Below are 56541 nucleotides of genomic sequence, written 5' to 3' on the forward strand. Positions count from 1 at the left end.
TGCGGGAGCCGGATTTGAACCGACGACCTTCGGGTTATGAGCCCGACGAGCTACCAGGCTGCTCCATCCCGCGTCCGATTGACGCTTTTACTACTTTTACTTCCCCACCCACGACGGAAATTGGTTGCGGGAGCCGGATTTGAACCGACGACCTTCGGGTTATGAGCCCGACGAGCTACCAGGCTGCTCCATCCCGCGTCCGCGTGGTTTGTCGCTTCCATCACGACAACGTTCTTTTACTGCTGCTTAACTCAATCATACTGACTTCAGTTAATTGGTTGCGGGAGCCGGATTTGAACCGACGACCTTCGGGTTATGAGCCCGACGAGCTACCAGGCTGCTCCATCCCGCGTCCGTGGATGCGCACTATACGCCTGATGGGTTTTCTTGCAACCCCTTTTTGCAGATAAGTGGTTAAAATCGTGCTTGTTATACATTTCTTCGCCAGAATGTTGAAAAGTTGCACAAGTGCCGGTGCTCTTTACCACTGGCGCATTTTATTCTGGCGGTGCCTTTGCTATCTTCGCGCAGGGTTCCCGTATAAAGGTAGAGAAGGCATGAAAGCAGGTTGGGCAAAATATCTGGTGACCGGCACACTGCTGGCGCTGCTGGCAGGGTGTTCATCAAAACCCACCGATCGTGGGCAGCAGTATAAGGACGGAAAACTCGATCAGCCTCTGGCGCTGGTCAATCAGCCCAATGCGAAAGGACGCCCGGTCAATGGTAAGGACTTTGCCGACCAGGTTTCTCAGATTCGTTTTGCCTCTTCGGCAATGTACTCCCGGCAGGCGGGGACTTACAGCGCGATAGAGAGCTGGCTGATGGCCGGTGGCGATACCCGCCAGCTGCGCCAGTTTGGTCTGGACGCGTATCAGATGGAAGGAACAGACAATTATGGCAACGTCCAGTTTACCGGTTATTACACGCCGGTAATTCAGGCGCGCTATACCCGTCAGGGCGAATTCCAGTATCCTTTATACCGTATGCCGCCGCGTGCAAAGGGCAGAAAACTGCCCAGCCGTGCGGAGATTTACAGCGGTGCGCTGGATGACCGCTACGTGGCGGCTTACAGCAATTCGCTGATGGATAACTTTATTATGGACGTGCAGGGCAGCGGCTATGTTGATTATGGCGACGGCCGGCCGCTGATGTTCTTTGGCTACGGTGGCAAAAATGGCCATGCCTATCGCAGCATCGGTAAGGTTCTGATCGATCGCGGCGAAGTAAAACGTGAAGACATGTCGATGCAGGCTATCCGCCAGTGGGGAGAGGAGCACAGCCCGGCGGAGGTCCGCGAACTGCTGGAACAAAACCCTTCCTTTGTGTTCTTCAAGCCTGAGAATTTTGCCCCGGTACGCGGTGCCAGCGCAGTGCCTCTGGTGGCAAAAGCGTCGGTGGCGTCTGACCGCGCATTGATCGCGCCGGGAACTGCTCTGCTGGCTGAAATACCCCTGCTGGACAACAACGGTAAATTTACCGGAAAATATGAGATGCGCATGATGGTATCGCTGGACGTTGGCGGCGCCATTAAAGGTCAGCACTTTGATATTTACCAGGGAATTGGCCCGGATGCCGGGCATATGGCGGGTTGGTTCAACCATTACGGCCGCGTCTGGGTGCTGAAGAATGCGCCCGGTGCCGGAACGCCACTCTTCTCGTCTGCACAGAATAACGCTTCTCAGGGGGGGCTGCTGGTCAGCCAGTAAACCCCGGCGGGCCGCTTGCCGGCCCGCCGTTCGTTGAGACGCGTTTCGAGGAATAATGAATGATGGTTCTTTCAGACGCCTGGCGGCAACGCTTTGGCGGAACGGCGCGCCTGTATGGTCAGTCAGCGCTCCAGCTTTTTGCTGAGTCACACGTCTGTGTGGTTGGCATTGGCGGCGTGGGCTCATGGGCGGCGGAAGCGCTGGTGCGAACGGGCATCGGGGCGATTACGTTGATCGACATGGATGACGTCTGCGTCACTAACACCAATCGCCAGGTTCACGCGCTGAAAGAGAACGTGGGCCGGGCGAAAACCGAAGTGATGGCCGAACGTCTTCTGGCCATTAATCCGGAGTGTCGGGTGATCTGCGTGGATGACTTTATTACGCCGGACAATACCGCCGGGCTGATTGGCAAAGATTTCAGCTATGTCATTGATGCGATTGACAGCGTGCGACCAAAAGCGGCGCTGCTGGCCTGGTGCCGTCGTAATAAAGTTCCTTTGGTCACCACGGGCGGCGCGGGCGGCCAGATTGACCCGACACAGATCCAGGTGGCAGATCTGGCGAAAACCATTCAGGATCCGCTGGCGGCCAAGCTACGTGAGCGGCTGAAAGGCGATTTTAATATCGTGAAAAACAGCAAAGGCAAACTGGGAATTGACTGTGTCTTTTCTACCGAGGCGCTGATGTACCCGCAGCCGGATGGCTCAGTTTGTGCGTCACGCAGTACCGCAGAAGGGCCAAAGCGGATGGACTGCGCCGCCGGGTTTGGCGCGGCCACAATGGTGACCGCCACATTTGGTTTTGTCGCGGTTTCACACGTGCTGAAGAAAATGATGGCAAAAGCGGTCCGCGAGGGCTAATCCAACGCAGGGGGCTGACGTTCTGTTCCGGTCAGCTCTTTGACACAAGCCCTGGCATAACCCTCTATCCGCAGCGGTAAGCGGCCCCTCTTTTATTCGTTGGCTGCCCGCATTACCGCTGCCGCCATCGCCTGTAAGCCCGCGCTGCGTGAGGCGCTCAACTGCGCCATTAATCCCAGGGCGGCGAACAGGGCCAGCGGATCCTCCTGCTGCAGCTGTGCCGGTGTTTTTCCCTCGACCGCCGTGAGCAGCACGGCCAGCAGTCCGCGCACAATCCGCCCCTCGCTGTCACCGAAGAAGTGCAGCTGTCCGCTCTCCATCACCTGATGGCCCAGCCAGACGCGGTTTTCACAGCCGCTTAATTCAATCTCAACGCTTTTCAATGCCTCGGGTAGCGCAGGCAGCTGTCTGCCCAGCAGGATAAGCTGGCGGTAACGTTCCTCCCACTGTCTGAAGGTGGAAAATTGCGTTATCAGTGAGTCAGCGGTAATCGTGTCACCAAACGGGTGGGGAGCAATCAGGGATAAATTCGTCATTAATCAGCCAGTAGCGTCAGGGCGGTAGTCATGGCCGCGACCAGCGCGTCCACGTCTTCCGGGGTGTTATACGGGGCGAAAGAGGCACGCAGCGTGCCGCTGACGCCTAAAGCCGCCAGCAGCGGCTGGGCGCAGTGCTGACCGGCGCGAACGGCAATACCACTTTCTGCCAGCAGCATCACCACATCGCTGTGATGGACGCCGGCAATATCAAAGGCCAGCAGGCTGGAGTGGCTGGCACGATAGCTGCGGAAGCCAGGCAGTCGCGACAGACGGGCTTCCGCCTGAGAGGCCAGCTCACAGCTCCAGCGTTCGGCGGCGGCCGTATCCACGTGGCTTAACCACTCCAGCGCGGCACTCAGGCCAATGACGCCGGCCACATTTGGCGTACCGGCCTCGAAGCACCAGGGAACGGCCTGGGGGGTGAATCCATCGAAGTCCACGCGGGTGATCATTTTACCGCCGCCCTGCCACGGAACCATTTCTGCCAGTCGCCCGGCCTGACCATAAAGAGCGCCGATACCCATTGGACCATACAGCTTATGACCCGAAAAAGCGTAAAAATCAATATCCAGCGCCTGAACATCCGGCGGGCAGTGAACCACGCCCTGTGCGCCATCCACCATCACTTTTGCCCCGCAGCCATGCGCAAGATCGATAATCTGCTTCAGATCAGGACAGCCGCCGGTAACGTTGGACATCTGCCCGATGGCCACCAGGCGGGTACGGGCATTAAGCAGGCCCGGAAGCAGGTGGAGGTCCGGCAGACGATCCTGACCGATGGGCCACCTGACGACGCGGGCTCCGGTCTGCTCTGCCACCATCAGCCACGGTACCAGGTTGGCATGGTGCTCGGCTTCGCTGACCACAATCTCATCCCCCGGCTGCAGGCGCGGGCGCAGCCAGCTTTGCGCCACGAGGTTAATGGCCTCAGTGGTGCCTTTCGTCCAGACGATGCTGTGACTGTCTGCGGCATTCAGCAGGGATGCCACCTGGGTTCGCGCGTGCTCAAAGCGTTCAGTCAGATGCCGGGCGGCGGCGAACTGGCTGCGGTGAACCGTACCCGCGCTCAGGCGATAAAACTGTTCCGTCGCATCAATCACGCTTTGTGGTTTCAGCGCGGTTGCGGCACTGTCGAGATAGCAGGCCCCCTCGTTCAGGGCGGGAAACTGCTGGCGAAACCGCTGGGGGTTAAATGACGTCATACGTTGTACACATTCCTCTGGGGTGGTTCGTGCTTTTTTAGGACCAGACTGAAATGAATGTGGTTTTCTGGCAAAGCTGAAAAAGCGCGTTATGCTGAATTATGACTGCTTTATGTGTTTACCCGCAAACAGAAGGCTGTCTCAGTAGGCTGTTTTATTGTGTTTTTTTTGCCGCTTTTCTGACAGTTCGTCGGGTATTTCCTGTCTCATACTGGAGAGATAAAAAATGAAAAAATTCGCTGCTGTAATCGCCGCCTGTGCCATGACACTGTCGCTGGCTGCCTGTTCAAGTAACTATGTTATGCACACCAATGACGGCCGGACAATCGTTGCCGATGGCAAGCCTATGGTAGACGATGAAACCGGGATGATCAGCTATAAAGATGCCAATGGATCAAAACAGCAGATCAACCGCTCTGATGTCAAAGAGATGGTCGAGATGGGACAGTAAATTTCAGGTAAAAAAAAGCACCGCGCTTGGCGGTGCTATTAAAAATCAATATGGACAGACAGGGTAAATCTACAGGAATGTGTGGTAGCCAGGCTACCAGACCTGAAAATCGTCAGGTCAAATGCAAACACAACATCACGACACAAGCCAAAAGCCCCTCAAAATTCCGCGAGTTAACACCAAATTTTAATGCGCTTTTCGTTCCGGCTCAGGAAGTGCCGCAACTATAGGTATTTGCTGGTAGTTCCTCAACGGACAATTTATAATGCCTCGGATAAAAAAAACTAATACGTAACTCTGTGTAACAGAGCAACGCCTTGTCGCGATGAAAAGTACCCATTTACCATGTCGAAACGTTTACCTCCTTTAAATGCGCTGCGGGTTTTTGACGCTGCGGCGCGTCATCTCAGCTTTACTAAAGCTGCCGAAGAACTGTTTGTCACCCAGGCTGCCGTCAGCCACCAGATTAAGTCACTGGAGGACTTTCTGGGCCTGAAGCTGTTTCGCCGCCGTAACCGGTCGCTGTTGCTGACCGAAGAGGGGCAAAGTTATTACCTCGATATTAAAGAGATTTTCACCGCGCTGAATGATGCCACGCGCAAGCTGCAGGCCCGCAGTGCGAAAGGCGCGCTGACGGTCAGTTTACTGCCCAGTTTTGCCATTCAGTGGCTGGTTCCGAGGCTGACCAGCTTTAACTCAGCTTATCCGGGAATCGATGTGCGTATCCAGGCCGTGGATCGTGATGAAGAGAAACTGGCTGATGATGTTGACGTGGCCATCTTCTACGGGCGCGGCAACTGGCCGGGGCTGCGCGTAGAGAAACTCTATGCGGAATATCTGCTGCCCGTCTGTTCACCGCTGCTGTTAACAGGGGATCGTCCACTCACTTCACCCGCCGCACTGGCAGGGCATACGCTGCTGCACGATGCCTCGCGCCGCGACTGGCAGGCGTACACTCGCCAACTGGGTCTTAATAGTATCAACGTACAGCAGGGGCCGATTTTCAGCCACAGCGCCATGGTTCTGCAGGCGGCGATCCACGGTCAGGGGGTAGCGCTGGCCAACAATGTGATGGCCGAGAGTGAAATTGAAGCGGGCAGGCTGGTGTGTCCGTTCAATGATGTATTAGTCAGTAAAAATGCTTTTTATCTGGTTTGTCATGACAGTCAGGCAGAACTGGGTAAAATAGCCGCCTTCCGACAGTGGATCCTGGCAAAAGCGGCCAGCGAACAAGAAAAATTTCGTTTTCGTTACGATCACTGATCGCACTGCCCTCGCCGATATGCGGCAGGGAATAAGAACGGGCAGCAGGGGGCACACCCCCTGTTCTGAAAGAGGATGAGGTTATGTCCAGTCGTGCAATGCTGATTTTCGCCGCCATCAGTGGATTCTTCTACGTGATGCTGGGGGCATTTGGTGCCCATGTGTTAAGCAAGTCGCTGGGAAGCGCAGAAATGGCCTGGATGAAAACCGGGCTGGATTATCAGGGGTTTCATACCCTGGCGATACTGGGTCTGGCGACAGCGATGCTGCGTCGGGCCAATATCTGGTTTTACTGGAGTAGCGCATTTCTGGCACTCGGTACCGTATTGTTCAGCGGCAGTCTGTACTGTCTGGCGCTGTCGCACCTGAAACTGTGGGTGTATATCACCCCCATTGGCGGCACCTGCTTCCTGCTGGGTTGGGTTTTGATGTTGGTTGGCGCACTGCGTCTGAAAAAAAGGGCAGATCGCCATGAATAAAATTTTGCTGTATTGCCGTCAGGGTTTTGAAAAAGAGTGTGCTGCCGAAATCACGGCGAAAGCTGCAGAGCGGGAAGTGTATGGTTTTGCCCGGGTTAAAGATGACTCGGCTTACGTGCTGTTTGAGTGCTACCAGCAGGACGACGCAGAAAAGTTGCTTAATGCGCTGCCGTTCAGTGAACTGATTTTCTCCCGCCAGATGATCCTGGTGGGCGAACTGCTGCGCGATCTGCCGACGGAAGACCGCATTTCGCCGGTGGCGGGTATGCTGACCGGGGTGGTGGAGAAGGGCGGCGATCTGCGCGTCGAAGTTCCGGATACCAATGCCAGTAAAGAGCTGCTCAGGTTCTGCCGTAAGTTTACCGTACCGCTGCGTGCCAGCCTGCGTAAACAGGGGATCCTGCTTAACTATGAAAGCAACACGCGTCCGGTGGTTCACGTGTTCTTTATTGCCTCCGGCTGTTGCTATGTGGGCTATTCGCTGCCGCAGAATAATTCCGCACTGTTTATGGGTATTCCGCGACTGAAATTCCCTTCCGATGCGCCAAGCCGTTCGACCCTGAAGCTGGAGGAGGCGTTTCACGTCTTTATCCCTGCCGACGAGTGGGATGAGCGCCTGGCCAGCGGCATGTGGGCCGTGGATCTCGGGGCCTGTCCCGGCGGCTGGACTTATCAGCTGGTGCAGCGCAGCATGATGGTCAATGCTGTCGATAACGGCCCGATGGCCCCCAGCCTGATGGATACCGGGCAGGTGTTCCACCAGCGTGAAGACGGTTTCAAATACCGGCCGACGCGCAGCAATAACTACTGGGTGGTCTGCGATATGGTGGAAAAACCGATCCGTGTGGCTAACCTGATGGCCGACTGGCTGGTCAACGGCTGGTGCCGGGAGGCGATCTTTAACCTCAAGCTGCCGATGAAAAAGCGCTACGAAGAAGTGTCACAGAACCTGGCGATGATCGACGAAAAACTGAAAGCGAACGGGATCAACGCCCAGATTCAGGCGCGCCAGCTTTATCATGACCGCGAAGAAGTCACGGTGCATATCCGACGTATCTGGAGTGCTGCACCGGGGCGTCGCGACGAACGATAACGCCGTCGCGTGCTGTCAGGGTCGATCGTCACTGCGATCGGCCCTGCGTCCGGGCCGATTTTCTCTTATCCTGCCGTTTATGGCAGACGTAAATCCTTCAGATTTCCTTCCAGCACTAAATCAGTTTTCAGCGTGGCCACCTGACGGCAAATCTCAGCCATCTGCTGGTGTTCTGCCAGCTTTTTGCGCCATTTTTCCGGCACCTGGTCCAGTTGCTGATAGAGCGCCTCCAGCGTGACGAACTGTTGCAGCAGCTGGCTGGCGCTTTTACCGCCAATGCCTGCCACGCCGGGGATTTTGCTGCTGCTGATGCCGGCCAGCCCCCAGTAGTCGGGCAGCTGCGCGGGGGATACGCCAAACTCAGCGGCAATAAAAGGCACATCCAGCCAGCGCTTTTGAAAGTAATCGCGGATTTGAATCGCCGGTGCCAGCAGCTGACAGTAGCCCTTATCGGTAGAGACAATCGTTGCCTGATGGCCTGCGGCGGCGACCTTGCTGGCCAGCGTCGCTGCCAGGTCGTCAGCCTCATCCCCCGCAGAATGCCAGCTGGCGATACCGATGCTGGCAAAGGCCGCGCGCAACAGCGGCATCTCATTACGCAGCGTATCCGGCATTGGTGAACGTCCCGCTTTATAGTCCGGCAGCAGCTGGTGACGCCAGCTGCTGCTGCGGTCGTCGTCGTCAAAGACGGCTACAGCGTGGGTCGGGCGGATGTGGAGCAGCAGCTGTTGCAGGGCATTCAGACAGGTTTCCTGGCAGGGGGACCCCTGTACGGCGTGAATGCGCCGGATCAGATTCAGCGCATCGATAATTAACAGATGTATCATCAGATAACCCTGAGCGGCCCGCAGGCCGCTCTTTTACTTAATGATTTCGTAGCAGGGAATATAAGCGCTGCCCGGCAGCTTCATACGATGCTGGGCAACAAACCCTTGCAGCAGATCGTCCATGCGTCGCATGATTTCCGGATCGCCGTGCAGTTTGTACGGCCCTTTCTCTTTAATGGCCTGGATACCAACGTCCTTCACATTTCCCGCCACGATGCCGGAGAATGCGCGGCGCAGGGCCGCTGCCAGCTGTTCGGCCGGCTGGTCAGGTGAAAGATTAAGATTCGCCATATTCTCATGGCTCGGCATAAACGGCATTTGCAGATCGGGGGCAATACGCAGCGCCCAGTTAAAGCTGTAGGCATCGCCTGTTTCACGACGGTACTCTTTGACCTTCGGCATCGCTTTTTTCATCACCCGCGCCACTTCTGCTGCATCATCAATAATGATGGTGTAATGCCTGCGTGCCTCATCACCCAGCGTATTGACGATAAACTCGTCCAGCACGCGGAAGTAATCAGCGCTCTCTTTCGGACCGGTGAGGATCAGCGGCAGCACCTGGTCGTGGTTGTGTGGGTTCATCATGATACCCAGCAGATAGAGCAGCTCTTCCGCCGTGCCCACACCGCCCGGGAAGATAATGATACCGTGAGCGATGCGCACAAAAGCTTCCAGACGTTTTTCAATGTCCGGCATGATGATCAGTTCATTAACCAGCGGGTTAGGCGGTTCGGCGGCAATGATCGAGGGTTCAGTCAGGCCGATAAAGCGGCTGTCCCGGTAACGCTGCTGGGCATGACCTACCGCAGCTCCTTTCATCGGGGCTTCCATCACCCCCGGGCCACAGCCGGTACAGATGTTCAGTTCGCGCAGACCCAGCTGGGAACCGACGCTCCGGCAGTACTGGTATTCAATGGCATTGATGGAGTGTCCCCCCCAGCACACCACGGTGTTCGGCTCTTCCCCCACGTGCAGGGCGCGGGCATTGCGCAGGATAGAAAATACCAGATTGGTAATATGCACCGGATCGTCGCTTTCGAACTGCTGGAAGCGCCCGGCATTGTCGATCTTTCCGTTCAGGAAAAGAATGTCGCGCAGTACGGCAAACAGGTTGGCCTGCAGGGCGCGAATTATACGTCCGTCAACGAAGGCTTCTTCCGGTGGATTGATCAGTTCCAGCTTCACGCCGCGCTCACGACGCAGCACGTTAATGTCGAAACTTTCGAACCGGGAGAGCAGTTCCTGACTGCTGTCGGTCTGGCTACCGGAGTTGAGGACAGCGAGTGAGCAGTTGCGGAAAAGCTGATAGAGATCGCTGCTGGCCGTGCGTTTCAGCATATCGACTTCAAGCTGAGACAGCAGATCCATTGAGCCAAGAGGGCTGACATGTGTAATCAAGTGAACTCCTTTACACCCGCCGGGTGTGCAGTGACTCCACGGCCTCGCGGTCGCAGAGAAAAGATATCCTTAAGCAACATCGCGGGCGAACCGCCAGATGGCGGTCTGCCCTTACAGCGATCGTCGTCACGGGCGACTCTTTTTCTGGCCGCCCCGTATCGGAACAGACGCCAAAGGCGTCATCGCGCTGCCCGAAGCCAGAGTAGCCTTTTTCATTGAGATTTAACAACAGGTTAACGTCGGGGCCGCTGATTTACTGGCGAACCAGACGTGAACGGCTGGCAACAAATGTATCGTTAGTGCGCCACGGGTTGATATCCAACCCGCCGCGCCGCGTGTAGCGGGCATACACGGTCAGACTTTCTGGCTGACAGTAGCGCTGAATATCGTTGAAAATACGCTCAACACACTGTTCGTGAAACTCATTATGATTGCGGAAAGAGACCAGATAACGCAGCAGCGCTTCACGGCGAATACGGGGGCCGCGATAGCTGATTTGTACCGAGCCCCAGTCAGGCTGGTTGGTGATCAGGCAGTTTGATTTCAGCAGATGGCTCACCAGTTGCTCTTCTACCCGTTCAGCGGTCGTGGCATCACGCAGGTAGTCAGCACTGAACGCATAGTTATCAATCGTAATGTCCTGCTCATCAATGCACTCACCGCTAAAGCGGCCGACAGGTTGCCCTTCGATTTCCTGCAGTCGGAACAGCGCCACGCTCACCTTGCCCTGGGCACAGGCGCTCAGGTCACGCTCCAGCGTCTGACGGACATCACCCCAGTCCGCAAAAGAGGTCTGATTAAAGCTGTTCAGATACAGCTTAAAGCTTTTCGATTCGATCAGGTTCACGCTTCCGGCATCCAGCGTAACTTCCCCTATCGCGACCTGTGGCAGGCCTTTGCTGTTAAGCCACGACAGCTCATACAGCGTCCAGATATCTGCACCATTAAACGGCAGGTTGTCGGGATAGAGGCCCAGCGGCTCACGGTTAAGGCTGCGCGGTACCGCCTGCAGCAGATCGGGCTGGTAGCTGTCGTGATATTCTGTGGGTTTCCCCAGGGTCAGGCCTTCCAGCGCCTGATGATGCTCGTATGAAGACATGGTGTTACCTTGTGTTACCTTAGGACACCCACCGTGGCAGATGCGTGAATACGGTTGGGTACTGTCTGCGCGCCAGGCGCGTGAACGATAAGCAGTACCACAGGCAGTCAGTGTAACTCAGCAAGCAAAGAGTGAAAAAATAATGATCGAAGAAACGTCACAGGCATTACGCGATTTTAGTCAGCGCTATTGCGATCTCTGGCAGCAGCATCATGGTCACGCGCCCGCCAGTGCCGACCTGCACGGAATCCCTTCTCCCTGCATCGTTGCCACGCATGAGGATGAGGTCTGGTGGCAGCCTCAACCCTTTACGCTGGCGAAAAATCTTGAGGCCGTTGAACGTGCGCTCGACCTGCGACTGCAACCGTCCGTTGCCGGATTCTACACCGCGCAATTTTCTGGCGACATGAAAGGAACTTTTTCCGGTCAGCGGATGTCTCTTGTACAGGTGTGGAGTGAAGATGACTTCGTGCGCGTTCAGGAAAACCTGATCGGGCACCTGGTGATGAAGCGTCGTCTTAAACATGCCCCCACGCTCTTTATCGCTACCACAGAGTCTGAACTGGAGGTGGTGTCGGTGTGTAACATAAGTGGTGAAGTCGTTATCGAGCAGTTAGGTACCACAAAACGCCAGGTTATCGCCCCCTCAGTTCAGAACTTTCTTATTCTTTTACAACCTCTTAGCGAGCGTTGATCAGAGTAAAACCATTCCTTGTGTGCGATATCTCTCACAAACGCTGTGAGAGATCGCTTCGAATCGTGCAGATATCAGATTAGTTCTTTTTGTAAAAATATTGTAGATCATAACGTTATGAGCTCGGTTGCTGATATTTGCGTGTAATACGTTTAAAAAGCACGTCATGGTGTCTTGTTTGCTTATGCTGATCGGGCAGAATAGCACCCAACGCAAAGGATGCGCTGGACTGGAACAGACATCATGATGATGTCACTCACGGAATGAGTCGGACCCGTCTGGATGATGTATCAGGGATAGGCTTCGGGAAGAAGCAAGGACACCTCAGGATGAGGTAAGGGACACCTCCAGGAAGGAGAATGTGAACCGAACAGGATGATTCGGTTGTCAGGGATGTCAAAGGACTTGCATCAGGATGATGCTTCGCTCAGGAGAGCACAGGAATAGTTTTCAAGGATGAGCAGGGAGCATAAAGGTAGCCGGAACGCTGCAAACGAACCAGGGGCACTGTTTATACAGTGCCCCTTTTTTTGTTGAAATTTTTGCCCTGTGCAGCGCCAGTGATATGCTTTGCGCTCATTATCCCCGAAGCCTAATCAGGAGGTTGCTCATGATGCGTGAACAGCAGGTTCAGGAACGATTGCTGGCGATTGAAACGCAGCTTAAAACCGCCGGTCTCTGGCAGGCGATAGCCCCCAATAGCGAGGCGTTTGCCAGCACGGAACCTTTCTGTGTTGATACTATGACGCCCCTGCAGTGGCTGCAGTGGGTTTTTCTGCCACGAATGCAGGCGCTGCTGGATGCCCAGGCCGAATTACCGGTTTCGCTGGCCATTGCCCCCTATTATGAAGTCTGGCTGGAGGGCGAGATCCCTGAACGTGCCCAGCTGCTGCACCGTTTAAATGCGCTTGACCAGCTGTTTGAGTCGCCCAACTGATGCTGGAGATTATTTACCAGGATCAGTGGCTGGTGGCGGTCAATAAACCCTCCGGCTGGCTGGTACACCGCAGCTGGCTGGATCGTCATGAAACGCAGTTTGTGATGCAGACGGTGCGCGACCAGATCGGGCAGAATGTGTTTACCGTACATCGTCTGGACAGGCCCACCTCCGGCGTTCTGCTGATGGCGCTCTCCAGCGAGGTTGCGCGCCTGCTTTCTCAGCAGTTTGAGCAGCACCAGCTGCAAAAAACCTATCATGCCGTAGTGCGCGGCTGGCTGGAAGGTGAGGATCGGCTGGAGTATGCGCTGACCGAAGAGCTGGATAAAATTGCTGATAAATTCAGCCAACCAGAGAAAGCGCCGCAGCCAGCCGTCACGCACTGGCGCGGACTGGTTACCGTCGAACAGCCGGTTCCGGCCGGTCCGTACCCGACCACGCGCTATTCGCTGGTGGAGATGAAGCCTGAATCCGGGCGTAAGCATCAGCTCCGGCGTCATATGACCCATCTGCGACACCCGATCATTGGTGACAGCGCCCACGGCGATCTCAAGCAGAACCGGGCTGCGGCAGCCCATTTTGGTATGAATCGTCTGATGCTGCACGCCAGCGAGCTGCTCCTGACCCATCCGGTTACCGGTGACCCCCTGCGGCTTTGTGCCGGGCTGGATGGCGTCTGGCAATCGGCGATGGCCCGGTTCGGCTGGCAGCATTGCCTCCCTGACGTGCCGCGGGTTGAGTTCGCGGCGCAAAGCCCGCAGGATAGTGAATAACAATCAGCATTAATAATGGAGAAAAGCATGGCTGAGGTAGGCATTTTTGTCGGTACCGTTTACGGTAATGCCCTGTTAGTGGCAGAAGAAGCGGAACCCCTGCTGGTGGCTGGTGGCCATCAGGTGAAAATTTTTGACGATCCGACGCTGGAAGACTGGCAGCGCTACGCAGAGCAGGTCACGCTGGTGGTCACCTCTACTACCGGTCAGGGCGATCTGCCGGACAGCATAGTCTCGCTGTACAACGGCATCAAAGATAAGCTCGGCTATCAGCCCACCCTGCGTTACGGCATTATTGCGCTGGGAGACAGCAGCTACGATGACTTCTGCGGCGGAGGTAAAAAGTTTGCGGAACTACTGCAGGATCAGCAAGCGGTTCGCGTTGGCGAGATGCTGCTGGTCGATGCAACGGAACACCCGGAACCGGAAGAGGTGACGTCACCCTGGGTAGAGGCGTGGGCGAAACGCCTCGGCTAGCAACGGACCCCATCCCTGCGTGTTGTCTCTGACGGTGTGGCATGCCCACCGTCAGAGCCTTACAGCTTCAGACGTTCTTTTGCCAGCCGCGCTACGTTCTGCATCTCATCCAACAGCTCGAAAAGCTCCGGTTCAACCTGTGTCAGATCCCGGCTGTGGCGCAGGCTCTGCTCCAGCTGCAGGCAGAGCTGTTTCATGCGCGGCACACCGCTGTAGCTGGCGCTGCCATGCAGTTTATGGATGATATCACTCAGCGCATCCGGGTTATCCTCGGCCATATACTGCTCAACCAGCGCCTGCACCTCCGGCAGGAAGTCCACCAGCATCTGTAACAGGTCGCGCGCCAGATCGGGCTTATTCGCCGCCTGACGCAGCGCCAGCGCCCAGTCGAGCGAGGCGGGAACTTCAATCACCTTCGGTAACGTCCGCTGTCCTCCTGGCGTATAGCGGGCCAGCAGGCGGCTGAGTTTTTGTTCGTCGATCGGTTTGGCCAGGTAGTCATTCATCCCGGCCTTGATCAGCTGCTCACGCTCACCGTCCAGCGCATGTGCCGTCACGGCGACAATGGGCGTATTGGCATGCTGGGGCAGGGCGCGTATCACTTCACTGGCGCGGATACCGTCGATCTCCGGCATCTGAATATCCATCAGGATGATATCCAGATGCTGCTGACGCGCCTGAGTAATGGCGGCTTCTCCGCTGTCGCACAGGACGATCTCTGCCACCTGTTCTTCCAGCAGGGCTCCAATCAGTTTGAGGTTAGCCGGGTTATCATCTACCGCCATCACGCGTAACGGCAGGCGGGGACGCTCTGGCAGCGGCAGCGTATCACGACGATGGTGATCGACCAGCAGCGGGATCAGGCGGGTCATGGATATCGGCTTGATCAGACAGGCGGTCACGCCTCGGCCTTTCAGTTCTTCTGCGTAGACCTGCATCTGGAACGGTAGCGCCATGATCACGCTGCCGGCTCGTTGCAGAATCGGCTGCAGCTGCTCACTGCTCATCTCCAGGCTGTGCTGATCGGCCACCGGTAGCCCCATCAGCAGTACGTCGTAGTGTTCGTCCGGAAGGTCGCTGAGTGACGGGCTGTAGCTGATTTTCATCGGCGTCGCCTCCAGCATATCCAGCAGGGCTTTCGCTGCCGTTGCGTTTGGCTCAACGTAGGCCATCCGCTGTCCTTCAATACAGTCCATCACGCGCGGATCGCTGGCGGCATTTGGGTTCAGCGCCAGGTTAACGTGGAACCAGAAGGTGGACCCGTGGTTCAGGCGGCTATGGAAGGAGATTTCCCCGCCCATTTCGTTCACCAGCTTCTGGGTGATCACCAGCCCCAGCCCGGTGCCGCCGTGGCGGCGTGAAATGCTGGCATCTGCCTGGCGGAAAGCCTGGAACAGCTGTGACTGCTGCTTCTCGGAAATGCCGATGCCGCTGTCATGGATCTGGACTTCCAGCTCCATGCGGTTGTTGCTCAGGGCGCGCTTTTCAACGCGAATATCAATATTGCCGCGTTCGGTGAATTTGATCGCATTCCCCAGCAGGTTGACGATGATCTGCTGCATGCGCAGCGGATCGCCGATGGCGTTATCCGGGACGTCGCCCTGAATATTCAGCGTCAGCTCCAGCCCTTTTTCATGCGCTGACTGCGCCAGCAGTACCACCACTTCATCCAGGGTGGCACGCAGCGGGAAGGGAATGGTTTCGAGGATCAGTTTTCCGGCTTCCAGCTTCGAAAAGTCGAGTACATCATTGATAATGCTTAATAAATTGTTCGCTGAGCGTTCGATGGTATGCAGATAGTCGCGCTGGGTGGAGTTCAGCGTGGTTTTCAGCGTCTGGCGGGTAAAGCCGATCACCCCGTTTAATGGCGTGCGCAGCTCATGCGACATATTGGCCAGGAACTCTGACTTGATACGTGCCGCTTCCTGCGCGCGTTTTTTCGCCAGGTCCAGCTCAACGTTCTGGATCTCCATCTGCTCCAGCGTCTCACGCAGATCGGAGGTGGCCTGGTCGATATTCTGCTGCATCTCTTCGTGATAGGCGGTCAGCGACATCGCCATGGAATTAATGCCGTTCTTCAGGACGTCCAGCTCACCGAGCATATGGCCTTCCACGCGGCTGTCGAGCTGGCCCCGGCGGATGCGGTCAACGGTGCTGACCATATTGCGAATCGGTCCGGTGACATCACGCATCAGGCGGTAGGCAAACACCATGGCAATACACAGGCACAGCAGCAGCAGCAGAGTGGAGATAAACACTTCTTTATACTGCTGAAGCCGGACCGACTGTAAATCCAGCTCAATAGCAACGTACCCGAGGGGGTTTCCGGTGGGTTTGGCGTCCTGCCCCGGTGATTCATCCGGGTAGTAGGTTTCCGACAGGATCGGCGTACGCAGGATCACCGAGTTGCCGTGGCGCTCCTTCATGTAGCGCGTTGTTAACGGCGTATTATCCGGCAGCCGCAGCAGGTCCGGCGTCTGGTGATAGTTTGAGGTGACAAACAGCTGGTTATGGTCATCAAAAACGGAAATTGCCCGCACAATATCGGAGTGGCGACGGTGCAGCAGGCTGACCAGCTGACGGACGGACTCGCGGCTGTGAAAGGTCATGCCATATTCACTGGAAACGGCCAGCGGTTCGATGATATTCACTCCGGCATCAGTCAGCTGGCTCTGGAGTTCGTTGTAACGGTTAACAACGAAAAAGGTCGAGAGCAGCAGACCGATCATCAGCGTCGGAGCCAGAATTAAGATCATCATTCGAGCCCGCAGGCTGTATTTGGTCATAGTATTCCCTGTTTGCGGCGATGCGCGCTGTGCCGTCCCTGGCGCATTGGGGTCTGTCAGGCCAGTTACAGACGTCCACCGGCAGGTGATGCCCGATTGTTCCTGCTGATAATGATGACGTGTGAACATCAAAGAAACAATGACCAAATGCGTGCGGTAAAAAGATAGCCGTTGCCCCATGATGACGCCCGGACTTAAGGCATTTTGTCCGCGATGCTATGATTGTCACGGATTTCACCGGCAGAATTCTCCAGACTGCGCCCCTATCGCGGGCCTTCAGACTGCGGGCAGATGCAGATTTATGCGAGATTTCTGAATATCAGGGACTATTTTCCGCAAAAACTGGAACAATTTTCGCATAAGCCTAAGCTATGACGGCAGCCACCCGCTGAACGGGGATGGCTCTGCGGATAGTATTGGAAGTTTTGTCCCATTATCGGGAAAATATGGCCGAAAATGTCGCAGGTATCGCTGGCAGTGCAGCATTAGCGGTCAAGGCTGCGTATAATGTCACGACACAAACCCGGGACAGTCAGGTATGACTGCGGTCCGGCTACCTACAGGATCGGATGCGGCTGTGCGTCGGGGGGGAACCTGTCGGCAGGCGGGGTCCATGGCGCGTTTAGCCGAAAATAAGCCCCTGAACAGAGGCGATGCCAGGAGAGGATATGGTTGCGGTAAGAAGTGCACATCTGAACACGGCTGGCGAGTTTGCGCTCGACCAATGGATCACCAGTCTGGGGATCTCCAACCAGCAGTCATGTGAACGACTGGCCGAAACCTGGCGCTACTGTGAAGCGACAACCCAGGGTCACCCTGATGCTGCACTGCTCCTGTGGCGCGGTGTTGAGATGGTGGAGATCCTGTCGATGCTCAGTATGGACTGTGAAACGCTCTGCGCCTCGCTACTGTTCCCGCTGGCCGATGCCGGTGTGGTCAGTGAAGCCCTGTTAGAAGAGCAGCACGGTAAAGCTATCGTTTCGCTGGTGCACGGCGTGCGTGATATGGATGCCATCCGTCAGTTAAAAGCCACCCACAATGATTCAATGGCCTCTGAGCAGGTCGATAACGTCCGCCGGATGCTGCTGGCGATGGTGGAAGATTTCCGCTGCGTGGTCATCAAGCTGGCGGAGCGTATTGCCCACCTGCGTGAAGTCAAAGACGCACCGGAAGACGAGCGGGTACTGGCGGCGAAAGAGTGCACCAATATCTACGCCCCTTTGGCCAACCGTCTGGGCATCGGTCAGTTAAAATGGGAGCTGGAAGACTTCTGCTTCCGCTATCTGCACCCGGATGAATATAAGCGCATCGCCAAACTGCTGCACGAGCGCCGCATTGATCGTGAAGACTATATAGATACCTTCGTTCAGTCGCTGCGCACCGAGATCGTGAAAGAGGGGGTGAAAGCCGAGGTCTATGGCCGCCCGAAACATATCTACAGCATCTGGCGCAAGATGCAGAAAAAATCCCTGGCCTTCGATGAACTGTTTGATGTGCGAGCCGTGCGCATCGTGGCCGAACGGCTGCAGGACTGCTACGGCGCGCTGGGGATTGTCCACACGCTCTATCGCCATCTGCCGAGCGAGTTCGACGATTACGTCGCCAATCCCAAGCCAAACGGCTATCAGTCCATTCACACCGTGGTGCTGGGGCCAAAGGGTAAAACCGTTGAAATTCAGATCCGCACCCGTCAGATGCACGAAGATGCCGAACTGGGCGTAGCCGCGCACTGGAAGTACAAAGAAGGGGCGGCCGCTGGCGGCAGCGCACGCGGCGCTTCCGGTCATGAAGGGCGCATTGCCTGGCTGCGCAAGCTGATCACCTGGCAGGAAGAGATGGCGGACTCGGGCGAGATGCTCGACGAGGTGCGCAGTCAGGTATTCGACGATCGGGTGTATGTGTTTACTCCGAAAGGTGACGTGGTTGACCTGCCGGCCGGTTCGACGCCGCTGGATTTCGCTTACCATATCCACAGTGATATCGGCCACCGCTGCATCGGTGCGAAGATTGGCGGACGCATCGTGCCGTTCACCTACCAGCTGCAGATGGGCGACCAGATAGACATCATTACCCAGAAGCAGCCGAACCCAAGCCGCGACTGGCTGAACCCGAACTTAGGCTATATCACCACCAGCCGGGGGCGCTCCAAGGTTCATGCCTGGTTCCGTAAGCAGGACCGCGACAAGAATATTATTGCCGGCCGCCAGATCCTCGACAGCGAGCTGGATCACCTTGATATCAATCTGAAAGATGCTGAAAAGCTGCTGCTGCCGCGTTACAACTTCAACTCGCTGGACGAACTGCTGGCGGCCATTGGCGGCGGCGATATCCGCCTGAATCAGATGAGCAACTTCCTTCAGTCGAAGCTGAATAAGCCCAGCGCCGAGGAAGAGGACCGCGAGGCGTTGCAGAAGCTGACGCAGAAAACCTCTAACAGCGTGCCGCGCAGTAAAGAGAGTGGCCGCGTGGTGGTGGAAGGCGTCGGCAATCTGATGCACCATATTGCCCGCTGCTGCCAGCCGATCCCCGGCGATGATATCACCGGGTTTATCACCCAGGGACGCGGTATCTCGATCCACCGCGCCGACTGCGATCAGCTGGCTGACCTGATGTCACATGCGCCGGAACGTATCGTCGATGCGGTCTGGGGGGAAACTTATTCCAGCGGTTATTCGCTGGTGGTGCGCGTTACCGCCAACGATCGCAGTGGTCTGCTGCGTGATATCACCACCATTCTGGCAAATGAAAAGGTGAACGTGCTGGGGGTCTCCAGCCACAGCGATACGAAGAAGCAGCTGGCCACCATCGATATGGATATTGAGATATACAACCAACAGGTGCTGGGACGGGTGATTGCCCGGCTCAACCAGGTGCCGGACATCATCGACGCCAGACGATTACATTGATCTGTCAGTTGCCATGTTGTCCTCCGGCAGTGCTCACCCCTGGTCACATACTCGTGTATATGACCAGGGGGATTGCGCGCTGTCGGTGAACAAACTGCCTGCGCCAGTAACGCCACGACGTGGTCTGTTGTAAAACCCCATCAGGCCTGCCAAACCAAAAACGACGTAAATGGATGAAATTATGACTTCTCTCGATCGCCTGCTGGGCATCATGAAAACCCTGCGCGATCCGGAAAGCGGCTGCCCGTGGGATCGCCAGCAGACCTTTGCTTCCATCGCCCCTTATACCCTTGAAGAAACCTATGAAGTCATCGATGCGATTAACCGCGCTGACTTCGACGATCTGCGCGGAGAACTTGGGGATCTGCTGTTCCAGGTCGTGTTCTATGCCCAGATGGCACAGGAAGAGGGGCGCTTTAACTTTGATGATATCTGCAGCGCCATCAGCGACAAACTCGAACGCCGTCATCCACACATTTTTGCCGACGCTCAGGTCAGCGGCAGCGCTGAGGTGCTGGTGAACTGGGAGCAGATTAAAAGCGACGAGCGGGCCGGGAAAGCCCAGCACTCTGCGCTGGATGATATTCCGCAGGCGTTACCGGCGCTGATGCGCGCGCATAAAATTCAGAAGCGCTGCAGCAACGTCGGTTTCGACTGGACTACCCTCGGCCCGGTGCTGGACAAAGTGCATGAAGAGATCGATGAAGTCATGCACGAAGCGCAGCAGGCGGTGATAGACCAGGACAAGCTGGAAGAGGAGATCGGCGACCTGCTGTTCGCCACGGTGAATCTGTCACGACATCTCGGCAGTAAAGCCGAAACCGCGCTGCAAAAGGCCAACAACAAATTTGAACGCCGTTTTCGCCGGGTGGAACAGATTATCGCCGCACAGGGCATGACGATGCAGCAGGCCACGCTGGAAGAGATGGAGGCCGCGTGGCAGGTGGTGAAAGCAGAGGAATAATGGGCTGACACGATTCAACAAAAGTGTGACGTGCATCAACCTCCTGGGGCGGATATTCAGGTAATCTCATGGCGGTAAATGCGGTGGGAAACACACAACCGGAAACGATCAATTGTCGCCACGGGGTGTTTCGGGTATACTATTTTCCCGTCCTGGTTATCCATTCCATCGTCTTTAAACCTACATTCTCAGGTTCAGCATGACAACGAACTATATATTTGTGACCGGCGGGGTCGTTTCCTCTCTGGGTAAAGGCATTGCCGCAGCTTCCCTGGCCGCTATCCTTGAAGCGCGTGGTCTTAACGTGACCATCATGAAGCTGGACCCGTACATTAACGTGGATCCAGGTACCATGAGTCCCACCCAGCACGGTGAAGTCTTCGTCACCGATGACGGGGCGGAGACCGATCTGGATCTTGGCCACTACGAGCGTTTCATCCGTACTAAGATGAGCCGCCGTAACAACTTCACCACAGGTCGAATCTACTCAGAAGTGCTGCGCAAAGAACGTCGCGGTGACTACCTGGGCGCGACCATTCAGGTGATCCCACACATTACCAATGCTATCAAAGAACGTATCATCGAAGGCGGCGAAGGCCACGATGTGGTGCTGGTGGAAATTGGTGGCACCGTGGGTGACATCGAATCCCTGCCGTTCCTTGAGGCGATCCGCCAGATGGCGGTAGACGTGGGCCGTGAGCACACGATCTACATGCACCTGACGCTGGTGCCGTACATGGCAGCAGCGGGCGAAGTGAAAACCAAGCCTACTCAGCACTCGGTGAAAGAACTGCTCTCTATCGGTATTCAGCCAGATGTGCTGATTTGCCGTTCAGACCGTGCCGTTCCGGCAAATGAGCGTGCGAAAATTGCCCTGTTCTGTAACGTGCCTGAAAAAGCGGTTATCTCGCTGAAAGACGTTGACTCCATTTATAAAATCCCGGGCATGCTGAAATCGCAGGGCCTGGATGACTACATCTGCAAGCGCTTCAACCTGAATGCCCCGGAAGCCAATCTGGCCGAGTGGGAGCAGGTGATTTATGAAGAAGCTAACCCCGGAGGTGAAGTCACCATCGGGATGGTCGGCAAATATGTCGAGCTGCCGGATGCCTATAAGTCCGTGATTGAAGCCCTGAAGCACGGCGGCCTGAAAAATCGCGTGACCGTCAATATCAAACTTATTGACTCTCAGGATGTCGAAACCCGTGGTGTTGAAGTGCTGAAGAATCTGGATGCTATCCTTATTCCTGGCGGTTTCGGCTATCGCGGCGTGGAAGGTAAACTGATGACCGCGCAGTACGCCCGCGAAAACAACATCCCTTACCTGGGTATTTGCCTGGGAATGCAGGTGGCGTTGATGGAGTTTGCCCGCAACGTGGCGAACATGCCGGGCGCGAACTCAACCGAGTTCGTCCCTGACTGTAAGTACCCGGTTGTCGCGCTGATCACCGAATGGCGTGACGAAGACGGCAACGTTGAGCAGCGTTCTGAACAGAGCGATCTGGGCGGGACCATGCGTCTGGGCAGCCAGCAGTGCCAACTGACCGAAAACAGCCTGGTGCAGAAGCTGTATGGCTCTGACACTATCGTTGAGCGTCACCGTCATCGTTATGAAGTCAACAATATGCTATTGAAGCAGATTGAAGCGGCTGGTTTACGTGTGGCAGGCCGCTCAGGGGATGACCAGCTGGTGGAGATCATTGAGCTTCCTGACCACCCCTGGTTTGTTGCGTGTCAGTTCCATCCGGAATTCACCTCAACACCCCGAGACGGGCACCCGCTGTTCAGTGGCTTTGTTAAAGCCGCCAGCGAGTACCAGAAGCGTTTGGCAAAATAAGTGTTTTCATAACCTCTTGAAACCGCATGGCTTCAAGAGGTGCGTCTAAGTTTAAGCTAACTTGTACTGAGGAAAAACTAATGTCCAAAATCGTAAAAGTCATCGGTCGTGAAATCATCGACTCCCGTGGAAACCCGACCGTTGAAGCTGAAGTTCACCTTGAAGGCGGCTTTGTTGGTCTGGCAGCAGCGCCATCAGGGGCTTCTACTGGTTCCCGCGAAGCGCTGGAACTGCGTGACGGTGACAAATCTCGTTTCCTGGGTAAAGGCGTGACCAAAGCGGTTGCCGCAGTTAACGGTCCAATCGCTGACGCGGTCACCGGTAAAGACGCGAAAGACCAGGCCAACATCGATAAGATCATGATCGATCTGGACGGTACTGAGAACAAATCACAGTTTGGTGCTAACGCCATCCTGGCCGTTTCTCTGGCGGCAGCGAAAGCCGCAGCGGCAGCGAAAGGCATGCCACTGTACGAGCACATCGCTGAACTGAACGGCACCCCAGGCAAGTTCTCTATGCCACTGCCAATGATGAACATCATCAACGGCGGCGAGCACGCCGACAACAACGTCGATATCCAGGAATTCATGATCCAGCCAGTTGGCGCGAAAACGCTGAAAGAAGCGGTTCGTATGGGTTCTGAAGTGTTCCACACCCTGGCAAAAGTGCTGAAGTCTAAAGGTATGGGTACTGCGGTTGGTGACGAAGGTGGCTACGCGCCAAACCTGGGTTCTAACGCCGAAGCACTGGCTGTTATCGCTGAAGCGGTAAAAGAAGCGGGCTACGTTCTGGGTAAAGACATCACCCTGGCGATGGACTGTGCAGCCTCTGAATTCTACAAAGACGGCAAATATGTGCTGGCTGGCGAAGGCAACAAAGCCTTCACGTCTGAAGAGTTCACTCACTTCCTTGAAGACCTGACCAAACAGTACCCAATCGTCTCTATCGAAGACGGTCTGGACGAATCTGACTGGGCTGGCTTCAAATACCAGACCGAAGTGCTGGGCGACAAAATCCAGCTGGTGGGCGACGACCTGTTCGTTACCAACACCAAGATCCTGAAAGAAGGTATCGATAAAGGCATCGCTAACTCCATCCTGATCAAATTCAACCAGATCGGTTCTCTGACCGAAACCCTGGCTGCGATCAAAATGGCAAAAGATGCGGGCTACACTGCGGTGATCTCTCACCGTTCAGGTGAAACCGAAGATGCCACTATCGCTGACCTGGCGGTAGGTACTGCAGCGGGCCAGATCAAAACCGGTTCGATGAGCCGTTCTGACCGTGTTGCTAAGTACAACCAGCTGATCCGTATTGAAGAAGCGCTGGGCAACCGTGCGCCGTTCAATGGCCTGAAAGAAGTTAAAGGTCAGTAAGCTGCTGATTTTCTGAGCCGCTCATCCGGCTGAGGATAATCTGAAAAGCCCCGTCTCCGGACGGGGCTTTTTTTTGTTTATTTTTATTTTTCAAAGCGTTAACTGAATTTTGCCTGATGCGGAAAAATCCTGGTTATCTGTTACGGGGCGTTTTATGCGGTTATTTTGTGTAAATTCCTGGTCACTATTTGTAATCAGGATCAGGAAATATGAAATACCGTGCTGATGTTGACGGGCTTCGCGCACTCGCCGTGCTACCCGTTATCGCTTACCACATGGGGATCGGGGGGATACCCGGTGGGTTTACCGGCGTGGATATCTTCTTTGTTATTTCCGGCTATCTGATCTGCGGCATCATTTATAACAGCGCCATCAGCGATAATTTCTCCTGGCTGGATTTTTATAAGCGCCGCTGCCTGCGCATTCTGCCGCCGCTGTTTGTCGTGCTGCTGGCGACAATGATCTTTGGCTACTACCATCTGCTGCCTGCGCAGTTCACCGACCTGAGCAACAGCGCGCTGGCGGCGCTGCTGTCTGTCTCGAATATCTTTTTCTGGAAGACCACGGGCTATTTTGACGGGCCGGCCGATCTGAAACCGCTGCTGCACACCTGGTCGCTGGCGGTGGAGGAACAGTTCTATATCCTCTTCCCGGTCGTGCTGCTGCTGGTGATCCGACTCTTCCGCCACCGCACCACGCAGGTGATGCTGCTGGTGATTGCCGGGTCACTGCTGCTGAGTATATACGGCGTGACACGCAAGCCGACCTTTACCTTCTATATGCTGCCGACCCGCGCCTGGGAACTGGCGCTCGGTGGGATTATCGCTATCGCCGGGCTGGAGGCGAAAACAGCTCACTACAGTGCCGCGCTGAAACACGGCATGAGTCTGGCCGGGCTGGGGTTGATTCTGTTTGGCTTCCTGTGGCTGGATACCACTCTGCCGTTCCCGGCGTGGAATGCGCTCTATCCCTGCCTCGGCAGCTTCCTGATTATCCTTGCGGGCCAGCAGTCGGTGGTCTCGCGTCTGCTGGCGCTGAAGCCGGTGGTGTACATCGGTATGATCTCCTACTGCCTGTATCTGTGGCACTGGCCGATTATTGTCTACTCGCGTATGTTCTTTAACATCGAACCCGGAGTACGTGAGCTGGTGATCCTGGCTCTGACTTTCGGTCTTGCCGTTGCCTCACGCTATCTGATTGAGATCCCCTTCCGTTACCGTCTTGCCTGGGTATCGCCGGGGCGTATTGTGACGGCATCGGTCATGGGTCTGGCAGTGATGGCCAGCGGTGCGGTGTATAAAGGGCATATCAGTAACAGCTCGGGGCAGTTTTCAGCGGAAGCGCTGGCGCTGGCGCAGTATTCCGAATACAGCAAAATGCCTGAGTTTGACTACCAGTACCGCCGGGGCCAGTGCTTTGTGGATGGGAAAAACGAAGAGGACAAGCCCTTTAACCGTGAATTCTGCCTGAAGACTTCCAGTACGGCGAAGAACTACGTGATGATCGGCGACAGCCACGCTGCCCATCTGTGGCGTGCCGTCAGTCTGGCTGCGGGCGAGGGGGTGAATGTGATCCAGGCAACCTCAGCGGGCTGTAAGCCGCTCTACAAACAGGATCTGCGTAATCCCTGCACCAGACTGGTCGATTACGTCTACGATGAGTGGATCCCCGGGCATCACATTGACGGCATTATTATTTCGGCACGTTGGGCACCGGAGGATATTGCTCCGCTGCGCGCCACCCTTGACCATCTGAAGTCGCGCTCTGACAATATCATTGTGATGGGGCCTACTGTCGAGTACACGGAGGCGCTGCCCGACCTGCTGGCGTACCAGACGGACGGGCGCAAAGATTTGGTGGCATCCTCGATTAAAAAAGAGGTCAGAGGGACGGATGCCCGAATGCGGGCGGCCATGGCGCAGCAGGGGACGCCTTATATATCGGTCTATTCGATAGTCTGTCCGGGGAACGTTTGCCGTGGCCTGGCCTCTGACGGCCATCCGACCTCGAATGACTACGGACACTTTACCCTCAGTGGGGCGAAGGACGTCGCGAAGCAGGCGATGGTGCAGATGCACGAGAAAAGGTTTATGTAACTTATCAATGCGGGCGGCCAGAAAATGGCCGCTCACGGGGTTTTGTAATTATTTAAAGTAAAGCGCACTTTGTACCGATATTAGCTGTTACCGGGCTAACCCCATGACAGAGTGCGCACCATGCTTAAGAATATAAAAGTCGTCACCAGCATCGTTATCATGCTGATCGTTTTCAGCGCGTTATTGCTCGTCTCCAGCGCGCTCTCCTTTAATGCCATCAGCCAGGACAAGGCCAACTTCACCCGTGCCAGTATTTTGACCGAACAGCAGGGACAGCTGAGTGATGCCTGGCAGACACTGGTCAAAACACGTGTGACCATTAACCGGGTCGCAATCCGTATCCTCAAAAAGCAGACCGATCCTGCGTCCATGGCGGCAATAGAAAAGCTGCTGGGCCAGGCGACGGAAACGCTGGACGACGCTGGACAGCATTTTGCCCGCTATAAAAGTTATCCCACGGTCGACGGGCAAAACCCGGCGCTGGATGAGGCCATCGTCAGCAGCTATCAGCTGATGTTTGACACCATGAAGCAGTCCATCCAGTTCCTGGGCGCAAATAATTACGAGGCCTACGGTAATCTGGAAGCGCAGAAAGCGCAGGATGACCTGGAAAAAAATTATGACGGCTGGCGGGAGCAGAACAGTAAACTGCTGGCAGTCGGGGTCACGGATAACCACGAAGGCTACAGCCATATGGTATGGACGCTGGGCGCGGTAATTCTGGTGCTGCTGGTGCTGGTTGCTTCGGTCTGGGTGGTGATCAAACGTGTCCTGCTGACGCCGCTGAAACAGCTGCTGGTGCATATCCAGCGCATCGCCGCCGGTGATCTTTCTGAAACCCTTGTGGTGGACGGACGCAGTGAAATGGGGCTGCTGGCCAGTAACCTGACACAGATGCAGCAGTCGCTCGTCGCCACTGTGGGTAACGTGCGCGACAGTTCCAATGCCATCTACACCGGAGCCAGTGAAATTTCGCAGGGTAACAACGACCTCTCTTCCCGTACCGAGCAGCAGGCGGCTTCTCTGGAGCAAACGGCGGCGAGTATGGAAGAGTTGACTGCCACCGTGAAGCAAAACGCAGAAAATGCCCGTCAGGCGTCCCAGCTGGCCAAAAATGCCTCGGAGACGGCGGCGAAAGGAGGCCGGGTGGTCGACGGGGTGGTGAAAACCATGCAGGAGATCGCCGGCAGCTCGAAGAAGATTGCCGATATCACCAGCGTGATCGACGGCATCGCCTTCCAGACCAATATTCTGGCGCTCAATGCGGCAGTGGAAGCGGCACGGGCCGGTGAGCAGGGTCGCGGTTTTGCCGTGGTCGCCGGGGAAGTACGTAACCTTGCCCAGCGCAGCGCACAGGCCGCCAAAGAAATTAAAACGCTGATCGAGGACTCCGTTAACCGCGTCGACGCCGGTTCGCAGCAGGTTGCGACGGCGGGGGACACCATGACGGACATCGTCAGTGCGGTGGTCCGCGTCACCGATATTATGGGGGAAATTTCCTCTGCCTCGGATGAACAGAGCCGGGGTATCGACCAGATTGGCCTGGCGGTGACCGAAATGGATCGGGTCACCCAGCAGAACGCCGCGCTGGTGCAGGAGTCGGCAGCGGCATCGGCTTCGCTGGAAGAGCAGGCCAGCCTGCTGTCTCAGGCTGTGGCGGTGTTTAAAATCGGCTCACAGAACGCTGCAGCGATCCGTCATGTCGCGCCAGCGTTGAAAACGCCCCGCCTGGCCGCACCGCGTAACGTCACCGTGCAGAATGAGGGTCACTGGGAAACGTTCTAGATCTGTCTGACCGTCGCCTTTTCAGGGCGGCGGTCAACCCCAGTGCAATGACTGGCACGCTTTGTTTGGTCTTCTTCTGTCAATCTGCCATAATCTGCGCCCGTATTTTAGCCACCAGTCGAGATGTTAATGCAGTACCCGATAAATGAAATGTTCCAGACGTTGCAGGGCGAAGGTCTTTATACCGGCGTTCCGGCAATTTTTATCCGCCTGCAGGGATGCCCGGTGGGCTGCAGCTGGTGTGATACCAAGCATACCTGGGATAAGCTGGCCGATCGGGAGACATCGCTGGGAGATATCCTGCTGAAAACCGTGGAAACCGATGCCTGGGGGGCGGCCGATGCGCAGGCGTTAATCGACGTGATCCGCCAGCACGGCTGGACGGCAAAGCATATTGTCATCACCGGCGGTGAGCCCTGCATTCACGATCTGACCCCGCTGACCGCCGCCCTTCAGCAGCAGGGCTTCGGCTGCCAGATCGAAACCAGCGGCACCCACGAAGTGCGCTGTACACCGGACACCTGGGTGACCGTGTCGCCCAAGGTGAACATGCGTGGCGGCTATGACGTGCTGAACCAGGCGCTGGTGCGGGCAGATGAGGTCAAGCATCCGGTGGCGCGTCAGCGCGACGTGGATGCGCTGGATGCGTTGCTGGCGACCCTGAGTGATGATAAAGCGCGGATTATCGCGCTGCAGCCTATCAGCCAGAAGGCGGATGCGACGAAACTCTGTATTGAAACCTGTATCGCGCGCAACTGGCGGCTGTCGATGCAGACGCACAAGTATCTGAATATCGCCTGAGGGCTCGGATAGCGGTGCGGCCAGATAAAGGCCGACCCGCTACGCCCTGTTATCCGCTTACTGCGGCCACTTCATCTCGCCTTTCAGCACTTTTGCACTCAGCTCCAGACTTGAGGCTTCCTTCAGTGCCGGATACCGGGTTTTCATCGCGGCCGTATAGCTGGCGGCATCCTGACTTTCAGCCAGCACGGCCTCAGCGGTTTTCAGATACTGTTGGGTGAAATGAACTGACGCCAGCGTCTCGGCTGCGCCCGGCAGGAAATGTCCCGGCACCACGCGCACCGGCTTCAGAGCCTGAATCGCTTCCAGCTTCTGCTGCCATGCGGAACGTTCAGCAGGCGTCTGGGCGTCAGCCATCCAGACGTGGATATTATTGCCATACACCACCACGCCGCCCATCACCGTTTTCAGCGCGGGCACCCACAGATACGTATTCTGCGGCTGCGGGCCGTCAATGCCTTTCACCTCGATGGTTTCACCATCGACACGGAAACTGTTGCCGGTTAATACCTCAGGCACTACCAGCGACTGTGGCGCATTCGCCCCCATTTTTGGACCCCAGAACGCCAGCTTACCGTCTTTCGATTGCTTAATCAGATCAACCGTAGCCGCCGTGGCGAGAATTTTTGCCTGCGGGAATGCCTGCTTAATGGTCTCCAGGCCAAAGTAAAAATCCGGATCGGACTGGCTGATAAAGACCGTGGTCAGCCGCTTGCCGGTGGCTTTGATGCGCTTCACCAGGGCTTCAGCGTCATTACGCTGGAACTGGGCATCGATCAGCACCACCTCATGCGGGCCGGAGATGATTTCGCTGGAGACGGCGAACATGCTGGCTTCGCCCGGGTTATAGACCTCCAGATTCAGCGTTTCTGCGGCATACAACGGTGCGCTGGCGGTCATGGCCAGCAGGAACGTCAGACGGGTTTTCATGATGAGCTACCTGATTACGGGAAAGACATCAGTGTAGGTTGCAAAATACAGCAGATAAACCGACTATCAGGCAACAGATTGTTGCATATATCGGACAGATTATGGATCGCATCACGGCGGCGAAGGTCTTTATTACCATTGTCCAGCGCGGCAGCCTGTCGGCGGCGGCGCAAACCCTGGATATCTCACGCGCGATGGTCACGCGCTATCTCAGCCAGATGGAGAGCTGGGCTGGCGCACGCCTTCTGCACCGCAGCACGCGGCGTCTGAGCCTGACACCGGCCGGAGAACATGCGCTGGCCCGCTGCCAGCAGATGATGGCGCTGGCCGCCGAAATTGAACTCAGCAACCAGCCTGAAGGGGAAGCGCTGTCCGGCCTGCTGCGGGTCTCCTGCTCGCTGTCGCTGGGGCAGAGCGTGCTGATGGCGGCGCTGACCGACTTTCAGCAGCGTTACCCCCTGGTGCGTATCGACCTGCACATCAGTAATCAGCGGGTTAACCTGGTGGAAGAGCGCATCGATCTGGCCCTGCGTATTACGGCCCAGCTGGAACCGAACCTGATTGCCCGGCCGCTGCACCGCTGCCGGTCGGTGATCTGTGCGACGCCGGCGTATCTGGCGCGGGCGGGGATCCCGATGGTGCCGCAGGATCTGGTTCATCACAACTGCCTTGCCTACTCTCACTTTGGTAAAAGCCTGTGGCACTTTACCCGTCGTCAGGAGAAGGAGGCGGTGGCCGTCAGTGGCAATCTGAGCGGTAATGATTCGGTGATGCTGCTGGCAGCGACGCTGGCTGGTGCTGGTATTTCCATGCAGCCGGTGTACAGCGCGCAGCCTTTTCTTGCCAGCGGTGAACTGGTGGCACTCCTGTCCGATTACCGGCTGGATGAACTGGGGGTGTATGCCATTTATGCCTCCCGGCAGTATCAGTCAGCGCGCCTGCGCGCCCTGCTGGATTTTCTGGTGGAGTGGTTTGCTGGAGAAGACGCGGGACGACGACTGAGCGGTACAGCGCCCTGACGGGCGTGATGCGTGACGGACGGAGGGGGTTCCGCAGGGTATTCCCTGCGGAGGGTAAACATCAATTACTTCGAAACGTCAGCGGCAAAGTAGTGCTGAGAAATGCGCTGATAGGTGCCGTCATCTTTCATTTCGGTCAGCGCCTTATCAATGGCAGCCTTCAGCTCCGGATTACCTTTGCGCAGCAGAATACCGGAATGTTCGGCGTCACTCTGGGTGGCAGCAATTTTTACTTTTGCCTCTGGCTTGTGCTTTTTGAAGTCGAGGTATGACAGATTATCGTTAATGGTTGCATCTGCGCGGCCGCTGGCCACCAGATCGACCGACTGGTTAAAGCCATCCGTCCCGACGATCTCCGCACCAAAGCTGCGGGCCAGCTGAGCATAGTTGCTGGTCAGCGTGTGGGCAGATTTTTTCCCTTTCAAGTCCGCGAAGGTCTTAATGGTGTCGTTATCACTGCGCACAATCAGCACGCCTTTAGAGGCGATATACGGCGCAGAGAAATCAAACTTTTGCTGGCGTTCCGGGGTGATGGAAACCTGATTAATGACTGCCTCGTAGCGTTTAGCATCCAGCCCGGCAATCAGCCCGTCCCATTTACCTTCAACAAACTCCGCTTTCACCTTCAGTCGCTTTGCGACCTCGCGACCGATATCGACATCAAAACCGGTCAGAGCCCCGGACGCATCATGGTAGGTAAACGGCGGGTAGGTGCCCTCTGTGCCGATTTTCAGCACGCCTGCCGACTGGATTTTTGCCAGATCGTTTTCTGCCAGTGCAGCAGAAGAAAAACCGAGCTGAATCAGTCCGGCGAATAACAGTGTGGCTATCTTTTTCATGTCATAACTCCTGAATGCAGTCTGTGATGAGGTCTTTAATTATATTTCCCATGAATCGGGCAGGGTGTCTGTCAGGGTGGAAATAAACGCTTTGGTTCGGGGCTTTTCTGCTCGGGTAAACAGGTCACGGGAGGTGCCCGTCTCGACGATCTCGCCCGCTTCCAGAAACACCACGTTATTGGCAATATTTGCTGCCAGCCGCAGGTCGTGGGTGGCCATCAGCATGGTCATTCCTTCTTTCGCCAGCTGTTTCAGTACCGCCACCACTTCCAGCGACAGTTCGGGATCCAGCGCCGAGGTCGGTTCATCACACAGCAGCACTTTAGGCGAGGGAGCCAGCGCCCGGGCAATGGCCACACGCTGTTGTTGACCCCCTGACAGCGTGCCGGGCAGGGCATCGCGTTTATGGCCCATCCCCACCTTTTCCAGCAGGGCTTCTGCCCGCTGCCGCGCCTGCTGAACGGGCTGCTTATGGACGGTTACCAGGCCTTCCATAATGTTTTCTATCACCGTCAGATGAGGAAACAGCTGGAAGTTTTGAAATACCATGCCGGTTTGCTGGCAGATACGGCGAATATCTTTACGGCCCGGGCGGGTACTGCCGGTAAAAACGATGTGCTCATGGCCGATGGTCAGTTCCCCTGCCTGCGGGATTTCCAGCAAATTAATGCAGCGCAATAAGGTGCTTTTGCCACTGCCGGAAGGGCCGATGAGGGCGGTGACGCTGCCTTCATTAATGGTCAGGTTAATCTTCTTTAATACCGGGTTGCCATCGAACTGTTTATCAATGTTGGATAATTTTATCATTATCTCTTACCTTTACTGCGCCATTATTGGCGAGCTTATTTTCCAGTCGGGTCTGTAACGCCGATAATACTGAGCTGATCAGTAAATAGATAATGGCGGCTTCGGTATACAGAATTAAGGGCTGATAGGTCACCGCTGCAATACGCTGTGCCGCCAGAAACATTTCAGGTACGGTAATCACCGAGGCCAGCGACGTGTCTTTCACCAGAGAAATAAAGGTGTTGGACAATGGCGGAACGGCAATTCGCGCTGCCTGCGGGATAATGATACGACGCAGTGCCTGGGCCCAGCTCATGCTGATCGAGTGTGCGGCTTCCCACTGGCCTTTCGGCACCGAGAGCAGCGTGGCGCGTATCACTTCGGAGGTATAGGCCCCGATGTTCAGGGTAAAGCCAATAACGGCTGCCGGGAAGGCATCCAGCGTAATGCCCACCCCGGGCAGGGCATAGAAAATAAGGAAAAGCTGAACCAGTAACGGGGTGCCGCGAATAAGCCAGACATAAAAGCGAACAATGTACTGCAATGGCTTCGGGCCATATAGTCGAGCCAGGGCCACAATAAAGCCCAGCGATAAACCTAGTGCAAATGAAATAAGTGTTAATGGAATAGTGAAGGTGACGCCGGCATACAGCATCGGCCAGAATGAATCAATTGCCAGACTTAACCATGAGGGCATGTTGCACCTGTCCTGAGACACGATTACTGCTATTTTATTTTATGGCGAGAGATTATCACGGGGCAGAAAAAGACGCTTATATCTTGCAGTACTACCATAGATTCGGATGGAATATGCTTTTTTAACGTGGCAATAAAGCGAAACCACTAAAGTAAAAAGGCCCGCGAATGCCGCGAGCCTCCTGGTTCTTATCCGCGATAGACGCAACCGGCGGTGCAGGTTTCTTTCACCATTACGGCGCTTAGCAACGGCAGTACCGGTTTCATCTGCTGCCAGATCCATGCAGCCAGCACTTCGCTGGTCGGGTTCTCAAGGCCGGGAATATCGTTAAGATAGTAGTGATCCAGACGATCGTAGATCGGCTTGAACGCCGCTTTGATCTCGGAAAAGTCCATCACCCAGCCGGTATGCGCATCCACTTCGCCAGTAATTTCCAGACGAACCATAAAGGAGTGCCCGTGCAGGCGACCGCATTTGTGCCCTTCCGGCACATTCGGCAGATGGTGTGCGGCTTCGAATTGAAAATCTTTAAACAGCGTAGTAGCCATAGTGACAGTCTCAGTCTTCATCAATAAAACCGCCGCAGGATACCGGAAAACCGCTTTTTTCGCACCCGTTTCCCGGCTAAACGACATAACCGGAAGCACCTGAAAAGTGTGTGGTTTGTAATTCATTGAAAATAATAGTAATAATCAACCTGTTTTGTCGCTAACCCTTACCCGAAAAACCGCTTAGTCATTTTGGTTATTTATTATTTCCAACCCTTATTTAAGGGTTATTATGCTTGCCCTTACCCTGTTGTTTATAGATCTCCGACCTTGGACTTTTCAACGTAATGACGACTCAGGCACCCCCAAACATGCTTCCCCTTAATCCGGAACAGCTTGCCCGCTTGCAGGCAGCCACCGGTGATTATTCACCCACTCAGCTGGCATGGCTTTCCGGTTACTTCTGGGGCATGGTCAATCAGGCGCCTGGTGCGACGGTCGCCAGCGCACCGGCGGTTGAGGTGCCTGCCATTACGCTTCTTTCCGCATCGCAGACCGGCAACGCGCGTCGCCTGGCCGAACAATTGCGCGACGATCTGCTGGGCGAAAAGCTGAACGTTAACCTGGTCAATGCCGGTGACTACAAATTTAAGCAGATCGGTCAGGAAAAACTGCTGGTGGTGGTGACCTCCACGCAGGGTGAGGGCGAGCCGCCGGAAGAAGCCGTGGCACTGCATAAGTTCCTGATGTCGAAAAAAGCGCCGAAAATGGACGGTTGTGCGTTTGCGGTGTTTGGTCTGGGGGACACCTCTTACGAATTCTTCAGCCAGGCCAGTAAAGATTTCGACAGCAAGCTGGCGGAACTGGGCGGTGAGCGTCTGCTGGAGCGCGTTGATGCCGACGTGGAGTATGCCGCGCAGGCAGAAGCCTGGCGCAAACAGATCGTTGAGGTGCTGAAGGCCCGTGTGCCGGACGCCAGCGCCCTCCAGATGACTGCCGCCGCGACGGGCAGCGTGAATGAGATCCACAGCAGTCCTTACAGCAAAGAAGCGCCCCTGACCGCCAGTTTTGCCGTTAACCAGAAAATTACCGGCCGCGACTCCGATAAAGACGTGCGGCATATTGAAATTGATCTCGGTGATTCCGGTCTGCGCTACCAGCCGGGTGATGCTCTGGGCGTGTGGTATGAAAATGACCCACTGCTGGTTCAGGAGCTGCTGGGGCTGCTGTGGCTGAAAGGTGATGAGCCAGTCACCGTTGACGGTAGTACGCTGCCGCTGGCGGAAGCGCTGCAAAAACATTACGAACTGACGGTCAATACGCCGCAGATTGTTGAACACTATGCCAGGCTTTCCCGTAATGAAGCGCTGCTGGCGGAGACGGAAGAGAAAGCCAGACTGCAACAGTATGCGCAGAACACCCCTATTGTGGATATGGTGCGTTATGCCCCTACGGAACTGAACGCGGAACAGCTCACCGGGCTGCTGCGCCCGCTGACGCCGCGCCTTTACTCTATCGCTTCATCGCAGGCGGAAAATGAAACCGAAGTCCATATCACCGTGGGGGCGGTGCGCTACGAGATTGAAGGTCGTGCCCGTGCCGGCGGTGCCTCCAGCTATCTGGCCGACAGGCTGCAGGAGGACGACGGGGTGCGCATCTTCATTGAACATAATGATAACTTCCGCCTGCCTGCCAGCCCGGAAACGCCGGTGATTATGATTGGGCCGGGTACCGGTATTGCACCGTTCCGCGCATTTATGCAGCAGCGCGACAACGAAGGGGCCGGGGGTAAAAACTGGCTGTTCTTCGGCAATCCGCACTTTACCGAAGATTTTCTTTACCAGGTCGAGTGGCAGCGCTATGTCAAAGACGGCCTGCTGACGCATATCGATCTGGCCTGGTCGCGTGACCAGAAACACAAAATTTACGTGCAGGATAAAATCCGCGCTAAAGGGGCGGAGCTGTGGCGCTGGATAGAAGAGGGTGCCCATATTTATGTCTGCGGTGATGCCAATCGCATGGCAAAAGACGTTGAACAGGCATTACTGGAAGTGGTAGCTGAATTTGGTGCAATGGACATTGAATCGGCCGATGAGTTTTTAAGTGAGCTGCGCATTGAGCGCCGTTATCAGCGAGATGTGTACTAATGAGCAATGAAAAATACCCTGGGCCGCTGGTCGTTGAAGGTAAGCTGGTCGACGCCGAGCGCCTGAAGAAAGAGAGTAACTATCTGCGCGGCGGCATTGCCGAAGACCTGCATGACGGGCTGACCGGCGGCTTTAACGGCGATAACTTCCTGCTGATCCGTTTTCACGGTATGTATCAGCAGGATGACCGCGACATTCGTGCTGAACGTGCAGAGCAGAAGCTGGAGGCGCGCCATGCGATGATGCTGCGTTGCCGTCTGCCGGGCGGGATCATGACGCCGACGCAGTGGCTGGCTATCGATAAGTTTGCCGCTGATAACACCATTTACGGCAGTATCCGCCTGACTAACCGCCAGACCTTCCAGTTTCACGGCATTCTGAAAGGCAACGTGAAACCGGCGCACCAGATGCTGCATGAAGTCGGGCTGGATGCGCTGGCAACGGCGAACGACGTTAACCGTAACGTGCTCTGCAGCTCAAACCCGATTGAGTCTGAACTGCACCAGGAAGCGTATGAGTGGGCGAAAAAACTCTCTGAGCACCTGCTGCCGCAGACCCGTGCATATGCTGAAATCTGGCTGGACCAGGAAAAGGTCGCCACCACCGACGTCGAGCCGATCCTCGGTGAAACTTACCTGCCGCGCAAGTTTAAAACGACTGTGGTGGTGCCGCCGCATAACGACGTCGACCTGCATGCCAATGACCTGAATTTTATTGCCATTGCTGAAAACGGCAAGCTGGTCGGCTTTAACCTGCTGGTGGGCGGGGGCCTGTCGATTGACCACGGCAATAAAGCGACCTATGCGCGCACGGCATCAGAGTTCGGCTATCTGCCGGTTGATAAGATCCTGGATGTTGCTGCTGCAGTGGTGACCACCCAGCGCGACTGGGGTAACCGTACTGACCGTAAGAATGCTAAAACCAAATACACGCTGGAGCGCGTGGGGCCGGAGGTCTTTAAGGCGGAAGTGGAGCGTCGCGCCGGCATCACCTTTGAACCGACCCGTCCATATGAATTTACTACCCGTGGCGATCGCTTTGGCTGGGTTAAAGGCATTGATAATAAATGGCACCTGACGCTGTTTATTGAAAACGGCCGCCTGCTGGACTATCCGGGCCGGCCGTTGAAAACCGGTCTGGCTGAAATTGCCAAAATTCATCAGGGCGATTTCCGCTTAACAGCCAATCAGAACCTGATTGTCGCAGGCGTACCGGAGTCTGAAAAGGCGACTATCGAACAGCTGGCGGTGTCGCATGGTCTGATGGAAAACGTCAGCCACCAGCGCGAAAACTCCATGGCCTGCGTGTCCTTCCCCACCTGCCCGCTGGCGATGGCCGAAGCCGAACGCTTCCTGCCGGAATTTGTCACGCGTGTGGAGGGCATCATGACCGCCCACGGGGTGGGAGATGAGCACATTGTCCTGCGCGTCACCGGCTGCCCGAACGGCTGCGGCCGTGCGCTGCTGGCTGAGGTGGGGCTGGTGGGTAAGGCTCCGGGGCGTTATAACCTTCATCTCGGAGGCAACCGCATCGGTACGCGCATCCCGCGGATGCACAGCGAAAATATCAACGAAGAGCAGATCCTGGCGACCCTGGACGAACTGATTGGCCGCTGGGCGAAAGAGCGCGAAGCAGATGAAGGCTTCGGTGATTTCACCATCCGTACCGGTATTATCAGACCGGTACTCGATCCGGCCCGCGATTTCTGGGAATGATGGAGGTGTAATATGGCCGTTCTCGATCTCACTGCACTGAACGACTTACCAAAGGTGGAGCGCATTATGGCGCTCGCTGAAATCAATAACATGCTGGATAAACTTTCCGCCGAGGATCGGGTGATCTGGGGGCTGGAAAATCTGCCGGGTGAAGCCGTGCTGACCTCCAGTTTTGGTATTCAGGCGGCAGTAAGTCTGCATCTGGTGGCGCGTCAGAAGCCAGATATCCCGGTGATCCTCACCGATACCGGGTATCTGTTCCCGGAAACCTATCAGTTTATTGATCAGCTGACGGAGAAGCTGGATCTTAACTTACAGGTGTTCCGCGCAGCGCACAGCCCCGCGTGGCAGGAAGCGCGTTATGGCAAGCTGTGGGAGCAGGGCGTGGAGGGGATTGAGCGCTACAACCAGATCAACAAGGTTGAACCGATGAACCGCGCACTGGCGACGCTGAAAGCGCAGACATGGTTTGCCGGGCTGCGCCGCGATCAGTCTGGTAGCCGGGCGCATCTGCCGGTGCTGGCGATCAAGAAGGGCGTCTTCAAGCTGCTGCCGATTATCGACTGGGACAACCGTCAGGTGTATCAGTATCTGCAGGAACATGGCCTGAGCTATCATCCGCTGTGGGAGCAGGGCTATCTCTCGGTGGGGGATACACACACGACGCGCAAATGGGAACCGGGGATGGCAGAGGAAGAGACCCGTTTCTTCGGCCTGAAGCGTGAGTGCGGGCTGCACGAGTAGATTAGGTTTTTACGAAAATAGCTGTGGCCGCCTGGCTGCTTCAACCCTCTGTGGTGGCCGACCTTCTTTTCCGGTCGGCCAGTGAACCGGCAAACATTCCCCATTGGTTCGACATCAGATCCCGGTCAGTGCCGCAAACTTGTCGGCAGAACGGGTGATATTCACTTTTGTCACCTCGTAGCGGGCGACTTTCTGGAAAGGATCTTCCGCCAGAATGGCATCCAGCTGTTTCCTGTCCATCTCTTTCACCATGATCATCCCACCGGTGCGCGGATCTTTACGTCCTGCGCTGATAAATGCACCGGCGGTAAAGTAACGATTGATCCACGCCACGTGTGGCTCCAGCAGGGCTTCCACGTCTTCCATCGGGCGGGTGTAGGTGAGAAAAACAATGTACATGGATGACTCCAGAGATTAAGGGTTAGCCAGTTCACGGATCAGCGGCAGCAGTACGGCGACGGAATCATGTGCGCGACGGGTAATGCGGCCAGGCAGCCAGTGGTCAATATAGGCCAGATTATCGCGCTGTGCCTGGTGGCGCAGGGCCAGCGGGAAGTGCAGCGCGACCGTGCGTGACAGCTTGCTGCCGGGTGCATCGCTGGCCCTGACCGACAGCAGCGGGAAACCGGCGCGGTCAAACGGCCCTTCGTCTTTCGCGGTCTGCGTCGTCGCGCTGATCCCCAGGTGACGTGCCAGCGACAGAGCGCGATCGCGGGTCTGGCGGACCACGGCCTTTGGCGTCTGGGGGCCGCTAATAAAGGTAAGGTGGCTACCCACGACCAGACTGTCGAGGTTAATCACCAGCAGCGTATTGCGCTTCTCTTCGGGGGTCATGCGTGACACATAGTCTTCGCTGCCCTGCTGCCCAATCTCTTCGCCGCTCAGAGCCACGAAGCGCAGGCTATAGTGCAACGGCTGACTGCTGAGACGTTGTGCCAGCTCCAGCATGACGCCCAGCCCTGAGGCGTTATCGTCGACGCCCTGATTGGTCAGGCCGCCAAGATTGAGCTGCGTCTCGTTATCGTTGTGCGGTGTCCAGCTGTCGCTGTGAGCGACGATCACGATCTGCCGGGCAACCTTACCTTCGCGCGCGGCAATCACCGAGGTGGCATTGACGTTACGCCACGTCTGGTCGCCTGCCTGATGCTGATAGGCATAGCGGGTGGTGAAACGACGCTGGTTCGTCTGATAGCCGAGAGCGGTAAACTGCTGCTGCAGATAGTCCGCGGTCAGCATATCGGCCGGGCTGCCTGCCATGCGGCCGGGAAAGTAGGTGGCAATATGGCGTAACTGCTGTTCAGCGATGCTGCCGGTCTTCATGCTGGCGGCATTCGCAGACAGACTCATGCTGCAAATAAATAGTGCTGCCAACGTCCCCAGGCGCATAAGGGTCAACATTGAAGGTTCCTTAATTCGTTATCCTGTAACGAAATGTGCGATTTTTTTTGCGCAGACAGTATGAAATCATGCGGTGTTTTAGACAATTTCATTCTCTCTGAAAGGTGCGAAATATCATCCGTTAAGCACATTTTGTTCGCAGCTTTACCGGGTCGTTATTCCATTCAGTAACTACTCATTCCAATTAGTAATTTCATAAGCTTCAAGGGCGGGACGTATAGTCCCTTTAACAATAGTGATATAGACAGGGTTCCCGTGGATTATCTCCCTCTTTTTGCCGACATCAGACACAAGCCCGTGCTGGTGGTTGGCGGTGGCGATGTCGCTGCACGCAAAATCGAACTGCTGCGCCGCGCTGGCGCCCGCGTGCAGGTCGTGTCACACCATCTGTGTGAGGAGCTCGCCACGCTGCATGGCAGCGGCAGCATCGAATGGCTGGCGAAGGATTATCAGCCTGCGCAGCTGGATACGGTCTTTCTGGTGATCGCCGCCACCGATGATGGCGAACTCAATGGCCAGGTGTATCTGGATGCCACTGAACGCCATCTGCTGGCCAACGTGGTTGATGACCAGCCGAAATGTTCCTTTATCTTTCCTTCTATTGTCGATCGCTCCCCGCTGGTGGTGGCGATCTCCTCCAGCGGAACGGCCCCGGTGCTGGCACGGTTGCTGCGTGAAAAACTGGAGTCGCTGCTGCCGGCTAACCTCGGGCAGATGGCGGAAATTGCCGGACAGTGGCGTGGGAAGGTCAAAGCGCGTTTTAACAAAATGACCGATCGCCGTCGTTTTTGGGAAAAAGCGTTTAACGGCTTATTTGCCAATCAGGTGGCATCCGGCAACGTTGAGGGGGCCAAACGCACCCTTGACCAGCAGCTGACCGACCCGGAAGCCCCGCAGGGTGAGATTATCCTCGTCGGGGCCGGGCCTGGAGACAGTGGCCTGCTGACGCTGCGCGGGCTGCAGGTGATGCAGCTGGCCGATGTGGTGCTCTACGACCACCTGGTCAGCGATGAAATCCTTGACCTGGTACGCCGCGATGCCGACCGCATCTGTGTGGGCAAGCGGGCTAATGCGCACAGCGTGCCGCAGGAAGAGATCAACCAGATGCTGGTGGCGCTGGCGAAAAAAGGCAAACGTGTGGTGCGCCTGAAAGGGGGAGACCCGTTTATTTTCGGGCGGGGTGGAGAAGAGCTTCAGGCGGCAGTGGCGGCCGGCATCCCTTTCCAGGTGGTGCCGGGCGTAACCGCGGCGTCCGGGGCGACTGCCTACGCGGGTATTCCGCTGACACACCGCGATCATGCTCAGAGCGTCCTGTTTGTCACCGGCCACTGCCGTGCAGATGGGCAGGGCACGGACTGGCCATCGCTGGCCCGGGCTCGTCAGACGCTGGCTATCTATATGGGCACCATGGCGGCAGGTGACATTGCCAGCCAGCTGATGGCCCACGGGCGCGATCCGGCCACGCCGGCAGCAGTGATTGGCCGTGGCACTCGCCAGGACCAGCAGGTGCTGATCGGCACGTTAGACCAACTTGAAGAACTGGCACGAAACGCCCCCACTCCGGCGCTGTTAGTGATTGGCGAAGTGGTCAATCTGCATCACGAGTTGGCATGGTTCCAACATTCAGCGCAGCAGGACAGACGAGAGTCTCCTGTTGTGAATTTGGCTTGAGGAAAAGATATGGATCAGAAACGACTCACTCATCTGCGTCAACTGGAGGCGGAAAGCATCCATATTATCCGCGAAGTGGCGGCAGAGTTCGGTAACCCGGTGATGATGTACTCCATCGGAAAAGACTCATCGGTGATGCTGCACCTGGCGCGTAAAGCGTTCTATCCGGGGACGCTGCCGTTCCCGCTGCTGCATGTTGATACCGGCTGGAAATTCCGCGAAATGTACGAGTTCCGCGATCGTATGGTGAAAAATATTGGCGCGGAGCTGCTGGTTCACCGTAACCCGGAAGGCGTGGCAATGGGCATCAACCCGTTTGTTCACGGCAGTGCCAAGCACACGGACATTATGAAAACCGAGGGGCTGAAGCAGGCGCTGAATAAGTACGGGTTTGATGCTGCTTTCGGCGGCGCACGCCGCGATGAAGAGAAATCCCGCGCCAAAGAGCGTATTTACTCTTTCCGTGACCGCTTCCACCGCTGGGACCCCAAAAACCAGCGCCCGGAGCTGTGGCATAACTACAACGGCCAGATTAACAAAGGCGAAAGTATTCGCGTATTCCCCCTGTCCAACTGGACCGAGCTGGATATCTGGCAGTATATCTTCCTGGAAAACATTGAGATTGTGCCGCTCTATCTGGCCGCTGAACGCCCGGTACTGGAGCGTGATGGGATGCTAATGATGATTGACGACGACCGCATTGATCTGCAGCCGGGCGAAGTGATCGAGCAACGCATGGTGCGCTTCCGTACCCTGGGCTGCTGGCCGCTGACCGGTGCAGTCGAGTCGTCAGCGCAGACGCTGCCGGGGATCATTGAAGAGATGTTGGTGTCCACCACCAGTGAGCGTCAGGGTCGCATGATCGACCGCGATCAGGCCGGCTCAATGGAGCTGAAAAAACGCCAGGGCTACTTCTAAGGAATCGTGATGAATACAGTAATTGCACAACAGATTGCCGACCAGGGCGGCGTGGAAGCGTGGCTGCATACGCAGCAGCACAAAAGTCTGCTGCGTTTCCTCACCTGTGGCAGCGTCGACGATGGCAAAAGCACGCTGATTGGTCGCCTGCTGCACGATACGCGCCAGATCTATGAAGATCAGCTCTCTTCCCTGCACAACGACAGCAAACGTCACGGTACCCAGGGTGAAAAACTCGATCTGGCGTTGCTGGTCGACGGTTTACAGGCCGAGCGCGAACAGGGCATCACCATTGATGTTGCGTACCGTTACTTCTCTACCGAGAAGCGCAAATTTATCATCGCGGATACCCCGGGGCACGAGCAGTACACCCGTAATATGGCCACCGGTGCCTCCACTTGCGATCTGGCGATCCTGCTGATCGATGCGCGTAAAGGCGTGCTGGATCAAACCCGCCGCCACAGCTTTATCTCGACCTTGCTGGGCATTAAACATCTGATCGTGGCGATTAATAAGATGGATCTGGTGGAGTACAGCGAGGAGACCTTCGGGCAGATCAGGCAGGACTATCTGGACTTCGCCGGGCAGCTGCCGGGCGATCTGGATATCCGCTTTGTCCCGCTGTCAGCGCTGGAAGGCGAAAACGTGGCAGCCCCGAGCGCGGCGATGCCCTGGTACACCGGCCCGACGCTGCTGGACGTGCTGGAAACCGTTGACGTGCAGCGCGTGGTTGAACAGCAGCCAATGCGCTTCCCGGTGCAGTATGTAAACCGTCCTGACCTCGACTTCCGGGGATATGCCGGTACGCTGGCGTCCGGTGTGGTGCAGGTCGGTCAGCGGGTAAAAGTGCTCCCTTCTGGCGTGGCGTCTTCAGTGGCGCGCATTGTGACCTTCGACGGTGACCTGCAGCAGGCCGTGGCCGGGGAAGCAATTACCCTGGTGTTGAAAGATGAAATTGATATCAGTCGCGGGGATCTGCTGGTCGCTGAGGATGCCAGCCTCACGCCGGTGCAGGCTGCCGCCGTTGATGTGGTCTGGATGGCGGAAAAGCCCCTGGTACCCGGGCAGAGCTTCGATATTAAAATTGCCGGAAAGAAAACCCGCGCGCGCGTGGAACGCATCCGTCATCAGGTTGAGATCAATAATCTGACGCAGCATGACGTCCAGGCGCTGCCGCTGAACGGCATCGGGCTGGTAGATCTGATCTTCGACGAGCCGATGGTGCTCGATCCCTATCAGCAGAATCCGGTCACTGGCGGGATGATCTTTATCGATCGCCTGAGCAACGTCACCGTCGGCGCGGGTATGATCCGCCAGCCGCTGGACGATGCGCGGCCCGTTGCTGGCGAATTCAGCGCCTTTGAGCTGGAGCTGAATGCGCTGGTACGTCGTCACTTCCCGCACTGGAATGCTCGCGACCTGCTGGGCGGTGAGTAAGATGGCGCAGCATGATGAGAATGTGGTGTGGCACGCGCATCCGGTCAGCCGTGAGCAGCGCGAGCAGCAGCATGGCCATCAGGGCGTGGTGCTGTGGTTTACCGGGCTGTCAGGGTCCGGTAAATCCACGGTAGCCGGTGCCCTGGAGCAGGCACTGCACCGCGCTGGCGTCAGCAGCTACCTGCTGGACGGGGATAACGTGCGACACGGTTTATGCCGGGATCTCGGCTTCAGTGATGACGACCGTAAAGAAAATATCCGCCGCGTGGGCGAAGTGGCGAAGCTGATGATCGATGCCGGTCTGGTGGTTCTGACGGCCTTTATCTCGCCTCACCGTGCCGAGCGGCAGAGCGTACGGGAGATGGTTGGGGAAGGGCGGTTTATTGAAGTCTTCGTCGATACACCGCTGGCGATCTGTGAAGCGCGCGATCCAAAGGGGTTGTATAAAAAGGCCCGTGCCGGGGAGTTGCGTAATTTTACTGGTATCGATGCCGTGTATGAAGCCCCGGAAGCCGCCGATATTCACCTGGATGGTGAACAATTGGTAACATATTTAACCACCCAGTTATTAGACCTGCTGCGTCAGCGAGATATTATCAAACCCTGAGAGCTTCGGCTAACGTCCGTTCAGACGGGCGGTTACCCGGCGGAGGGCACCACGGTCCCCTCCGCCTGAGCATCAACGGGATATATATGCACAACGTCACCCCCATGCTGGCACGTAAAGACGAGCGCGATCGGGAAGAGCCTTCATGGGCTGTTCCCGGCGGCGTGATGGGCTTTGTTTCCTGGTGGGTCGCACTGGCGATCCCGTTCCTGCTTTACGGTTCTAACACCTTATTCTTTTTCCTCTATACCTGGCCTTTCTTCCTTGCGCTTTTACCGGTCTCGGTCATCGTCGGTATTGTTGCCACCGTGCTGCTGCGACAGCGCCTGATCTGGTCCGGACTGGCGACGGTGGTGGTGGTGGTCGCCCTGTTCTGGCTGCTGTTTACGCTGCTAACGGGCTGGTAACGGTTGGGTTAATATTTATAATTACGTCGCAACGTTACAAAATCTATCGATGCAGGGCGTCAGCCGACGCCGATCCTGCTGTTTTTTAGCGCGTATTCGTACCTTATTCTGAGAAAGTGGTTCTATTTCACCGGCAGAGTGGAGTCGTACTAAAAGTTATGGGATGATTGAGCCGTTTTTCAGGGGGCGGGGATGGGAAAACTTACGTTGCTGTTACTTGTACTTCTCGGCTGGCTGCAGTATTCGCTCTGGCTGGGCAAGAACGGCATTCATGATTACACACGCGTTAATGAGGATGTTGCTGTGCAACAGGCCAATAACGCCAAGCTTAAAGCGCGAAACGATCAGCTTTTTGCCGAAATCGACGATTTAAACGGCGGTTCGGAAGCGATCGAGGAACGCGCACGCAATGAGCTGGGGATGATTAAACCCGGCGAGACTTTCTATCGCCTTGTGCCGGACCAAAATAAACGAAACGCACAGCAGCGAACCACCCGTCAGTAGCCATCACCATGAGCATCCGTCATTACTATCATGAATAGCGCCGTGTCCTTTCCGGAGATTATCGCCGTCGTCCCCGCTGCGGGGATCGGCAGCCGCATGCTCTCTGAATGCCCCAAACAGTACCTCACCATCGGCAGCAAAACGATTCTGGAACACAGCATCGATGCGCTGCTGGCTCATCCGGCCGTTAGCCGGGTCATTGTGGCTCTCAGCGCACAGGATACGTATTTCCGCCAGTTGCCGCTGGCGCACGATGCGCGCGTGAGCACGGTTACCGGCGGTGGCCTGCGGGCGGACTCCGTGCTGGCCGGGCTGCAGGCGGCAAAAGGGGCCGAGTGGGTGCTGGTGCATGATGCCGCGCGCCCCTGTCTGCATCTGAGTGATTTGACCCGACTGCTGGCGCTGACGGCCACCAGCAAGGTGGGCGGAATTCTTGCCGCGCCGGTGCGTGATACCATGAAGCGTGCTGTTGCTGGCCGCAGTGATATCGGCCATACCGTCGAGCGTGAAGCCCTGTGGCACGCGCTGACGCCGCAGCTGTTCCCGCTGGCGCTGCTGCGCGACTGCCTGCTGCGTGCGCTGAACGACGGCGCGACCATCACTGATGAGGCTTCGGCGCTGGAGCATTGCGGTTACCATCCTGAACTGGTCAGCGGCCGCAGTGATAACCTGAAGGTGACGCGGCCGGAAGACCTGGCGCTGGCGCAATTTTATCTGACCCAAATACAGAGTTAGGAGAACACATAATGCGTATCGGTCACGGTTTTGATGTACATGCCTTTGGCGGCGAAGGCCCGCTGATTATTGGTGGCGTGCGTATTCCTTACGAGAAAGGTCTGCTGGCACACTCCGACGGCGACGTTGCGCTGCACGCGCTGACAGACGCGCTGCTGGGGGCGGCCGCCCTGGGCGATATCGGCAAACTGTTCCCGGACACCGATGAGGCCTATAAAGGCGCAGACAGCCGCGAACTGCTGCGGGAAGCCCTGCGTCAGATTGCTAAAAAAGGCTATCGCGTGGGTAACGTTGATGTCACGATCATTGCTCAGGCCCCGAAGATGCTGCCCCATTCGCCACAGATGCGCATCAATATTGCGGAAGATCTCGGTATTCATATGGATGATGTCAACGTGAAAGCGACGACCACTGAGAAACTCGGGTTTACCGGGCGCGGCGAAGGCATTGCCTGTGAAGCCGTTGCCCTGCTGATAAAGGCGTAACGCATGGATTTAAGCAAACAGGGCTGGCTGCACGGTCAGCCGGTGGCCAGCGGCGTGCTGAAGGCCAGTGCTGAAGACTTCAGGGTCATTGAAGATCTCGGCTACGTGCCGGACGGAGAGGGTGAACAGCTGCTGGTACGCATCCGCAAAAATGGCTGTAATACCCGCTTTGTCGCAGAAGCGCTGGCCAAATTTGTCGGTATTCATCCACGTGACGTCAGTTTTGCCGGGATGAAGGATCGCCACGCGGTGACCGAACAGTGGTTCTGCCTGCGCATACCGGGCAAAATTACGCCAGATCTGACCGCGTTTGAATTGACGGGCGTCGAGGTGCTGGAAAGCGCCCGCCATCGCCGTAAATTGCGGACCGGTGCGCTACAGGGCAATGCTTTCACGCTGGTACTGCGCCAGATTTCTGACCGTGATGTGGTGGAACAGCGCCTGCAGCTGATTGCCCGTGACGGTGTGCCCAACTATTTTGGCAGCCAGCGTTTTGGCCACGAAGGTAATAACCTGACAATGGCGCAACGCTGGGCCGCCGATGAAATCCGCGTGCGCGAGCGCAATAAACGCAGTTTCATTCTCTCTGCCGCGCGAAGCGCGATGTTTAATCAGGTGGTGAGTGACCGTCTGGCGCAGCAGGGCTCCCTGACCCGGGTCCTGCCGGGCGATGCTCTGCAGTTAACCGGACGCGGCAGCTGGTTTGTGGCAGAGGCGGCGGAACGGGATACCTTACAACAGCGTGTTGATGCCAGTGAACTGCGTATCACCGCACCGCTGCCGGGCAGCGGCGAGTGGGGTACACGCGATGAAGCGCTGGCCTTTGAGCAAAACAGCCTGTCAGGTGAAGGTGCGCTGATTGCCCTGATGGATCGTGAACGCGTGGAAGCCGCACGCCGCGCCATGCTGGTTATCCCCCGCGATTTGCAGTGGAACTGGCAGGATGACGTCACGCTGGAGATGGCCTTCTGGCTGCCTGCAGGCAGCTTTGCCACCAGTGTGGTGCGCGAACTGCTGCTGACCCAGGGCAGCGCGGCTGAGGTCGACGAGTAGTTTTTTTATTCATCTGCCCCAGTGACAGAGCCTGCTATCCCAGCAGGCTCTGCTGTTTTACTCCCTTAAGTCAGTTTGTTCACTCTGTATTTCCCCGCTTCGTCCCCCTTCAATTGCTGACAATTTGCGGTGTTCCGCACTTTGGTTACAATGCGCAATAATTTTACAGTTTTGTTAATGGGAATACGGATGAATAAGCCCCATCAGCCTGTGCCGGAGCGCACAACGGCTTTTGTACCTCTGAAGATAATGGCCAGCGGCGTGGCGCTGCCACCCGGCTGTGTGACGTCCGCGATGCTCGACGAGCGTCTGGGATTCCGCCCTGGCTACGTTGAGAAACGTTCCGGGATTACCCATCGCTTTCACGCCGACCATCAGGCGAGCCAGGCGCAGCTGGGGGCCGATGCGCTTGACGCCGCACTGCGTGCGCGGGATATCAACCCTGACAGTATTGACCTGCTGATATTTGCTTCCGCCATTGCGGTGCAGGCGCTGCCGTGCAGCGCCATTCAGGTGCTGAAGCTGTCGCGCCTGACCCCAGGCACGGCGGTATTTGATATTAACAGTAGCTGCGTCAGCTTCGTTTCTGCCCTGCAGGTGGCGGGCGGCCTGGTGAACTGCGGTGCCTACCAGCGAATTGCCATTGTCTCCGCCGAACTGGCCTCGCGCGGTATCGACTGGGAACATGAGGAGTCATCGCTGATCTTCGGGGACGGTGCAGCCTGCGCTATTGTTGAACGCGGCGACGGACGCAGCGGTATTCTCGCCTGCCTGATGGAAAGCTGGCCGGACGGCAGTGAACTCTGTGAGATCCGCGCCGGTGGCACGCGGCGTAATCCGCGTGCCGGCATGTCCGACAGCGATTTTCTCTTCCACATGCAGGGTAAAAAACTGTTCCGCCAGGCATCCGGGCTGATTGAAGATTACCTGGCACGACTGCTCGGCATGGCCGGGCTGACCCTGGCGCAAGTGGCCACCGTGGTGCCGCATCAGGCCAGCCACCTGTCGCTGGAACACATGCGGAAACGGCTAAACGTCAGCAGCGACGCGCTGATCGATATCTATCGCTATCGTGGCAATCAGGTGGCCGCATCGATCCCCAGCGCCCTGCATGAGGCGATCGTCAGCGATCGCTTTGATAAAGGCCCGGTGATGCTGATAGGCACCGCCGCCGGTCTGACCCTTGGCGGCATGGTTCTGCTGCCGTGAAGGTACTGGTGACGGGCGCGACCAGCGGACTGGGGCGCAATGCCGTTGAGTGGCTGCTGGCCGCCGGACATACGGTATATGCCACCGGACGCGATCGCAGCGTGGGAGAACAGCTCAGACAGGCGGGTGCGGTTTTTACGGCTCTTGATCTGTCTGTTGCGACGGAAGCTGAGTGCGCAGCGCTGATCGGTGATGCGGAAACGGTCTGGCACTGCGCCGCCAAATCGTCGCCCTGGGGACGGCGTGAGGCATTCTGGCAGGCGAATGTGACCGCCACGGAACGCCTGACGGCCGCCGCCGGACAGCGGGGGGTGAAGCGATTTATTCATATCTCCACGCCCTCCCTCTACTTTGATTATTCTCCTCAGTTGCAGATTGAGGAACACTTCCGCGCCCGGCGGTTTGCCAACCACTACGCCGCCAGCAAATATGCCGCCGAGCAGGTGGTGTTGCAGCGGGTAGCCAACTATCCCGCGACCACCTTTGTCATGCTCCGGCCCCGTGCCATATTTGGCGCTCACGACCGGGTCATTGTGCCACGGCTGCTGGCCCAGCTTCGGCGTGATAACGGTATCCTGCGCCTCCCCAGGGGCGGCCGGGCGCTACTCGATCTGACATTCGTGCTCAACGTCGTGCAGGCGATGTGGCTGGCCAGCGATGTCCCCGGCCTCGCCTCCGGTGCCGTGTATAACATCACCAACCAGCAGCCCGTCACGCTGGCAGAGGTGCTGCACCCGCTGCTCAATCAGCAACTGGGTCTGGCCTGCGAGATCCGCTCACTGCCCGCCGGTCTGCTGTATGGCGTAGCGACGCTGATGGAGGGGGTGGCGTTACTGACGCGGCGGGAACCGCTGCTGACCCGCTACAGCGTGGGGGCCGTCAGCGTGGACATGACCCTCAGCCAGCGGCGGGCGATCGACGAGCTGGGCTATCGCCCGCACTATTCCATGGACGAGGCGATTGCGCTGACCGGTGCATGGTGGCGGCAGCAGGGAGTCGGCACACGTGGCTAAGCTGACAACGTTCGAGGTAGGTTACTGCACGCACCGTGGCTGCATGGCGCTGCGCGGAGCCGGACTGCGCGTCTGCCGCTTCCCCGCCCGGGCCTGGCTGCTGGAGGCGAATAACCGACGCTGGCTGTGGGATACCGGTTATGCCAGCCACTTTATCGACCATACCCGTCAGGGGGTTTTCCGCCTGTATCAGCAGCTGACGCCGGTCTATTTCTCGCCGCAGCAGGCGCTGGTGGCACAGCTGGGCCTGGCCGGGTATCAGCCCGCCGATATACAGGGGCTGATAATTTCCCATTTTCATGGCGACCATATTGCCGGGCTGCATGATTTTCCGGGCGTACCGATGATCTGTTCCGGTGAAGGTTGGCAGAAAACCCGTCCGCTGCGCGGATTACGGGCGGTAAAAAACGCTTTTGTGCCGGGGCTGATCCCGTCTGATTTTGACGCGCGCGTGCAGTATGTGGAACGCTTTCCGGTGGTGACGTTACCTGCCGATCTCCACCCTTTTGAACAGGGGTGGGAGCTGCCTGGCAGTCACGGTGAAATTGTGCTGGTTTCCCTGCCGGGGCATGCCGCAGGGCATCTGGGCGCGTTTGTCCGCCAGGATGACGGCTGGACACTGTTGGCCAGTGATGCGGCCTGGTGCCCGGATAACTATCAGAAGCTGCATGGTCCTTCCCGGCTGGCCAGCCTGATCATGGATAACAGTGCGGCTTATTATGCCACCCTAAACCGGCTGAACCAGCTGTGGCGTGGTGGCAAAGTGCGTATTCTTCTGTGTCACGAGGGGGACTTATGATCCCGGTAAGAATGCTGTGGCACTATTTTCGCGCCCGCAGGCTGGCCTTCCGCGACCGTGCCGCGCTGGAGCGCTGGCAGGCGCGGCAGCTCAGACGCTTTGCGCGGCGGGTAATGGCAAAAAGTCCGTTTTATGCCCCGTATCAATCACTGCCGCTGTCGGCCTGGCCTGTCTGCGATAAAGCCCGGATGATGGCCCACTTTGATCGGATGAATACCGCCGGGCTGTCGGTTGACGCGCTGCTTGCATGTGCCCTGAAAAGTGAACGGGAGCGGGATTTTGCGCCGAAGGTCGGGCGCTTCAGCGTCGGCTTATCGTCCGGGACCTCCGGTCGCCGCGGCGTGTTCGTTGTCAGTCCGCAGGAGCAGCGTATCTGGGCGGGGGGAATGCTGGCCAAAATGCTGCCGCGCGGACTGCTCTCCGGCGAGCGGGTGGCGCTGTTCCTGCGCGCTGATAATCATCTGTATCACAGTGTGAATACCCGCTGGCTGAGTTTGGCGTTTTTCGACCTTTTTGCCCCATTTGACCATCATTTGCAGACGCTACCGCAGTTTTCGCCGACGATTATCGTTGCCCCGGCGCAGGTACTGCGCGCGCTGGCGCTGGCGGTACAGAGCGGACAGCTGGTGCTAAAGGTCAGCCGGGTGATCTCGGTAGCAGAAGTGCTGGAGCCTCAGGATCGACAGCTGTTGACGGAGGTGTTCGGTGATGTGGCTGAGGTCTACCAGGCTACCGAAGGATTCCTGGCGGCCACCTGCTCCCACGGTCGCCTGCACCTTAATGAAGAGTTTATTCATATTGAACCGGAGTGGATTGATGAACGCCGGTTTACGCCTGTCATCACCGACTTTACCCGGCGTACGCAGCCGGTGATCCGTTACCGACTGGATGATGTGCTGGTGGCGGCGGCCGAACCCTGCCCCTGCGGGCGGCCAACCCGCGTGCTGGACGCCATCGAAGGGCGGCGCGATGACCAGCTTCTGCTGCGCAATCTGAAAGGCGAGGAGCAGGGGGTGTTTGCCGATGTGTGTAGCCGGGCCATTGCCCGTACGCTGCCGCTGACCAGTGATTACCGCCTGGTGCAGTCGGGAGAGCAGAACCTGCAGCTGCTCAGTGATGCCAGTGAACAACAGCTTATTGCCTGCCAGCAGGCGCTGATTGCGCTGTTTGCACAGCAGGGGATCGCCACGGCGTTGTTACGCTGGGAACTAAGCGTGCGGCCGATAATGCCGCAGTTTGACCGCAAGCGACGGCGAATTATCCGCCTGAAGGGAGAGGAAGGATGACACTGTTACATCGCTTACTGGCGATGCTGGTGGGCTGGGGCAGCGTGGGGGGGATTTATACTTTCAGCGATCGCTGGCAGGGGCCGGGAACGGTGATGCAGCCCGGTCTTATCGACCGCGCGATCCCCTTCAGTCCAGACGCGATCTGGCTTTACCTCTCCTTTTTTCTGCTGATCCCGGCGGGGTACCTGTACTGCCGGGTGGAAAAACTGCGCTGGCTGACGGTCTCGATGATCCTGACGGCGCTGGTGTGCGGAGCCGTCTATATGCTGTGGCCGACCACGCTGGTCTACCCGCACGACGGCGGACAGGGGCTGAGTTCACGGCTGCTGGCCAGGCTGGCAGCCGCCGACTCGACGCAAAACTGTTTGCCGTCACTGCATATGGCGCTGTCGCTGCTGGCAGTATGGGCACTCTACCGGCGTGACCGGCCTGTGCGCAGTGGACTACTGTTACTGTGGGGCGTACTGATTGCGGTATCGATACTGCAACTGCGCCGTCACCTGTTTATTGACCTGGTAAGCGGCGCTGGTGTGGCGTTGTTCTGCGGCTGGATCTGCCTGCGTGCAGCACAGGCGTTTACTTTTGTACGGAGAGAGCAGCGATGAGCGAGCTGGTACTGCCGATTGTGGCCATGGTATTGCTGGTGATGGGGGAGGCGCTGGTGCTGCACCGCCAGGACAGGCAGCAGGTGCAGTGGCATGATGTGGTCTTTAACCTCAACTCCGGTCACATCATGCTGTGGCTCTTCCGCGGGCTGGAAGTCACCTGCTATGGCTATGTTGCCCTGCATTTCAGCCAGCACTGGCTGGACGCGCTGCCCACCTGGGGACTGTGGCTGTTTGCGCTGCTGGCGTGGGATTTTGCTTTTTACTGGCTGCACCGCCTGCATCATCGTTTCAGCCTGCTGTGGGCGGTACACGTGGTGCATCATCAGGGAGAGCATTTTAATCTGTCGCTCGGGGTGCGTAACTCCTGGTACTCCTCGCTGACGTCGATCCCCTTCTTCCTGCTGCTGGCGCTAGCGGGCGTGCCGCTGTCGGTCTTTGTAACCGTCTCTATTTTCCACTATACCGTGCAGCTGTTTAACCATAATGCGCTGACCCCAAAGCTGGGCTGGCTGGAGTCGGTACTGGTGACGCCAAATCATCACCGTGTGCATCACGTCTGCGACCGGGCGTATTCCGACAAGAACTTCGGTGGCAGCTTTATTTTCTGGGACAAGCTGTTTGGCACCTTTGCCCGCCTGCCGGAAACAGAATACCGTTTTGGCACTGCGGGGGAACGGGCATCGCAAAATCCCTTCTGGGCCAGCAACCGGCCGCTGTTCCGTCTGCTTAAACTACCGTTTTCGCCGGTGAACGGTGCGGCCACGTTCCACTGTCGTGCGCGGGCGCTGATCAGCGGCATGCTGCTGCTGTTTGTGCTGGTGGCCAGCTATGTGTGGATCTACGGCTACGGTTACCAGAACATCAGCAGCGAGCAGGTGACGCTGTTTATGCTGCTGGCGCTGGGGGCAGTCGCGCTGGGGGGCCTGTCAGAAGGGCGGCGCTGGAGCCCGTTACTCTGGCTGGCGGTCGGGCTGGCCTGCCCCTTCTGGTTTGCGCTGTGTCGGGAAACCGTTGAACCCTGGCTTTTCGCAGCCATGCTGGTGGCGCTGCACAGCATGGTGCTGGCGCTGGGCTGGGGGCGTCAGGCGCTGCAGGCGGAGGTGAAACATGGCTGATTCACTCCCGCCGCTGCGCTATCCGCCGGACGGGGAACAGGCGTTCCACCGGGCATTGCAGCGCGCAGCACATCAGTATCTGTCGTCGCATCAGGATCATCGCTTTGCCGGAGGCCGGCAGTGGCTGAAGGCCGGGCTGCTGCTGGGACTGTGTGTCTCCTGTTATCTTCTCAGCCTGTTTCAGTCCAGCCAGAGCGGTTTTTTTATCTGCTATATGCTGTTTATGCTGATGGCGATGCTGCTCAACATCAACGTTAATCACGATGCCAGCCACGGGGTCTTCAGCCGTTCGCCCCGGCTTAATCGTCTTATCAGCCGGGTAGTGACGCTGCCGCTCGGGCTGGATCCGGACTACTGGCGCGTGCGGCACGTCTATTTTCATCATGCTTACGCCAACATTGAACATTACGATCTGGATACCGAGGAGAATGGCTTCTTCCGGCAAACGCCGTATCAGCGCTGGCGGCCCTGGATGCGCTGGCAGCATCTTTACTGGCCGCTGATTGCCGCGCTGTCGTTACCCTATCTGACATGGGTGTTTGACTGGGCAGATCGCTGTGGAAAAACGCCGCTGGCGGATCGGCGTATGATGCCGGGCGTTCGCGGCTGGCTGCTCTTCTGCGGCTTTAAGGTGCTGCATTTACTGCTGGTGCTGGCTGTCCCGCTGTGGGCGGCAGAGCAGCAGGGGATGGGGATGGGCGTGGTGCTGTTGGCCTGGCTGTGCTGTCAGATGGTGGCGTCCCTGTTTGTGGTGTTTCTGCTGCTGGGCACGCACTGGGCCGAAGCGGAATTTTATGAGGTGGGGCCGGACGGCACGCTGCCGCAGGGCTGGTATCGCCATAACTTTGCCACCGCCTGCGACTGGTTGCCCGAACCCGCCTGGCTGGGGCATTTCACTGGCGGGCTGAATCTGCACCTGACGCACCATCTGTTCCCCGGCTGGCACCACCGGCATTATCCGGCGCTGGCGGCGATTATCGCCCGGCTGGCCCCAGAGCACGGTATGAATTACCGCTGTATCCGCTATCGCGAACTGCTGCGGCGTCAGCAGGTATTTCTGCGACGCATGGGCGAGCCGGAGGCGACGCGATGACGCCTCCGCCGCTGCGTTTTGCCCGTGAGAACCTGCAGTTTCACCGTGAGCTGACCCGCGCTACGCAGGTCTGGCTCGAGGCTCACGGTGAGCACCGCTTCGCCGACGGCGGGATGATCGCTAAAGTGGTGGTGCTGGTACTGCTGGCTGCGTCCTGCGGCGCGCTGGGGCTGCAACAGACGCACTGGCTGGGTTGGGCCGCCTGTCAGTTTGGCGTCAGTGTCTTTGCCATGCTGCTGGCGATCAACGTGGTCCATGACGCGTCGCATCAGGCGTTTTTCAGGTCACGGGCCGCTAACCGCTGGCTCAGCGTGCTGGCCGCTATTCCACTTGGTCTGGACCCGGAGTGCTGGCGGGTGCGCCACGTACTGATGCACCATGCCGGGAATAATGTCATGGGCTATGACCCGGATATGGAAGAGAACGGTATCCTGCGGCAGTCACGTTTTCAGCGCCTGCGGCCGTTAATGCGTTATCAGCGCTATTACTGGCCGCTGGTCGCGGCGCTGACGTTCCCCTATTACATCTGGCTGTTTGACTGGCTGGATCGCGCCGGGCAGACGCGCGTCGGTGCCAAAATGCGCCTGCAGGGTGTGAAGGGCTGGACGGCTTTTTTACTGGTCAAACTGGGCCATTTTTTACTGGTGCTGGCGCTGCCGTTTTGGCTGCTGCCGCCGTCACTGGGTATCGGCACCCTTGTGCTGGTCTATCTGGCCTGCCAGATGATGGCTTCGCTGGTGTTTGTCATGCTGATCCTCGGAACGCACTGGGCAAAAGGCAACAGCTATCTGCCCACGGAACAGGGCAAACTGTCGCACAGTCGCTACAGCCATCTGTTCGCCACGACCTGCGACTGGCTGACCCGGCCACGCTGGCTGGGGTACTGGCTGGGGGGGATGAATCTCCATCTGACGCATCACCTGTTTCCGCACTGGTGTCACCGCCACTATCCGGTGCTGGCCGGGATCATTGCCACCGTTACAGCGCGTTATGGGTATGATTATCAGTGCCTGACCCTGAGCCAGTTGCTGAGTTCCCAGCAGCAATTTTTACAGCAGCTGGGAAATGACCACAGTGAAAAATGACCGGGGCAGGCTGTAAGGGCCGCCCTTCCTCCTTCGGTTAACCAGACATTTACACCTACCACTCCCTCGTGCATCCAGCTAAAATGTTTTCAGCCACACCTCTTCCCAGTCATTCGATGTTATCTGCCGGGAAAGGTGATCAAATTTATCAACAGGTTAGGTGACAATGCGCATTTTGCTGAGTAACGATGACGGTATCCACGCGCCAGGCATTCAGACGCTGGCGAAAGCGCTACGTGAATTTGCCGAAGTGCAGGTGGTTGCTCCGGACCGCAATCGTAGCGGGGCATCGAACTCTCTGACGCTGGAAACACCCCTGCGAACCTTTAACTATCCCAATGGTGATATAGCGGTCGAGATGGGTACGCCAACCGACTGCGTCTATCTGGGCGTCAATACCCTGATGCGGCCTAAGCCGGATATTGTCGTTTCAGGAATTAATGCCGGCCCTAATCTGGGGGATGATGTGATTTACTCTGGTACGGTGGCCGCTGCTATGGAAGGGCGGCATCTGGGACTACCGGCGTTGGCGGTCTCTCTCAACGGGCATCTGCACTACGACACGGCCGCTGCCGTCACCTGCTCAATCCTGAAAGCCTTGCTGCGCGAGCCACTGCGTACCGGACGCATCCTTAATATCAATGTTCCGGATCTGCCTCTTGACCAGATAAAGGGGATCCGTGTTACCCGCTGTGGCAGCCGTCATCCCAGCGATCAGGCCATCCCGCAGCAGGATCCGCGCGGTAATACGATGTACTGGATCGGCCCACCGGGTGAAAAGCTGGATGCCGGCCCGGATACCGATTTCGCCGCTATTGATGAAGGCTATGTGTCCGTTACCGCTTTGCATGTTGACCTGACTGCTCACGCCGCGCAGGAGGTCGTCTCTTCCTGGTTAGACAGCGTTGAGGTCGACCGCGAATGGTGAGTGGGCGCATAGAGACGTTGCTGGCACAGCTGCGCCAGCAGGGTATTGACGACGAGCGATTGCTGAAGGCCATTGAAGAGGTGCCGCGTGAGCGCTTTGTTGATGAGGCTTTTGAGCATAAAGCCTGGGAAAATATGGCGCTGCCGATAGGTTCCGGGCAGACGATTTCTCAGCCTTATATGGTCGCAAAAATGACGTCGCTGCTGGCGCTCACGCCTTCGTCACGCGTGCTGGAAATTGGCACCGGATCCGGCTATCAGACCGCCATTCTGGCGCACCTTGTCGGGCACGTCTGTTCGGTAGAGCGGATCAAAGGCTTACAGTGGCAAGCCAAGCGTCGCCTGAAGCAGCTCGACCTGCATAATGTCTCGACCCGGCACGGCGATGGCTGGCTGGGCTGGCCGTCACGGGGGCCGTTTGACGCGATCATCGTCACCGCGGCACCGCCAGAAATCCCACAGGCGCTGATG

The 56541-nt window shown here is 57.1% G+C and carries 53 protein-coding genes and 3 tRNA genes (1 of these 56 cut by a window edge); 40 read left to right on the forward strand and 16 right to left on the reverse strand.

Annotated features, from left to right (window positions below; translation table 11 throughout):
- The 3 genes from ACZ3HG_RS09865 to ACZ3HG_RS09875 all read right to left on the reverse strand — a co-directional run bounded on the left by ACZ3HG_RS09865 (window position 1) and on the right by ACZ3HG_RS09875 (window position 352).
- Window positions 1–73 (reverse strand) — tRNA-Met (locus tag ACZ3HG_RS09865).
- 48 nt (window positions 74–121) lie between these two features.
- A tRNA-Met gene (locus ACZ3HG_RS09870) sits at window positions 122–198 on the reverse strand.
- Between the two features lie 77 nt (window positions 199–275).
- Window positions 276–352, reverse strand: a tRNA-Met gene (locus ACZ3HG_RS09875).
- 205 nt (window positions 353–557) lie between these two features.
- Here ACZ3HG_RS09875 and mltA point away from each other — a divergent pair.
- On the forward strand, window positions 558–1706 hold the full coding sequence (gene mltA / locus ACZ3HG_RS09880) for a murein transglycosylase A (RefSeq protein ID WP_191933950.1): 1149 nt from the start codon (window positions 558–560) through the stop codon (window positions 1704–1706).
- Window positions 1707–1765: 59 nt separating this feature from the next.
- On the forward strand, window positions 1766–2569 hold the full coding sequence (gene tcdA, locus ACZ3HG_RS09885) for a tRNA cyclic N6-threonylcarbamoyladenosine(37) synthase TcdA (RefSeq protein ID WP_191933951.1): 804 nt from the start codon (window positions 1766–1768) through the stop codon (window positions 2567–2569).
- 92 nt (window positions 2570–2661) lie between these two features.
- On the opposite strand, the gene csdE is transcribed toward tcdA, so the two are convergent.
- Window positions 2662–3105 (reverse strand): cysteine desulfurase sulfur acceptor subunit CsdE, encoded by a 444-nt coding sequence (gene csdE / locus ACZ3HG_RS09890; protein WP_191933952.1) that lies wholly within the window; start codon window positions 3103–3105, stop codon window positions 2662–2664.
- A complete protein-coding gene (csdA, locus tag ACZ3HG_RS09895) occupies window positions 3105–4310 on the reverse strand; it encodes a cysteine desulfurase CsdA (RefSeq protein ID WP_191933953.1) in 1206 nt (401 codons plus the stop codon). Before csdA ends, csdE begins: the two co-directional genes overlap by 1 nt.
- Window positions 4311–4536: 226 nt before the next feature.
- Between csdA and ACZ3HG_RS09900 the strand changes: the two genes are divergently transcribed.
- The 4 genes from ACZ3HG_RS09900 to rlmM all read left to right on the forward strand — a co-directional run bounded on the left by ACZ3HG_RS09900 (window position 4537) and on the right by rlmM (window position 7596).
- Window positions 4537–4761: a YgdI/YgdR family lipoprotein gene (locus tag ACZ3HG_RS09900; protein WP_191933954.1), complete on the forward strand. Its 225-nt coding sequence runs from the start codon at window positions 4537–4539 to the stop codon at window positions 4759–4761.
- Between the two features lie 345 nt (window positions 4762–5106).
- Window positions 5107–6024: a transcriptional regulator GcvA gene (locus tag ACZ3HG_RS09905; RefSeq protein ID WP_191933955.1), complete on the forward strand. Its 918-nt coding sequence runs from the start codon at window positions 5107–5109 to the stop codon at window positions 6022–6024.
- An 83-nt stretch (window positions 6025–6107) separates the two neighbouring features.
- Window positions 6108–6503, forward strand: coding sequence for a DUF423 domain-containing protein (locus ACZ3HG_RS09910; protein ID WP_191933956.1), 396 nt, complete (start codon window positions 6108–6110; stop codon window positions 6501–6503).
- The gene (rlmM, locus tag ACZ3HG_RS09915; RefSeq protein WP_191933957.1) at window positions 6496–7596 is read left to right on the forward strand and encodes a 23S rRNA (cytidine(2498)-2'-O)-methyltransferase RlmM; all 1101 of its coding nucleotides are present in this window, start codon (window positions 6496–6498) and stop codon (window positions 7594–7596) included. The genes ACZ3HG_RS09910 and rlmM overlap by 8 nt, the downstream gene beginning before the upstream one ends.
- A gap of 77 nt (window positions 7597–7673) precedes the next feature.
- Here the strand turns inward: rlmM and xni are convergent, their stop codons facing one another.
- The 3 genes from xni to queF form a co-directional block, all read right to left on the reverse strand.
- Window positions 7674–8423 carry a flap endonuclease Xni gene (gene xni, locus ACZ3HG_RS09920; protein WP_191936232.1) on the reverse strand — a complete coding sequence of 250 codons (750 nt, stop codon included), beginning with the start codon at window positions 8421–8423 and terminating at the stop codon, window positions 7674–7676.
- Between the two features lie 33 nt (window positions 8424–8456).
- A complete protein-coding gene (gene ppnN, locus ACZ3HG_RS09925) occupies window positions 8457–9821 on the reverse strand; it encodes a nucleotide 5'-monophosphate nucleosidase PpnN (protein WP_465332759.1) in 1365 nt (454 codons plus the stop codon).
- Window positions 9822–10074: 253 nt separating this feature from the next.
- Entirely contained in the window at window positions 10075–10920 is an 846-nt protein-coding gene (gene queF, locus ACZ3HG_RS09930) for an NADPH-dependent 7-cyano-7-deazaguanine reductase QueF (RefSeq protein ID WP_465332760.1), read from the reverse strand.
- A gap of 142 nt (window positions 10921–11062) precedes the next feature.
- On the opposite strand from queF, the gene syd reads away from it, so the two are divergent.
- The 4 genes from syd (at window position 11063) to ACZ3HG_RS09950 (ending at window position 13801) form a co-directional block, all read left to right on the forward strand.
- Window positions 11063–11614 carry a SecY-interacting protein gene (syd, locus tag ACZ3HG_RS09935; protein ID WP_191933961.1) on the forward strand — a complete coding sequence of 184 codons (552 nt, stop codon included), beginning with the start codon at window positions 11063–11065 and terminating at the stop codon, window positions 11612–11614.
- Window positions 11615–12224: 610 nt separating this feature from the next.
- Complete coding sequence (locus ACZ3HG_RS09940; RefSeq protein WP_191933962.1) at window positions 12225–12551, forward strand: YqcC family protein; 327 nt, start codon at window positions 12225–12227, stop codon at window positions 12549–12551.
- Window positions 12551–13324, forward strand: a complete 774-nt coding sequence (truC, locus tag ACZ3HG_RS09945) for a tRNA pseudouridine(65) synthase TruC (protein ID WP_465332761.1) — start codon at window positions 12551–12553, stop codon at window positions 13322–13324. Before ACZ3HG_RS09940 ends, truC begins: the two co-directional genes overlap by 1 nt.
- A 27-nt stretch (window positions 13325–13351) precedes the next feature.
- Window positions 13352–13801, forward strand: a complete 450-nt coding sequence (locus ACZ3HG_RS09950) for a flavodoxin (protein WP_465332762.1) — start codon at window positions 13352–13354, stop codon at window positions 13799–13801.
- Between the two features lie 59 nt (window positions 13802–13860).
- Here ACZ3HG_RS09950 and barA read toward each other — a convergent pair whose 3' ends face one another.
- Window positions 13861–16587 (reverse strand): two-component sensor histidine kinase BarA, encoded by a 2727-nt coding sequence (gene barA, locus ACZ3HG_RS09955; protein ID WP_191933965.1) that lies wholly within the window; start codon window positions 16585–16587, stop codon window positions 13861–13863.
- A gap of 668 nt (window positions 16588–17255) precedes the next feature.
- On the opposite strand from barA, the gene relA reads away from it, so the two are divergent.
- The 7 genes from relA to queE all read left to right on the forward strand — a co-directional run bounded on the left by relA (window position 17256) and on the right by queE (window position 28352).
- Complete coding sequence (gene relA / locus ACZ3HG_RS09960; RefSeq protein WP_191933966.1) at window positions 17256–19493, forward strand: GTP diphosphokinase; 2238 nt, start codon at window positions 17256–17258, stop codon at window positions 19491–19493.
- Between the two features lie 181 nt (window positions 19494–19674).
- Window positions 19675–20457, forward strand: a complete 783-nt coding sequence (gene mazG / locus ACZ3HG_RS09965) for a nucleoside triphosphate pyrophosphohydrolase (protein WP_198424989.1) — start codon at window positions 19675–19677, stop codon at window positions 20455–20457.
- A 199-nt stretch (window positions 20458–20656) separates the two neighbouring features.
- On the forward strand, window positions 20657–22294 hold the full coding sequence (gene pyrG, locus ACZ3HG_RS09970; RefSeq protein WP_191933968.1) for a glutamine hydrolyzing CTP synthase: 1638 nt from the start codon (window positions 20657–20659) through the stop codon (window positions 22292–22294).
- A gap of 80 nt (window positions 22295–22374) precedes the next feature.
- Window positions 22375–23670: a phosphopyruvate hydratase gene (gene eno / locus ACZ3HG_RS09975; protein ID WP_062744221.1), complete on the forward strand. Its 1296-nt coding sequence runs from the start codon at window positions 22375–22377 to the stop codon at window positions 23668–23670.
- A 209-nt stretch (window positions 23671–23879) separates the two neighbouring features.
- Entirely contained in the window at window positions 23880–25766 is a 1887-nt protein-coding gene (locus ACZ3HG_RS09980) for an acyltransferase family protein (protein WP_465332763.1), read from the forward strand.
- A 120-nt stretch (window positions 25767–25886) separates the two neighbouring features.
- Entirely contained in the window at window positions 25887–27551 is a 1665-nt protein-coding gene (locus tag ACZ3HG_RS09985; RefSeq protein ID WP_191927654.1) for a methyl-accepting chemotaxis protein, read from the forward strand.
- Window positions 27552–27680: 129 nt separating this feature from the next.
- Window positions 27681–28352, forward strand: a complete 672-nt coding sequence (gene queE, locus ACZ3HG_RS09990; RefSeq protein WP_118663325.1) for a 7-carboxy-7-deazaguanine synthase QueE — start codon at window positions 27681–27683, stop codon at window positions 28350–28352.
- A 57-nt stretch (window positions 28353–28409) separates the two neighbouring features.
- On the opposite strand, the gene ACZ3HG_RS09995 is transcribed toward queE, so the two are convergent.
- Window positions 28410–29282 (reverse strand): MBL fold metallo-hydrolase, encoded by an 873-nt coding sequence (locus ACZ3HG_RS09995; RefSeq protein WP_118663327.1) that lies wholly within the window; start codon window positions 29280–29282, stop codon window positions 28410–28412.
- A gap of 101 nt (window positions 29283–29383) precedes the next feature.
- Between ACZ3HG_RS09995 and ACZ3HG_RS10000 the strand changes: the two genes are divergently transcribed.
- Window positions 29384–30301, forward strand: a complete 918-nt coding sequence (locus ACZ3HG_RS10000) for a LysR family transcriptional regulator (RefSeq protein WP_465332764.1) — start codon at window positions 29384–29386, stop codon at window positions 30299–30301.
- A gap of 65 nt (window positions 30302–30366) precedes the next feature.
- Here the strand turns inward: ACZ3HG_RS10000 and ACZ3HG_RS10005 are convergent, their stop codons facing one another.
- From ACZ3HG_RS10005 to queD, 4 genes are all read right to left on the reverse strand, one after another.
- A complete protein-coding gene (locus ACZ3HG_RS10005; protein WP_191933973.1) occupies window positions 30367–31140 on the reverse strand; it encodes an amino acid ABC transporter substrate-binding protein in 774 nt (257 codons plus the stop codon).
- A 39-nt stretch (window positions 31141–31179) separates the two neighbouring features.
- Window positions 31180–31947, reverse strand: coding sequence for an amino acid ABC transporter ATP-binding protein (locus ACZ3HG_RS10010; protein ID WP_191933974.1), 768 nt, complete (start codon window positions 31945–31947; stop codon window positions 31180–31182).
- A complete protein-coding gene (locus tag ACZ3HG_RS10015; protein WP_191933975.1) occupies window positions 31925–32623 on the reverse strand; it encodes an amino acid ABC transporter permease in 699 nt (232 codons plus the stop codon). Before ACZ3HG_RS10015 ends, ACZ3HG_RS10010 begins: the two co-directional genes overlap by 23 nt.
- 188 nt (window positions 32624–32811) lie before the next feature.
- Entirely contained in the window at window positions 32812–33171 is a 360-nt protein-coding gene (gene queD, locus ACZ3HG_RS10020) for a 6-carboxytetrahydropterin synthase QueD (protein ID WP_191934059.1), read from the reverse strand.
- Between the two features lie 287 nt (window positions 33172–33458).
- Between queD and cysJ the strand changes: the two genes are divergently transcribed.
- Genes cysJ through ACZ3HG_RS10035 form a run of 3 tightly spaced genes read left to right on the forward strand, consistent with a single transcriptional unit; the run spans window position 33459 to window position 37717 of the window.
- Entirely contained in the window at window positions 33459–35258 is a 1800-nt protein-coding gene (gene cysJ, locus ACZ3HG_RS10025) for an NADPH-dependent assimilatory sulfite reductase flavoprotein subunit (RefSeq protein ID WP_191936225.1), read from the forward strand.
- Window positions 35258–36973: an assimilatory sulfite reductase (NADPH) hemoprotein subunit gene (cysI, locus tag ACZ3HG_RS10030; protein WP_187509528.1), complete on the forward strand. Its 1716-nt coding sequence runs from the start codon at window positions 35258–35260 to the stop codon at window positions 36971–36973. The genes cysJ and cysI overlap by 1 nt, the downstream gene beginning before the upstream one ends.
- A 12-nt stretch (window positions 36974–36985) precedes the next feature.
- Window positions 36986–37717: a phosphoadenylyl-sulfate reductase gene (locus ACZ3HG_RS10035; RefSeq protein ID WP_191936224.1), complete on the forward strand. Its 732-nt coding sequence runs from the start codon at window positions 36986–36988 to the stop codon at window positions 37715–37717.
- Between the two features lie 114 nt (window positions 37718–37831).
- Here the strand turns inward: ACZ3HG_RS10035 and ACZ3HG_RS10040 are convergent, their stop codons facing one another.
- Window positions 37832–38116: a YciI family protein gene (locus tag ACZ3HG_RS10040; protein ID WP_465332765.1), complete on the reverse strand. Its 285-nt coding sequence runs from the start codon at window positions 38114–38116 to the stop codon at window positions 37832–37834.
- Window positions 38117–38131: 15 nt separating this feature from the next.
- Window positions 38132–39115, reverse strand: coding sequence for an aminopeptidase (locus ACZ3HG_RS10045; RefSeq protein ID WP_465332766.1), 984 nt, complete (start codon window positions 39113–39115; stop codon window positions 38132–38134).
- 255 nt (window positions 39116–39370) lie between these two features.
- Here ACZ3HG_RS10045 and cysG point away from each other — a divergent pair, with 255 nt between their 5' ends.
- The 19 genes from cysG to ACZ3HG_RS10140 form a co-directional block, all read left to right on the forward strand.
- Entirely contained in the window at window positions 39371–40786 is a 1416-nt protein-coding gene (gene cysG, locus ACZ3HG_RS10050) for a siroheme synthase CysG (RefSeq protein ID WP_465332767.1), read from the forward strand.
- A 9-nt stretch (window positions 40787–40795) separates the two neighbouring features.
- Complete coding sequence (gene cysD, locus ACZ3HG_RS10055; protein WP_465332768.1) at window positions 40796–41704, forward strand: sulfate adenylyltransferase subunit CysD; 909 nt, start codon at window positions 40796–40798, stop codon at window positions 41702–41704.
- Window positions 41705–41713: 9 nt separating this feature from the next.
- Window positions 41714–43141 (forward strand): sulfate adenylyltransferase subunit CysN, encoded by a 1428-nt coding sequence (cysN, locus tag ACZ3HG_RS10060; RefSeq protein WP_465332769.1) that lies wholly within the window; start codon window positions 41714–41716, stop codon window positions 43139–43141.
- A gap of 1 nt (window position 43142) precedes the next feature.
- Complete coding sequence (cysC, locus tag ACZ3HG_RS10065; protein ID WP_191933981.1) at window positions 43143–43748, forward strand: adenylyl-sulfate kinase; 606 nt, start codon at window positions 43143–43145, stop codon at window positions 43746–43748.
- Between the two features lie 86 nt (window positions 43749–43834).
- Complete coding sequence (locus tag ACZ3HG_RS10070; protein WP_191933982.1) at window positions 43835–44155, forward strand: DUF3561 family protein; 321 nt, start codon at window positions 43835–43837, stop codon at window positions 44153–44155.
- 192 nt (window positions 44156–44347) lie between these two features.
- Window positions 44348–44659 (forward strand): cell division protein FtsB, encoded by a 312-nt coding sequence (ftsB, locus tag ACZ3HG_RS10075; RefSeq protein ID WP_062744201.1) that lies wholly within the window; start codon window positions 44348–44350, stop codon window positions 44657–44659.
- 30 nt (window positions 44660–44689) lie between these two features.
- Complete coding sequence (ispD, locus tag ACZ3HG_RS10080; RefSeq protein WP_191933983.1) at window positions 44690–45394, forward strand: 2-C-methyl-D-erythritol 4-phosphate cytidylyltransferase; 705 nt, start codon at window positions 44690–44692, stop codon at window positions 45392–45394.
- Window positions 45395–45405: 11 nt separating this feature from the next.
- The gene (gene ispF / locus ACZ3HG_RS10085) at window positions 45406–45879 is read left to right on the forward strand and encodes a 2-C-methyl-D-erythritol 2,4-cyclodiphosphate synthase (protein WP_062744199.1); all 474 of its coding nucleotides are present in this window, start codon (window positions 45406–45408) and stop codon (window positions 45877–45879) included.
- Between the two features lie 3 nt (window positions 45880–45882).
- Window positions 45883–46932 (forward strand): tRNA pseudouridine(13) synthase TruD, encoded by a 1050-nt coding sequence (gene truD, locus ACZ3HG_RS10090; protein ID WP_465332770.1) that lies wholly within the window; start codon window positions 45883–45885, stop codon window positions 46930–46932.
- Between the two features lie 189 nt (window positions 46933–47121).
- Window positions 47122–48141, forward strand: a complete 1020-nt coding sequence (locus ACZ3HG_RS10095) for a 3-oxoacyl-[acyl-carrier-protein] synthase III C-terminal domain-containing protein (RefSeq protein ID WP_191933985.1) — start codon at window positions 47122–47124, stop codon at window positions 48139–48141.
- Window positions 48138–49154: an NAD-dependent epimerase/dehydratase family protein gene (locus ACZ3HG_RS10100; RefSeq protein ID WP_465332771.1), complete on the forward strand. Its 1017-nt coding sequence runs from the start codon at window positions 48138–48140 to the stop codon at window positions 49152–49154. The genes ACZ3HG_RS10095 and ACZ3HG_RS10100 overlap by 4 nt, the downstream gene beginning before the upstream one ends.
- Window positions 49147–49953, forward strand: coding sequence for an MBL fold metallo-hydrolase (locus ACZ3HG_RS10105; RefSeq protein WP_465332772.1), 807 nt, complete (start codon window positions 49147–49149; stop codon window positions 49951–49953). The genes ACZ3HG_RS10100 and ACZ3HG_RS10105 overlap by 8 nt, the downstream gene beginning before the upstream one ends.
- Window positions 49950–51239: a F390 synthetase-related protein gene (locus tag ACZ3HG_RS10110; protein ID WP_465332773.1), complete on the forward strand. Its 1290-nt coding sequence runs from the start codon at window positions 49950–49952 to the stop codon at window positions 51237–51239. The genes ACZ3HG_RS10105 and ACZ3HG_RS10110 overlap by 4 nt, the downstream gene beginning before the upstream one ends.
- Window positions 51236–51847 carry a phosphatase PAP2 family protein gene (locus ACZ3HG_RS10115; protein ID WP_244636248.1) on the forward strand — a complete coding sequence of 204 codons (612 nt, stop codon included), beginning with the start codon at window positions 51236–51238 and terminating at the stop codon, window positions 51845–51847. Before ACZ3HG_RS10110 ends, ACZ3HG_RS10115 begins: the two co-directional genes overlap by 4 nt.
- Window positions 51844–52965, forward strand: coding sequence for a sterol desaturase family protein (locus ACZ3HG_RS10120; protein WP_191933989.1), 1122 nt, complete (start codon window positions 51844–51846; stop codon window positions 52963–52965). The genes ACZ3HG_RS10115 and ACZ3HG_RS10120 overlap by 4 nt, the downstream gene beginning before the upstream one ends.
- Entirely contained in the window at window positions 52958–54058 is a 1101-nt protein-coding gene (locus ACZ3HG_RS10125; protein WP_191933990.1) for an acyl-CoA desaturase, read from the forward strand. Before ACZ3HG_RS10120 ends, ACZ3HG_RS10125 begins: the two co-directional genes overlap by 8 nt.
- Complete coding sequence (locus ACZ3HG_RS10130; protein WP_465332774.1) at window positions 54055–55143, forward strand: fatty acid desaturase family protein; 1089 nt, start codon at window positions 54055–54057, stop codon at window positions 55141–55143. The genes ACZ3HG_RS10125 and ACZ3HG_RS10130 overlap by 4 nt, the downstream gene beginning before the upstream one ends.
- 166 nt (window positions 55144–55309) lie before the next feature.
- A complete protein-coding gene (gene surE, locus ACZ3HG_RS10135; protein WP_465332775.1) occupies window positions 55310–56071 on the forward strand; it encodes a 5'/3'-nucleotidase SurE in 762 nt (253 codons plus the stop codon).
- Window positions 56065–56541, forward strand: partial view of a protein-L-isoaspartate(D-aspartate) O-methyltransferase gene (locus ACZ3HG_RS10140; RefSeq protein WP_191933993.1) — the 5' portion only. 150 nt of this gene lie beyond the right edge of the window; the window shows 477 of its 627 coding nt (coding positions 1–477); its start codon is at window positions 56065–56067; the stop codon falls past the right edge of the window. The genes surE and ACZ3HG_RS10140 overlap by 7 nt, the downstream gene beginning before the upstream one ends.

The sequence above is a fragment of the Erwinia sp. PME.40.26/001 genome, from assembly GCF_055556675.1.

What these genes read in the sequence shown, in the direction of transcription:
- ACZ3HG_RS10010 (WP_191933974.1), bottom strand. Translation starts at nt 31,947, where the DNA reads ATGATAAAATTATCCAACATTGATAAACAGTTCGATGGCAACCCGGTA.
- tcdA (WP_191933951.1), top strand. Translation starts at nt 1,766, where the DNA reads ATGATGGTTCTTTCAGACGCCTGGCGGCAACGCTTTGGCGGAACGGCG.
- ACZ3HG_RS10045 (WP_465332766.1), bottom strand. Translation starts at nt 39,115, where the DNA reads ATGTTGACCCTTATGCGCCTGGGGACGTTGGCAGCACTATTTATTTGC.
- queE (WP_118663325.1), top strand. Translation starts at nt 27,681, where the DNA reads ATGCAGTACCCGATAAATGAAATGTTCCAGACGTTGCAGGGCGAAGGT.
- ACZ3HG_RS10070 (WP_191933982.1), top strand. Translation starts at nt 43,835, where the DNA reads ATGCACAACGTCACCCCCATGCTGGCACGTAAAGACGAGCGCGATCGG.
- queF (WP_465332760.1), bottom strand. Translation starts at nt 10,920, where the DNA reads ATGTCTTCATACGAGCATCATCAGGCGCTGGAAGGCCTGACCCTGGGG.
- ACZ3HG_RS10035 (WP_191936224.1), top strand. Translation starts at nt 36,986, where the DNA reads ATGGCCGTTCTCGATCTCACTGCACTGAACGACTTACCAAAGGTGGAG.
- rlmM (WP_191933957.1), top strand. Translation starts at nt 6,496, where the DNA reads ATGAATAAAATTTTGCTGTATTGCCGTCAGGGTTTTGAAAAAGAGTGT.
- ACZ3HG_RS10005 (WP_191933973.1), bottom strand. Translation starts at nt 31,140, where the DNA reads ATGAAAAAGATAGCCACACTGTTATTCGCCGGACTGATTCAGCTCGGT.
- ispF (WP_062744199.1), top strand. Translation starts at nt 45,406, where the DNA reads ATGCGTATCGGTCACGGTTTTGATGTACATGCCTTTGGCGGCGAAGGC.
- ACZ3HG_RS09900 (WP_191933954.1), top strand. Translation starts at nt 4,537, where the DNA reads ATGAAAAAATTCGCTGCTGTAATCGCCGCCTGTGCCATGACACTGTCG.
- ACZ3HG_RS10120 (WP_191933989.1), top strand. Translation starts at nt 51,844, where the DNA reads ATGAGCGAGCTGGTACTGCCGATTGTGGCCATGGTATTGCTGGTGATG.
- ACZ3HG_RS09980 (WP_465332763.1), top strand. Translation starts at nt 23,880, where the DNA reads ATGAAATACCGTGCTGATGTTGACGGGCTTCGCGCACTCGCCGTGCTA.
- ACZ3HG_RS09905 (WP_191933955.1), top strand. Translation starts at nt 5,107, where the DNA reads ATGTCGAAACGTTTACCTCCTTTAAATGCGCTGCGGGTTTTTGACGCT.
- cysJ (WP_191936225.1), top strand. Translation starts at nt 33,459, where the DNA reads ATGACGACTCAGGCACCCCCAAACATGCTTCCCCTTAATCCGGAACAG.
- ACZ3HG_RS09940 (WP_191933962.1), top strand. Translation starts at nt 12,225, where the DNA reads ATGATGCGTGAACAGCAGGTTCAGGAACGATTGCTGGCGATTGAAACG.
- mltA (WP_191933950.1), top strand. Translation starts at nt 558, where the DNA reads ATGAAAGCAGGTTGGGCAAAATATCTGGTGACCGGCACACTGCTGGCG.
- cysC (WP_191933981.1), top strand. Translation starts at nt 43,143, where the DNA reads ATGGCGCAGCATGATGAGAATGTGGTGTGGCACGCGCATCCGGTCAGC.
- ACZ3HG_RS10000 (WP_465332764.1), top strand. Translation starts at nt 29,384, where the DNA reads ATGGATCGCATCACGGCGGCGAAGGTCTTTATTACCATTGTCCAGCGC.
- cysN (WP_465332769.1), top strand. Translation starts at nt 41,714, where the DNA reads ATGAATACAGTAATTGCACAACAGATTGCCGACCAGGGCGGCGTGGAA.
- relA (WP_191933966.1), top strand. Translation starts at nt 17,256, where the DNA reads ATGGTTGCGGTAAGAAGTGCACATCTGAACACGGCTGGCGAGTTTGCG.
- ACZ3HG_RS09985 (WP_191927654.1), top strand. Translation starts at nt 25,887, where the DNA reads ATGCTTAAGAATATAAAAGTCGTCACCAGCATCGTTATCATGCTGATC.
- ispD (WP_191933983.1), top strand. Translation starts at nt 44,690, where the DNA reads ATGAATAGCGCCGTGTCCTTTCCGGAGATTATCGCCGTCGTCCCCGCT.
- mazG (WP_198424989.1), top strand. Translation starts at nt 19,675, where the DNA reads ATGACTTCTCTCGATCGCCTGCTGGGCATCATGAAAACCCTGCGCGAT.
- csdA (WP_191933953.1), bottom strand. Translation starts at nt 4,310, where the DNA reads ATGACGTCATTTAACCCCCAGCGGTTTCGCCAGCAGTTTCCCGCCCTG.
- syd (WP_191933961.1), top strand. Translation starts at nt 11,063, where the DNA reads ATGATCGAAGAAACGTCACAGGCATTACGCGATTTTAGTCAGCGCTAT.
- ACZ3HG_RS09950 (WP_465332762.1), top strand. Translation starts at nt 13,352, where the DNA reads ATGGCTGAGGTAGGCATTTTTGTCGGTACCGTTTACGGTAATGCCCTG.
- ftsB (WP_062744201.1), top strand. Translation starts at nt 44,348, where the DNA reads ATGGGAAAACTTACGTTGCTGTTACTTGTACTTCTCGGCTGGCTGCAG.
- eno (WP_062744221.1), top strand. Translation starts at nt 22,375, where the DNA reads ATGTCCAAAATCGTAAAAGTCATCGGTCGTGAAATCATCGACTCCCGT.
- surE (WP_465332775.1), top strand. Translation starts at nt 55,310, where the DNA reads ATGCGCATTTTGCTGAGTAACGATGACGGTATCCACGCGCCAGGCATT.
- ACZ3HG_RS10130 (WP_465332774.1), top strand. Translation starts at nt 54,055, where the DNA reads ATGACGCCTCCGCCGCTGCGTTTTGCCCGTGAGAACCTGCAGTTTCAC.
- ACZ3HG_RS10015 (WP_191933975.1), bottom strand. Translation starts at nt 32,623, where the DNA reads ATGCCCTCATGGTTAAGTCTGGCAATTGATTCATTCTGGCCGATGCTG.
- ACZ3HG_RS10110 (WP_465332773.1), top strand. Translation starts at nt 49,950, where the DNA reads ATGATCCCGGTAAGAATGCTGTGGCACTATTTTCGCGCCCGCAGGCTG.
- cysD (WP_465332768.1), top strand. Translation starts at nt 40,796, where the DNA reads ATGGATCAGAAACGACTCACTCATCTGCGTCAACTGGAGGCGGAAAGC.
- ACZ3HG_RS10095 (WP_191933985.1), top strand. Translation starts at nt 47,122, where the DNA reads ATGAATAAGCCCCATCAGCCTGTGCCGGAGCGCACAACGGCTTTTGTA.
- ACZ3HG_RS10115 (WP_244636248.1), top strand. Translation starts at nt 51,236, where the DNA reads ATGACACTGTTACATCGCTTACTGGCGATGCTGGTGGGCTGGGGCAGC.
- csdE (WP_191933952.1), bottom strand. Translation starts at nt 3,105, where the DNA reads ATGACGAATTTATCCCTGATTGCTCCCCACCCGTTTGGTGACACGATT.
- ACZ3HG_RS10125 (WP_191933990.1), top strand. Translation starts at nt 52,958, where the DNA reads ATGGCTGATTCACTCCCGCCGCTGCGCTATCCGCCGGACGGGGAACAG.
- ACZ3HG_RS10040 (WP_465332765.1), bottom strand. Translation starts at nt 38,116, where the DNA reads ATGTACATTGTTTTTCTCACCTACACCCGCCCGATGGAAGACGTGGAA.
- pyrG (WP_191933968.1), top strand. Translation starts at nt 20,657, where the DNA reads ATGACAACGAACTATATATTTGTGACCGGCGGGGTCGTTTCCTCTCTG.
- xni (WP_191936232.1), bottom strand. Translation starts at nt 8,423, where the DNA reads ATGATACATCTGTTAATTATCGATGCGCTGAATCTGATCCGGCGCATT.
- truC (WP_465332761.1), top strand. Translation starts at nt 12,551, where the DNA reads ATGCTGGAGATTATTTACCAGGATCAGTGGCTGGTGGCGGTCAATAAA.
- barA (WP_191933965.1), bottom strand. Translation starts at nt 16,587, where the DNA reads ATGACCAAATACAGCCTGCGGGCTCGAATGATGATCTTAATTCTGGCT.
- ACZ3HG_RS09910 (WP_191933956.1), top strand. Translation starts at nt 6,108, where the DNA reads ATGTCCAGTCGTGCAATGCTGATTTTCGCCGCCATCAGTGGATTCTTC.
- ACZ3HG_RS09995 (WP_118663327.1), bottom strand. Translation starts at nt 29,282, where the DNA reads ATGAAAACCCGTCTGACGTTCCTGCTGGCCATGACCGCCAGCGCACCG.
- queD (WP_191934059.1), bottom strand. Translation starts at nt 33,171, where the DNA reads ATGGCTACTACGCTGTTTAAAGATTTTCAATTCGAAGCCGCACACCAT.
- truD (WP_465332770.1), top strand. Translation starts at nt 45,883, where the DNA reads ATGGATTTAAGCAAACAGGGCTGGCTGCACGGTCAGCCGGTGGCCAGC.
- cysI (WP_187509528.1), top strand. Translation starts at nt 35,258, where the DNA reads ATGAGCAATGAAAAATACCCTGGGCCGCTGGTCGTTGAAGGTAAGCTG.